The organism is Amycolatopsis sp. NPDC051071, from assembly GCF_040682875.1.
Classification (GTDB): domain Bacteria; phylum Actinomycetota; class Actinomycetes; order Mycobacteriales; family Pseudonocardiaceae; genus Amycolatopsis.
The window spans coordinates 1-43,143 of the sequence record NZ_JBFBBY010000065.1; the positions used below are offsets into that span (position 1 = coordinate 1).

The 43,143-nt window shown below is 68.4% G+C and carries 46 protein-coding genes and 3 pseudogenes; 28 read left to right on the plus strand and 21 right to left on the minus strand.

The genetic code is table 11. The features are described 5' to 3' along the window. Window positions 1–521 precede the first annotated feature (521 nt). The 3 genes and pseudogenes from AB0M65_RS21450 to AB0M65_RS21460 all read right to left on the minus strand — a co-directional run. Window positions 522–602 (minus strand): annotated as a pseudogene (locus tag AB0M65_RS21450) (sugar ABC transporter ATP-binding protein); the annotation flags it as partial. Then, window positions 599–1,654, minus strand: coding sequence for a mannose-6-phosphate isomerase (locus AB0M65_RS21455; protein WP_364029986.1), 1,056 nt, complete (start codon window positions 1,652–1,654; stop codon window positions 599–601). The pseudogene AB0M65_RS21450 and the gene AB0M65_RS21455, both read right to left, overlap by 4 nt. Then, on the minus strand, window positions 1,651–2,637 hold the full coding sequence (locus tag AB0M65_RS21460; protein WP_364030115.1) for a LacI family DNA-binding transcriptional regulator: 987 nt from the start codon (window positions 2,635–2,637) through the stop codon (window positions 1,651–1,653). Before AB0M65_RS21460 ends, AB0M65_RS21455 begins: the two co-directional genes overlap by 4 nt. 172 nt (window positions 2,638–2,809) lie before the next feature. Here AB0M65_RS21460 and AB0M65_RS21465 point away from each other — a divergent pair, with 172 nt between their 5' ends. From AB0M65_RS21465 to AB0M65_RS21480, 4 genes and pseudogenes are all read left to right on the plus strand, one after another. Beyond that, window positions 2,810–3,175 carry a hypothetical protein gene (locus AB0M65_RS21465; RefSeq protein ID WP_364029989.1) on the plus strand — a complete coding sequence of 122 codons (366 nt, stop codon included), beginning with the start codon at window positions 2,810–2,812 and terminating at the stop codon, window positions 3,173–3,175. Window positions 3,176–3,410: 235 nt separating this feature from the next. Then, window positions 3,411–3,626, plus strand: coding sequence for a hypothetical protein (locus tag AB0M65_RS21470; protein WP_364029992.1), 216 nt, complete (start codon window positions 3,411–3,413; stop codon window positions 3,624–3,626). Between the two features lie 25 nt (window positions 3,627–3,651). Beyond that, window positions 3,652–4,380: pseudogene (locus AB0M65_RS21475) on the plus strand (glycoside hydrolase domain-containing protein). A 190-nt stretch (window positions 4,381–4,570) separates the two neighbouring features. Continuing rightward, window positions 4,571–4,936 (plus strand): DUF3817 domain-containing protein, encoded by a 366-nt coding sequence (locus AB0M65_RS21480; protein ID WP_364029995.1) that lies wholly within the window; start codon window positions 4,571–4,573, stop codon window positions 4,934–4,936. Between the two features lie 81 nt (window positions 4,937–5,017). Here AB0M65_RS21480 and AB0M65_RS21485 read toward each other — a convergent pair whose 3' ends face one another. Next, window positions 5,018–5,518, minus strand: a complete 501-nt coding sequence (locus AB0M65_RS21485; protein ID WP_364029998.1) for a MarR family transcriptional regulator — start codon at window positions 5,516–5,518, stop codon at window positions 5,018–5,020. A gap of 87 nt (window positions 5,519–5,605) precedes the next feature. Here AB0M65_RS21485 and AB0M65_RS21490 point away from each other — a divergent pair, with 87 nt between their 5' ends. After that, window positions 5,606–5,905, plus strand: a complete 300-nt coding sequence (locus AB0M65_RS21490; protein WP_364030001.1) for a thiamine-binding protein — start codon at window positions 5,606–5,608, stop codon at window positions 5,903–5,905. Between the two features lies 1 nt (window position 5,906). Here AB0M65_RS21490 and AB0M65_RS21495 read toward each other — a convergent pair whose 3' ends face one another. Next, window positions 5,907–6,323: a hypothetical protein gene (locus AB0M65_RS21495; RefSeq protein WP_364030118.1), complete on the minus strand. Its 417-nt coding sequence runs from the start codon at window positions 6,321–6,323 to the stop codon at window positions 5,907–5,909. A gap of 98 nt (window positions 6,324–6,421) precedes the next feature. Between AB0M65_RS21495 and AB0M65_RS21500 the strand changes: the two genes are divergently transcribed. Beyond that, on the plus strand, window positions 6,422–7,399 hold the full coding sequence (locus AB0M65_RS21500) for a tetratricopeptide repeat protein (RefSeq protein ID WP_364030004.1): 978 nt from the start codon (window positions 6,422–6,424) through the stop codon (window positions 7,397–7,399). A gap of 174 nt (window positions 7,400–7,573) precedes the next feature. Here AB0M65_RS21500 and AB0M65_RS21505 read toward each other — a convergent pair whose 3' ends face one another. After that, window positions 7,574–9,040: a neutral zinc metallopeptidase gene (locus AB0M65_RS21505; protein WP_364030007.1), complete on the minus strand. Its 1,467-nt coding sequence runs from the start codon at window positions 9,038–9,040 to the stop codon at window positions 7,574–7,576. 144 nt (window positions 9,041–9,184) lie between these two features. Here AB0M65_RS21505 and glgP point away from each other — a divergent pair, with 144 nt between their 5' ends. Further along, window positions 9,185–11,725 carry an alpha-glucan family phosphorylase gene (glgP, locus tag AB0M65_RS21510; protein WP_364030010.1) on the plus strand — a complete coding sequence of 847 codons (2,541 nt, stop codon included), beginning with the start codon at window positions 9,185–9,187 and terminating at the stop codon, window positions 11,723–11,725. 43 nt (window positions 11,726–11,768) lie between these two features. Here the strand turns inward: glgP and AB0M65_RS21515 are convergent, their stop codons facing one another. Beyond that, complete coding sequence (locus AB0M65_RS21515) at window positions 11,769–11,954, minus strand: hypothetical protein (protein WP_364030013.1); 186 nt, start codon at window positions 11,952–11,954, stop codon at window positions 11,769–11,771. Window positions 11,955–12,349: 395 nt separating this feature from the next. On the opposite strand from AB0M65_RS21515, the gene AB0M65_RS21520 reads away from it, so the two are divergent. From AB0M65_RS21520 to AB0M65_RS21530, 3 genes are read left to right on the plus strand one after another with little or no spacing between them, the layout of a single operon-like run. Further along, a complete protein-coding gene (locus tag AB0M65_RS21520; protein ID WP_364030016.1) occupies window positions 12,350–13,192 on the plus strand; it encodes a hypothetical protein in 843 nt (280 codons plus the stop codon). 25 nt (window positions 13,193–13,217) lie between these two features. Next, complete coding sequence (locus AB0M65_RS21525; protein ID WP_364030019.1) at window positions 13,218–13,577, plus strand: hypothetical protein; 360 nt, start codon at window positions 13,218–13,220, stop codon at window positions 13,575–13,577. Window positions 13,578–13,590: 13 nt separating this feature from the next. Then, window positions 13,591–14,193 carry a putative T7SS-secreted protein gene (locus tag AB0M65_RS21530; protein WP_364030022.1) on the plus strand — a complete coding sequence of 201 codons (603 nt, stop codon included), beginning with the start codon at window positions 13,591–13,593 and terminating at the stop codon, window positions 14,191–14,193. Window positions 14,194–14,206: 13 nt separating this feature from the next. Here AB0M65_RS21530 and AB0M65_RS21535 read toward each other — a convergent pair whose 3' ends face one another. Together AB0M65_RS21535 and AB0M65_RS21540 are read right to left on the minus strand one after the other, a co-directional pair. Continuing rightward, on the minus strand, window positions 14,207–14,602 hold the full coding sequence (locus AB0M65_RS21535; protein ID WP_364030025.1) for a rhodanese-like domain-containing protein: 396 nt from the start codon (window positions 14,600–14,602) through the stop codon (window positions 14,207–14,209). A gap of 64 nt (window positions 14,603–14,666) precedes the next feature. After that, complete coding sequence (locus tag AB0M65_RS21540; protein ID WP_364030028.1) at window positions 14,667–15,215, minus strand: cysteine dioxygenase family protein; 549 nt, start codon at window positions 15,213–15,215, stop codon at window positions 14,667–14,669. Between the two features lie 366 nt (window positions 15,216–15,581). Between AB0M65_RS21540 and AB0M65_RS21545 the strand changes: the two genes are divergently transcribed. The 6 genes from AB0M65_RS21545 to AB0M65_RS21570 all read left to right on the plus strand — a co-directional run bounded on the left by AB0M65_RS21545 (window position 15,582) and on the right by AB0M65_RS21570 (window position 20,584). Beyond that, window positions 15,582–16,394 carry an ABC transporter ATP-binding protein gene (locus tag AB0M65_RS21545; RefSeq protein WP_364030031.1) on the plus strand — a complete coding sequence of 271 codons (813 nt, stop codon included), beginning with the start codon at window positions 15,582–15,584 and terminating at the stop codon, window positions 16,392–16,394. Between the two features lie 55 nt (window positions 16,395–16,449). Next, window positions 16,450–17,229 carry an enoyl-CoA hydratase-related protein gene (locus AB0M65_RS21550; protein ID WP_364030034.1) on the plus strand — a complete coding sequence of 260 codons (780 nt, stop codon included), beginning with the start codon at window positions 16,450–16,452 and terminating at the stop codon, window positions 17,227–17,229. 4 nt (window positions 17,230–17,233) lie between these two features. Next, window positions 17,234–18,199 (plus strand): class I SAM-dependent methyltransferase, encoded by a 966-nt coding sequence (locus AB0M65_RS21555; RefSeq protein WP_364030037.1) that lies wholly within the window; start codon window positions 17,234–17,236, stop codon window positions 18,197–18,199. Between the two features lies 1 nt (window position 18,200). Next, a complete protein-coding gene (locus tag AB0M65_RS21560) occupies window positions 18,201–19,370 on the plus strand; it encodes a class I SAM-dependent methyltransferase (protein ID WP_364030040.1) in 1,170 nt (389 codons plus the stop codon). 10 nt (window positions 19,371–19,380) lie between these two features. Continuing rightward, entirely contained in the window at window positions 19,381–20,145 is a 765-nt protein-coding gene (locus tag AB0M65_RS21565) for an HAD family acid phosphatase (RefSeq protein ID WP_364030043.1), read from the plus strand. Between the two features lie 64 nt (window positions 20,146–20,209). Continuing rightward, the gene (locus AB0M65_RS21570; protein WP_364030046.1) at window positions 20,210–20,584 is read left to right on the plus strand and encodes a DUF427 domain-containing protein; all 375 of its coding nucleotides are present in this window, start codon (window positions 20,210–20,212) and stop codon (window positions 20,582–20,584) included. Between the two features lie 112 nt (window positions 20,585–20,696). Here AB0M65_RS21570 and AB0M65_RS21575 read toward each other — a convergent pair whose 3' ends face one another. After that, on the minus strand, window positions 20,697–21,410 hold the full coding sequence (locus tag AB0M65_RS21575; RefSeq protein ID WP_364030121.1) for a hypothetical protein: 714 nt from the start codon (window positions 21,408–21,410) through the stop codon (window positions 20,697–20,699). 70 nt (window positions 21,411–21,480) lie between these two features. Here AB0M65_RS21575 and AB0M65_RS21580 point away from each other — a divergent pair, with 70 nt between their 5' ends. From AB0M65_RS21580 to AB0M65_RS21595, 4 genes are all read left to right on the plus strand, one after another. Continuing rightward, on the plus strand, window positions 21,481–22,269 hold the full coding sequence (locus tag AB0M65_RS21580; RefSeq protein WP_364030049.1) for a helix-turn-helix domain-containing protein: 789 nt from the start codon (window positions 21,481–21,483) through the stop codon (window positions 22,267–22,269). Between the two features lie 28 nt (window positions 22,270–22,297). After that, a complete protein-coding gene (locus tag AB0M65_RS21585; protein WP_364030052.1) occupies window positions 22,298–22,732 on the plus strand; it encodes an acyl-CoA thioesterase in 435 nt (144 codons plus the stop codon). A gap of 877 nt (window positions 22,733–23,609) precedes the next feature. Then, a complete protein-coding gene (locus AB0M65_RS21590) occupies window positions 23,610–24,473 on the plus strand; it encodes a nitroreductase/quinone reductase family protein (protein WP_364030055.1) in 864 nt (287 codons plus the stop codon). Between the two features lie 354 nt (window positions 24,474–24,827). Continuing rightward, a complete protein-coding gene (locus tag AB0M65_RS21595) occupies window positions 24,828–25,808 on the plus strand; it encodes an acyl-CoA desaturase (protein ID WP_364030058.1) in 981 nt (326 codons plus the stop codon). Window positions 25,809–25,854: 46 nt separating this feature from the next. On the opposite strand, the gene AB0M65_RS21600 is transcribed toward AB0M65_RS21595, so the two are convergent. Genes AB0M65_RS21600 through AB0M65_RS21610 form a run of 3 tightly spaced genes read right to left on the minus strand, consistent with a single transcriptional unit; the run spans window position 25,855 to window position 28,169 of the window. Then, window positions 25,855–26,883 carry a sigma-70 family RNA polymerase sigma factor gene (locus tag AB0M65_RS21600; protein ID WP_364030061.1) on the minus strand — a complete coding sequence of 343 codons (1,029 nt, stop codon included), beginning with the start codon at window positions 26,881–26,883 and terminating at the stop codon, window positions 25,855–25,857. A gap of 17 nt (window positions 26,884–26,900) precedes the next feature. Next, entirely contained in the window at window positions 26,901–27,557 is a 657-nt protein-coding gene (locus tag AB0M65_RS21605; RefSeq protein ID WP_364030064.1) for an enoyl-CoA hydratase/isomerase family protein, read from the minus strand. Window positions 27,558–27,560: 3 nt separating this feature from the next. Further along, the gene (locus AB0M65_RS21610; RefSeq protein WP_364030067.1) at window positions 27,561–28,169 is read right to left on the minus strand and encodes a TetR/AcrR family transcriptional regulator; all 609 of its coding nucleotides are present in this window, start codon (window positions 28,167–28,169) and stop codon (window positions 27,561–27,563) included. Between the two features lie 133 nt (window positions 28,170–28,302). Between AB0M65_RS21610 and AB0M65_RS21615 the strand changes: the two genes are divergently transcribed. After that, on the plus strand, window positions 28,303–28,650 hold the full coding sequence (locus tag AB0M65_RS21615; RefSeq protein ID WP_364030070.1) for a DoxX family protein: 348 nt from the start codon (window positions 28,303–28,305) through the stop codon (window positions 28,648–28,650). Between the two features lie 2 nt (window positions 28,651–28,652). Here the strand turns inward: AB0M65_RS21615 and AB0M65_RS21620 are convergent, their stop codons facing one another. From AB0M65_RS21620 to AB0M65_RS21630, 3 genes are read right to left on the minus strand one after another with little or no spacing between them, the layout of a single operon-like run. After that, window positions 28,653–28,994 (minus strand): VOC family protein, encoded by a 342-nt coding sequence (locus AB0M65_RS21620; protein WP_364030073.1) that lies wholly within the window; start codon window positions 28,992–28,994, stop codon window positions 28,653–28,655. A gap of 47 nt (window positions 28,995–29,041) precedes the next feature. Then, window positions 29,042–29,698, minus strand: coding sequence for a transcriptional repressor LexA (gene lexA / locus AB0M65_RS21625; protein ID WP_364030076.1), 657 nt, complete (start codon window positions 29,696–29,698; stop codon window positions 29,042–29,044). Next, window positions 29,676–30,008 (minus strand): nuclear transport factor 2 family protein, encoded by a 333-nt coding sequence (locus AB0M65_RS21630; protein WP_364030079.1) that lies wholly within the window; start codon window positions 30,006–30,008, stop codon window positions 29,676–29,678. The genes lexA and AB0M65_RS21630 overlap by 23 nt, the downstream gene beginning before the upstream one ends. 256 nt (window positions 30,009–30,264) lie before the next feature. Between AB0M65_RS21630 and AB0M65_RS21635 the strand changes: the two genes are divergently transcribed. The 3 genes and pseudogenes from AB0M65_RS21635 (at window position 30,265) to AB0M65_RS21645 (ending at window position 32,277) form a co-directional block, all read left to right on the plus strand. Beyond that, window positions 30,265–30,705 carry a hypothetical protein gene (locus AB0M65_RS21635; protein ID WP_364030082.1) on the plus strand — a complete coding sequence of 147 codons (441 nt, stop codon included), beginning with the start codon at window positions 30,265–30,267 and terminating at the stop codon, window positions 30,703–30,705. A 49-nt stretch (window positions 30,706–30,754) separates the two neighbouring features. After that, window positions 30,755–31,075 (plus strand): annotated as a pseudogene (locus AB0M65_RS21640) (carboxylesterase family protein); the annotation flags it as partial. A 68-nt stretch (window positions 31,076–31,143) separates the two neighbouring features. Next, a complete protein-coding gene (locus tag AB0M65_RS21645) occupies window positions 31,144–32,277 on the plus strand; it encodes an NAD(P)/FAD-dependent oxidoreductase (protein WP_364030085.1) in 1,134 nt (377 codons plus the stop codon). Window positions 32,278–32,281: 4 nt separating this feature from the next. Here the strand turns inward: AB0M65_RS21645 and AB0M65_RS21650 are convergent, their stop codons facing one another. Both AB0M65_RS21650 and AB0M65_RS21655 read right to left on the minus strand, forming a co-directional pair. After that, window positions 32,282–33,394 (minus strand): C40 family peptidase, encoded by a 1,113-nt coding sequence (locus tag AB0M65_RS21650; RefSeq protein WP_364030088.1) that lies wholly within the window; start codon window positions 33,392–33,394, stop codon window positions 32,282–32,284. Then, a complete protein-coding gene (locus AB0M65_RS21655) occupies window positions 33,394–34,353 on the minus strand; it encodes a nucleoside hydrolase (RefSeq protein ID WP_364030091.1) in 960 nt (319 codons plus the stop codon). Before AB0M65_RS21655 ends, AB0M65_RS21650 begins: the two co-directional genes overlap by 1 nt. Window positions 34,354–34,406: 53 nt before the next feature. Between AB0M65_RS21655 and AB0M65_RS21660 the strand changes: the two genes are divergently transcribed. After that, window positions 34,407–35,165 (plus strand): acyltransferase, encoded by a 759-nt coding sequence (locus tag AB0M65_RS21660; RefSeq protein WP_364030094.1) that lies wholly within the window; start codon window positions 34,407–34,409, stop codon window positions 35,163–35,165. Between the two features lie 45 nt (window positions 35,166–35,210). Here the strand turns inward: AB0M65_RS21660 and AB0M65_RS21665 are convergent, their stop codons facing one another. After that, window positions 35,211–35,777, minus strand: coding sequence for an NADAR family protein (locus AB0M65_RS21665; RefSeq protein ID WP_364030097.1), 567 nt, complete (start codon window positions 35,775–35,777; stop codon window positions 35,211–35,213). Window positions 35,778–35,870: 93 nt separating this feature from the next. On the opposite strand from AB0M65_RS21665, the gene ilvA reads away from it, so the two are divergent. Continuing rightward, window positions 35,871–37,127 carry a threonine ammonia-lyase IlvA gene (gene ilvA, locus AB0M65_RS21670; RefSeq protein ID WP_364030100.1) on the plus strand — a complete coding sequence of 419 codons (1,257 nt, stop codon included), beginning with the start codon at window positions 35,871–35,873 and terminating at the stop codon, window positions 37,125–37,127. Between the two features lie 81 nt (window positions 37,128–37,208). On the opposite strand, the gene AB0M65_RS21675 is transcribed toward ilvA, so the two are convergent. Beyond that, a complete protein-coding gene (locus tag AB0M65_RS21675; protein WP_364030103.1) occupies window positions 37,209–38,036 on the minus strand; it encodes an NAD(P)H-binding protein in 828 nt (275 codons plus the stop codon). A gap of 78 nt (window positions 38,037–38,114) precedes the next feature. Then, the gene (locus tag AB0M65_RS21680) at window positions 38,115–39,551 is read right to left on the minus strand and encodes a short-chain fatty acyl-CoA regulator family protein (RefSeq protein ID WP_364030106.1); all 1,437 of its coding nucleotides are present in this window, start codon (window positions 39,549–39,551) and stop codon (window positions 38,115–38,117) included. A gap of 228 nt (window positions 39,552–39,779) precedes the next feature. Here AB0M65_RS21680 and aceA point away from each other — a divergent pair, with 228 nt between their 5' ends. Further along, on the plus strand, window positions 39,780–41,066 hold the full coding sequence (gene aceA / locus AB0M65_RS21685) for an isocitrate lyase (RefSeq protein ID WP_364030109.1): 1,287 nt from the start codon (window positions 39,780–39,782) through the stop codon (window positions 41,064–41,066). A 100-nt stretch (window positions 41,067–41,166) separates the two neighbouring features. Then, complete coding sequence (aceB, locus tag AB0M65_RS21690; RefSeq protein ID WP_364030112.1) at window positions 41,167–42,771, plus strand: malate synthase A; 1,605 nt, start codon at window positions 41,167–41,169, stop codon at window positions 42,769–42,771. Window positions 42,772–43,143 lie beyond the last annotated feature (372 nt).

A 43,143-nucleotide genomic window follows, 5' to 3' on the forward strand; every position in this document is an offset into this window, starting at 1 on the left:
GCTCGCCGGGCTGAAGACGCCGTTCCGCCCGAACGGCCGGATCACCGCGACAAAATTTGTCCTATGGGGACCCCTCATGACACTTGGGGGGTTTGGTGAGGGGGCGTCAACCGCACACGTGGGCACGAATCGAGCATTCCGCAGGCGGCAAGTGTCCTTTGTGGATAGTAGAGGTGCGGCCCGGACCCGCGCAGCGAAGCCTCTGCCTTGAAGCTCGCGGAGCACACCTCACGACTCAAGGCAGAGACTGCGCCACGCCACCTTTGCCTTACCCCTCAATAGAACACGACTTGCCACTCACGACCCCTGGAGGCAGCGCGACACCCGTTGCCCCCAATGCGGCATTGGAGACGTTCAGCGTCCCCAATGCCGCATTGGGGGCATCAGGGGCATCGAGTGTTGCGGGGGGAGCGGGGGTGGGCACCGAGTGGGGCTTAGCGGTACGGGGAGGTACGGCCACCCAAGTCGGCAGCTCTGCTTGTAGGAGTACTGCGCGTTCGCGTCGGCTGCTCCGTGCCTGGGAACGAGGCGCCGCGCAGCAGTGCCTCGACCGAGCCGTAGCGCTTCACCAGGTTCTGCGCGTCGAGCAGGAGTTCGCTCACGATCGCTCCCTCTTCTCGGGTGCCGGTGGACGGCAGCGGATGACCGTGACGTCGCCCTCCATGCCCGCCTGACCGGCGTCGTACGGGACCACGTAGGTCTCGCCCTTGCTTAGTGCGTACTCGCCACCGTGTTCGGTGCGGAGCGTGCCCGATCCGTCCATCACGACCAGTACAGCGAACGACGGGTCGAGTGACAATGTTGTCGACTTCCCGGAAACTGTGGGACGCAGCTGATCGGCGCGGAAGAACGCGTCACTGCCGCCGGCGAGCAGGTCCACAGTGGACGAGCTGTCGCCCGCGGTGCGCTTGACGATCGAGCCGAGCCGCTCTTCGTCCCAACCCGAGGTGTCGAGCGTTTCGATGGCGGTTTCGAACCCGATCCCGAGGTGTGCCTTCTCCGGGTTCGCCAGGAAGTCGCGCCATTCCAGGGTCAGCGAGAAGTCGGTCGGCTGCTGGAGTTCGACGACGAACACGCCTTCGCCGATCGCGTGCGGCAGCCCGGCCGGGATGTAAACTGTGTCGCCGGGGGTGACCGCGACGCTGTTCAACGCGTCGAGCATGGCGGGTGCGTCCTGGGTGCGGGCCCATTCGTTGACCGTCGCTTTGTCGACAGTCTCCTGGAAACCCGGGTAGACACGCGGGTCATCGCCATAGGTGCCGACCACGATCCACGCCTCGGTCTTGCCGAAGTGTGAGTCGAAATGCCGTCGTGCGAACGAATCCGACGGGTGGAAGTGCACCGGCAGGCGCTGGCCCGCGTCGAGCAGCTTCACCAGCAGGCCGGTCGAATCACCCAGCGCCTCGACGTGCTTCGCGCCGAGCCAGGCGGAAGGGTTCTCGCGGACGGCGTCGCGCAGCCAGACCCCGTCGGGGAGTTTGGTCAGGCCGGTGGTCTCCTGGCCGAACATCGTGGTGGCCGAGCCGACCCAGTCCTCCGGGCCGAACTTGGACTCGGAGGAAGCGCCCCGCAGCGCGGCGATGGCGTCGCCGCCGCGGTAGAACTGCGGCGGCTGGTTCGCCGGCAGGCGGATCGGTTCGAGGTGACCGCTCATGAAGGCGCGACCTCCCCGGAACCACGGGCTACGAGATGCACGGGCAGAACTACCTTTCTCGGTGCGGATTGATCTCCCTGTACCCGGGCGAACAGCAGTTCCGCCGCCGCCCGGCCCAGCGCGCTCACGTCGTGCGCGATCACGGAGACCGGCGGATCCAGCAGATCCGCCAGTTCGAAGTCGTCGAAGCTGATCATCGCGGGCCGCCGCCGCGCGTGGGCCAGCGTGCGCAGCAGGTGCACGGCGACCCGGTTGTTGCCCGCGATCACGGCGGTGGCCGGGTTCGGCCCGGTGAGCAGCCGCCGCACGGCGTCACCGACGCTCTCCGCCGTCGGTGTCCGCATCACGACGAGGCTCTCGTCGTAAGGAATCCCGTTGCGGACACAGCCTTCCCGGAACCCACGCAGGCGCTCGCCCGCGGTGAAGATGTCCGGGCTGTCGGCGAGGAACGCGATCCGGCGGTGGCCGTGTTTCACGAGGTGGGCGACGGCTTCGACGGTGCCGCCGATGTTGTCGACCAGCACCGTGTCGGCCACGATGTCACCGGCGGGCCGGTCGAGGAACACCACCGGCGTACCGGCGCGCATTTCGGGCACCAGGTAGCCGTGCTGCATCCCGGCCGGGACGACGAGGATGCCGTCGACGCGGCGGGAACAGAACTCGAGGACCAGTTCGCGTTCGCGGTCGGAGTTCTCCTCGGACGACCCGGTCAGCACCTGGCGGCCGAACGACGTCGCGATCCGTTCGACGGCCCGGTTGAGCTCCGAATAAAAGGGGTTCCCGACGTCTTCGACGATCAGGCCGATCGTCCCGGTCGTCGAGCCGCGCCGCAGGTTCCGCGCGCCGAGATTGCGCCGGAACCCGAGCTGCTCGATCGCCGCCATGACGCGCTCGGCCGTGTCCGGATGGACGGCGGGCTCGTCGTTCACTACCCGCGAGACGGTTTTGATGCTCACGCCCGCGAGCCGGGCCACGTCGCTCATCGTGGCCCGCCTGCTGGTGGTGCGGTGGCCGTTGTCCGGTCCGCTGGAAGACAACGTTGTCATAGTGGCGGGAATTGAACGCGAGCGACGCGATGATGTCAATGCTTGATTCGCCGGAGAGCCACTTTCCGAGTTCGAACCGTTACGGCTGGGCGACCGCGATACTGGGGGTATGAGCGAGTTCTACCGACCGGTGCCCGCGGGACCGGTGCTGGGCGAGCCGTTCGCGTCTGCCCGGCCGGGTGACTGGCCCGGCACGGAGTCGAGGAAGTGGGACCCGCTGCTGCGGGCCTTCGTCGCCCCCGGTCAGGTGCGGATGATCATCGAGACCGTCGCGAGCGAGGGGACCGTCGGCCGGGTGCGGCTCCTGGTCGACGGCGATTGGCTGGTCACCGAGCTGAGTGCCGGTGAGGAGGTCTCCCGCGAGGTCGTCGAGCTGGTCATCGAGGACGAGCTGACCGAGATCGTCCTGGAAGGGCTGCGGCAGTCGGGAAGCGGCACGGTCCGGGTCGCCGCGTTCGTGCTGCCACTGCCTTGAGGCGCTGTCGTTAGGGGCTGCTTTGAGTCGCTGTCCTGAACCGGACAAGGTTTGCGGATCTCTTGACCAGGTGGTCGGTTCTTGTCGAAGGTGAGCAGGCGGCGACAACGTTGTCAGGAGTCGGCCTTCCCATGCCTGCACGTACTTCGACCCGCGTCGCCGGGTTGTTCACCGCGCTCGTTCTCCCCGCCGGGCTGCTCACGCCGTCGCGGCGGCGGCACCCGGTGGCGACCCCGTGGACGCGGTCAACACCTTCATCGGCACCAAGGGTGACGGCAATACCTTCCCCGGTGCCTCGGCGCCTTTCGGGATGACGCAGGTCGTCGGGGACCGGACGGTCGAAGGGATGGTCCAGTCGCAGGCGTTCTGTGGGGGAAGCCGTACAAGAGCGGTACCCCCGGCTCAACCCTGGCTTCCCCTGGCGCAAGAAACTGTCCTCAGTGGACACTAAGGGCGGCACGAAGGACGACCGCACGGTGTTCTCCACGTCGCTCTACCACGCGCTGCTGCGACCTGCGCGTGCGAAGGACATCGCGGAATCCGTGCTCGCCATTCGCGACCAGGGTGGTTACCAGAAGGACGGGTTTGTCCAGTACGACACCGAATTTCCGAAGAAGGGGCAGGACACCAACCCGAACCACGGTGCTTCGGCCACTTTGGAATACGCGCTCGCCGACTGCTCACTGTCCATCATGGCCCATGCTCTCGGTAAGAAGGCGGACGCGAAAGCCTTGTCCGACAAGGCACACACGTATCGGTCCCTGTGAAACCCGAGTGTGAGCGATCGCGGCTTCACCGGGTTCTACCGGCCCAAGGTCACCGATGGAGAGTGGCAGTACCAGTGGCTGACGCAGCAGGACGTCCCCGGTCTCGTCGATCGGATGGGTGGCAAGGAAAACGTCGGCAAGCGGCTCGACGACTTCTTCGCCGGGCACCGGGCAGTTCGTGCTGAACGCGCCGCGCTTCGAGAAGTCGGTGTGCACCTGGAGAACGGCCGTGACATCCCAATCAAGGCCGAGGGCGCGGACCCGTCGAAGCTCCAGTACGTCCAGGGACTGGGATCCGGCTCACAGCGGGCTTACGTCGGCCTGGAACAGCTGACGCGAGGGACCACTTTGGACTTCAAGCTTACGGACGACGTCGCCAAGGCGACGTGGGCGACCGGCCCCAAAGGCGCAGTGCGCAGGCTGATCCGAGTGGTTTAGACCGGTTCTGGCCGGGGGTCGTGAGGAGCATCACGGCCCCCGGTGTTCCGGTGAGGGCCGTCACGCCTCACACTGGTATTACCACGTCCGACAGCGCTGTTGACGTTCTTGGCGAGTCCGCCTTGGACAGTGCTCGTCGGACGTAGTCATGTGCACACACATAGTGGTGAGACCCCCACAGGAGGAGAAAGTGTCCAGCAAGGCCGCTCTAGTATTCCGCGTGGCCGCGGTAGCCGAAGCCCTCTCCTGGGCCGGGCTGCTGGTCGGGATGTTCCTCAAGTACGCCGTCAAGCTCGGCGAGGGCGGCGTCCCCGTCCTCGGCATGGTGCACGGTGTCGTGTTCGTCCTCTACGTGCTGGTCTCTCTGTCCGTGGCGAAGTCTCTCGGCTGGCGTCCCAAGACCCTGATCCTCGCGCTGCTCTCCAGCCTCCCGCCGCTGTTCACCTGGTGGTTCGAGTCCTGGGCGCTGCGCAACGGCAAGCTCGACGGCCCGCAGCGGCTGTCGCACGGCGGTGTCGGCCTGTTCGACCGGACCCCGGAACCCGCGGCCGTCTGATCTTCTTTTAAAGCGCGTGAAGGCCCCCTTCCCTCGGCTGGTCATCTAAACCCATGGCCGAGGGAAGGGGGCCTTCACGCGCTATTCGGTGAAGTCGCCGGTGGCCTTGCGGACCTTGGTGAGCAGGTCGGTCAGCTGCTCGGTCTGCTTCCCGGTGAGCCCGGTCAGCCCGAAGTCGATATCGGTGACCGCTTTGGTGGCCTCTTCGCGCCGTACGCGGCCTCCGTCGGTGATTTCGACCAGGGTGGTCCGGCGGTCGGTCGGATGCGGGACACGCTTGACCAGACCGTCCTTTTCGAGCCGGTCGACGATGTTGGTGACGCTCGTCGGGTGCAGCTGCAGTCGTTCACCCATCACACGCATCGGCAGGTGGGACGCGCGCGCGAAGGTCAGCAGGACCAGCGCCTCGTACCGGGCGAAGGTCAGCCCGTGCGGTTTGAGCGCGCCGTCCACCGCGGACTGGATGATCTGTTGCACGCGCATGATCCCGGTCACCGCGGCCATGGTTTCGGACGGCCCGATACGGGTCTCCCACAGCTGCGCCGCGCGGGCGATCGGATCGAACGGCAACGGACGGCTCATGGCGTTCGAAGTTACCAGCGGGTACCCGTGCCATGCCGCACGACCGGGTGTTATGCGTGGGAAAAGTGTCTGAACGAGGAGCAGAAGATGATCGTGGCCTTCAGTGTCAGCCCGTCCGCGGCCGAGGACGACGGCGGTGTCAGCGAGGCGGTCGCTCGCGCGGTGAAGGTGGTGCGCGAGTCCGGCCTGCCGAATTCGACCAACGCCATGTTCACCAACATCGAGGGTTCCTGGGACGAGGTGATGGACGTCGTCAAACGGGCCGTCGAAGCGGCGGGCGAGGGTTCGTCACGGGTCGGGCTGGTACTCAAGGCCGACATCCGGCCAGGTTACGAAGGCCAGCTGACCGCGAAGGTGGAGCGCGTCGAGAAGCATCTGAGCGAGTAGGTCAGGGGAGCGGCGGGGTGAACGACACCAGCCACAGCCTGTCCTTGACCGCGATCGCCACCGGATAGCCGAACGTGCTGCCGTCGCCCAGTTTCCCGCTGACGGTCGCCGAAGTCGGCGAGACGTCGTCCGGCGCGAACCTCACCGTGACGTCGTGCGCGCCCCGGCCCACCAGCGTGTCGACGTAGGACTTCGCGAAGTCGCCCGCCGCCGCGGGCGGGTAGTCGATGAGTTCGGAGAGGGCCTCGGCGTCGTGCCGGTTGAGCGCGGTGGCGAGGTCTTCCCTGAGCTGACCCGGGCTGCCGACGCCGGGATCGGGTTGATGGGCGATCAGCACCGTGATGACGCTCACCCAAACGACAGCGATGGCGATGGCGAGTGCCACCGTGGCCGTCCTGCGTGTCGGAATGTCGATCACCCCCTCGAAGGGGAGCCTGCCGGAACCGGTGCGTCCTGCCAAGCGGGCAGCCGGGGGCATGCGGTGAAACACTCGGGGATGCGTGCCAGGATGGAACCGTGACACACCCACGCGGATCAGCAGCGAAGACGGCGGCCCTGTCCGCCGCGCTTTCCGGCGCGGTCGACCTTTCCGCGCTCAAGGCGCGTGCCGAAGCGCCCCAGAAACAGCCCCCGGCGCCCCCGCGTCCCCCGGTCGACGGAGCCGAGCCCGGCCCCGCCCCGGCCGCGGGCGGTGCCGTGATCGAAGTCACCGAAGCGACCTTCCAGGCCGACGTCGTCGAACGATCCCTGCATCAGCTGGTGGTCGTCGACCTGTGGGCCGAATGGTGCGGACCGTGCAAGCAGCTCAGCCCGGTGCTGGAGCGCCTCGCCGCCGAATCCGGCGGTGCCTGGGTGCTCGCCAAGGTGGACGTCGACGCCAACCCGCGCATCGCGCAGCTCTTCGGCGCGCAGTCGATCCCGACGGTCATCGCCATCGGCGGCGGCCAGCCGGTCGACGCGTTCTCGGGCGCGCTGCCCGAACCCGAGATCCGCAAATGGCTCGGTTCGCTGCTGGACGCGCTGCGCGACAAGCTGCCAGGCATCGCGGCCGCCGAGGAGAACGGCGGCGGTGTCGAGGTGCCGGAGGACCCGCGGTTCACCGAGGCCGAGGAGGCCTTCGAACGCGGGGACTTCGCCGAGGCACAGGCCGCCTACGAGCGCATCCTCGACGTCGAACCGGCGAACGAGGAGGCGAAGACCGCGCTGGCGCAGGTCAAGTTCACCGCGCGTGCCGAGGCCGCCGGACCGGACGCGATCGCCAAGGCCGACGCCGACCCGGCCGACCTCGACGCCCAGCTCGCCGCGTCCGACCTCGAAGTCGCCGGGCAGGAGCCCGAAGCGGGCTTCGCGCGGCTGATCGCCGCTGTCCGGCGTACCGCGGGGGACGACCGCAACAAGGTGCGGGAGCACCTGGTGGCCCTTTTCGAACTGTTCGACCCGGCGGACGAGCGGGTCATGAAGGCGCGACGGGACCTGGCGAGCGCACTGTACTGAGGTTCGCGAGAGTGTCATAAGGGGTCCCCATAGGACGAAATTCGTCCCATGGGGACCCCTTATGACACTTCCGGGACGCGTGACCGGTTTCGCGACCCCCGGATGCCATGAACGGCCCGGTACTGGCAAAATTTGCCAGTACCGGGCCGTTCATGGCATTTCAGGGGAGCGAGATCAGCCGTACTGGGTCGAGCACACCGAGGAGCTCTCCAGGTAGCCCTTCCGCAGTGCCTCGATCCGCTCGAAACCGTTGTCCACGCGCTTGCCGTTGACGTCGGCCGAGACCAGGCTCTCCGGGCTCAGCAGGTCCGAGATCGCCTCGTCGAGGTCGCCGGCCGAGAGCCGCAGTGTCGCGCCGGGCACCGAGCTTGCCTTCGCCCACGCGCCGACCAGGCAGGCGGTGCGCAGACCCGCGTTCGCGTTGTCGATCGACGCGCCGACACCCTTCTGGATGCCCACGGCGTAGCGGGACGCGATTTCCGAGAACGCGGCGAAGTCGCCCTTGCCCTCGCTGTGCCCGCTCTTCCACTCCGCCTCTTGGTCGACCGGCTGGGCGAGTTCGCGCAGCTTGGCAAGGTCGATGCTGACGGTGTTGTTCGACGGGCAGTACGACGCGGGCGGGGTGCTGGGGCCGCCGGGGCAGCTGCCGTTGCCGTCCTCGGTGATTTCCGGGCCGGGGACGCCGGCGCCCTTGAAGGCCTCGTCGAGGCTCTTCTTCAGGATCCCGACGATCTCGGCGTCGAGCTTCGCGTCGCCCTTGCCCTTGTCACCCTTGTCGAACGGGCGCTCGGTGATGCGTGCCTTGATGTTCTCTTCGTTCATCGTCGCGCATTCCTTCGGGCCCTTTTCGAACCCGGCCTGGAACGCGTACGTGCGGTCGAACGCCGTGCCGTGCGCGCCCTGTTTGGTCGCGCTGGTGCCGGCCTGGTCGCGGATCAGGAACAGCGACGCCATGACCTGGCTCAGGCCCTCGGACGTGGAAACACGGTAGAACTTGCTCTTGCCCTCGGCGACCCAGCGGAAGTAGCCGCCCGCGAAGCAGTCGGCTTGCTGCTCCTTGACGATCGACGGGGTGCTCTTCTTGATACTGGCCTTTTCGCCAAGCCGGTACTGGACGGCGTGCCCGAGTTCGTGTGCGAGCACGACGGCGCTCGCCATTTTCCCGAACCGCTCGCGCAGCATCGGCAACAGCACACCGCGGTCCCACGCCACCGAATCGTCCGGCGGGCAGTAGAAGGCGTTGACGAGACCCTTGACGCTGCCGCATTCGGTGTCTTCGGTGTCGGTCCGCGCGCTGTAGGACAGCAGCGCCTTCAGCGGCTCGTACTGCTGCCCGAAGTCGCGCGGCATGACCTCGGTCCAGTAGGCCTGCGCGTCGGCGATCGCGGCGATGGCGAGCTGGTCGTCCTCGGAGCCGTCCTCGTTGCGGACCCGCAGGTCCGGCTTGGGCGCGTCCGGCTTCAGCCCGCTTTCGAAATGCGTGATCGGCAACCCGGCGACGTCGCCGGCACCCGGCTGGCCGCCGTCCTTGCCCTGCGTAGAGCTCCCCTTGTCGCCGCAAGCGCTCAGCCCGAGGGCCAGCGCCGCCACGATCACGATCAGAGCCGGGCGGCGAAAGCCCAACACTCCCCCTTGGATCATGTTCACTCGCTTGTCGTCTGGGCCCCGACCGGGCCGTGTACACCGGCAAGCACGGACCCTACCCAGCGCTTATGGCACGCGTGCAGGTAATCCCCGAAGTGGGTCTTGAGCGAGGTGAGGGCGTGGGCGATATGGTCGCTCCTCATGAGAGCAGTCCGCCGGTTCACCGTCCGCGCGAGCCTTCCGGAGTCGCTCTCCGGCCTCGGTGACCTCGCCACGAATCTGCGCTGGACCTGGCATCCGCCCACGCGCGACTTGTTCGCGTCGATGGACGCGGAGCTGTTCAACCGCGTTCGCGACCCGCTGCGGATGCTCACCGCCCTGCCACCGGCCCGGCTCGACGAGCTGGCCGTGGACGACGCCTTCCTCACCCGCGCGCGCGAGGCCGTCGCCGACCTGGACCGCTACCTCGCCGAGCCGCGCTGGTACCAGAAGCAGGGCGACGCCGATCTCCCTTCCGCCGTCGCGTACTTCTCGATGGAGTTCGGCGTCACCGAGGCGCTGCCGAACTACTCCGGCGGCCTCGGCGTGCTCGCCGGTGACCATCTCAAGGCGGCGTCGGATCTCGGCGTGCCGATGGTCGGTGTCGGTTTGCTGTATCGCGCCGGGTACTTCCGGCAGGCGCTTTCGCTCGACGGCTGGCAGGTCGAGCACTACCCGGTGATCGACCCCAACGCCTTCCCGCTCGAACTGCTGACCGACGGCGGCGAGCCGGTGCTCGTCGACGTCGCGATGCCCGCCGGGCGCACCCTCCACGCGCAGATCTGGAAGGCCCGTGTCGGCCGGATCCCGTTGCTGCTGCTGGACACCGACACCGACGTCAACGACGAAGACCTGCGCGCGGTCACCGACAGGCTCTATGGCGGCGACGCCGATCACCGCATCCGGCAGGAGATCCTGTCCGGCATCGGCGGCTTCCGCGCGGTGCGCCGCTACTGCGAGCTGACCGGACATCCGCAGCCGAAGGTGTTCCACACCAACGAAGGCCACGCCGGTTTCCTCGGGCTGGAACGTGCCCGCGAGATCATCGGAGCCGACGGGCTGGCGTTCGACGAGGCGTTGCCCGCCGTCCGCGCGGGCACCGTGTTCACCACGCACACCCCGGTCAGCGCCGGGATCGACCGGTTCCCCGTCGACCTCGTCCAGCGGTACTTCACCGACGGCAGGCTGGTCCCGAACGTCGATCCGCGCCGGGTGCTGGCGCTCGGCGCGGAGGACAACCCCGGTCTGTTCAACATGGCGCATATGGGCTTGCGGCTCGCGCAGCGCGCGAACGGCGTGTCGGCACTGCACGGCCGCGTGTCGCGCCGGATGTTCTCCCGGCTGTGGCCCGGTTTCGACTTCGACGAGGTGCCGGTCTCCTCGGTCACCAATGGTGTGCACGGGCCGACCTGGGTGGCACGTGAACTGAGCGCGCTGCTCGGGCGCAACCATGAGGAATGGGGTCTCGACGGCCATCAGGGCAAGCCGCTGCGCGACGGCGTCAGCGACGAGCAGCTGTGGGCGTTGCGGCGGGAACTGCGGGAGAAGCTGGTCGCCGAGGTGCGGCGCCGGGTGCGGGCCGCGTGGATGCAGCGTGGCGCGTCGGCGCTCGAACTCGGGTGGACCGACACGGTCTTCGACCCCGACGTGCTGACCGTCGGGTTCGCGCGCCGCGTGCCGACGTACAAACGGCTCACGCTGATGCTGCGCGACCCGGAGCGGCTGCGCGCGCTGCTGCTGGACGAGCGGCGCCCGATCCAGCTCGTCGTCGCCGGCAAGTCGCATCCGGCCGACGAGGGTGGTAAGCAGCTGATCCAGCAGATCGTCCGGTTCGTCGATGATCCCGAGGTGCGGCGGCGCATCGTCTTCCTGCCGGACTACGACATGTCCATGGCGCGCTACCTCTATCGCGGTTGCGACGTCTGGCTGAACACGCCGGTGCGGCGGCTCGAAGCGTGCGGGACGTCGGGGATGAAGTCGGCGCTCAACGGCGGGCTCAATCTGTCCATCCGGGACGGCTGGTGGGACGAATGCTACGACGGCAGCAACGGCTGGGCGATCCCCACCGCGGACGGCGTCACCGATCCGCTGCGCCGTGACGAACTGGAGGCCGCGGCGCTCTACGACCTGCTGGGCCACCAGATCGCGCCGCTGTTCTACGACCGCGACCCCGGCGGGGTGCCCGGCGGCTGGTTGTCGATGGTGTGGCACACGCTGGAGACGACGGGACCGCGCGTGCAGGCGTCGCGGATGGTGCGGGAGTACGTCGAGTCGGGCTACCTGCCCGCGTCGCGAATGGTCGCGGAGGCGACGGGCGACGCTTATCGCGGCGCGCTGTCCCTCGCCGATTATCGGACCAAACTCGACGTCGCGTGGCCGCGGGTGCGGATCTTCGACACCGAACTGCTCGTCGAGGACGCCGCGCCGATGGTCACCGGCACCGAGGTGACCATCCGGGCGCGGATCGACCTCGCCGGTCTCGACTCGTCCGAAGTGGACGTCCAGGCCGTGGTCGGGAAGGTCGGCGACGGGGACGAACTGAGCGAGCCCGTCACCGTCGCGATGTCCGGCGACGGGATCGGCGCGTTCGCGGCGCGGCTGAAGCTGCCGCATCCGGGCTCGATCGGCTACACGGTCCGCGTGCTGCCGAAGCACCGTCTGCTCGCCACACCGGCGGAACTCGCGCGGGTCGTGCTCGCCTGAGCTGACGAGGGTTCAGGGACACCCTTGAGCTCGCTCGCCTGACCTAACGCAAGAAGGGGCCCGGCCGGTGCGTCATCGAGACGTACTCGGCCAGCTTCGCGTGCTCCCAGCAGAGCTGGGCGAACCGCGCGAGTTCGGCTTCGCGCCGCCGGTGTGCCCGGGAAAGGACCAGGCCCGTCGTCCCGGCGCCGACCACCATCGCCAGCACGACGATCACGGCGAGTTCCATTCCGCACTCCTTGAATCGGGCCGCTCCGATCGCGGCCGGTACCGCGACGCTAAGCGCGGTGATCGTCTTAGCGCACGTCCGTCCCCGCCTTGGTCATGAAGTGGTCATGGGACGAGCGTACGGTTTATTTTGGTCAGCAGTTGGTCATTTCCACGTCGTTGTCAAGTCGGTGGCGAACAAAAGGCGACGCCGACCTTTGCTATCGTCCAAGAAATGACAAACTCGCAGGTGAAAACGGGTTTGCCAAGTTTGTCACCCGGCGCCGAATCTCGTCTTCCGTCAATTCGGGGGCGATTCGTGCCGCGTATTGCGGTCGAATAGGATCTTTGGCCTTGAGGTCGCCTTTCGGGGGGTCGCACAGGGGAGGAATAGTGACTTCGGCGAAGGAAACGAAAATGTCGCGCAAGGCGAAGGACCGGTTGCACCACATCCATGCCCGTGCCGGGATCCGGCAGGACGGGCTTGGCAGTGCACTCGGTCCCGAACTGCGCGCCATCTGGGACATCGCCGACGACGCCGAGACCGGCCGCGTGCGCGAGATCGTCCTCCTGCGGTTGAACCGTGTACTGACACAGTTCGCCGACCCGCTCCTGCCCGAAATCGTCTGGACCGCCTACAACCTCGGTGTCGATCCGGCGGAACCGGGCGGGGGAATGGTCGGCAGGCTCAAGGGCATGGTCGGCCACGGCAGGGTCCCGGTTTCGGAGCGGACCTGCACTCGCCGGTTCTACCGGTTCCTGGACAGCGTGAAGAAAAGCTTGGACGGCGAGCAGGAGGCCATCACCGACGAAGACCTCGGTGTGGCTTCGCGGTGGCTGACCGGGAACGCGCGGCCCGGTCCGGCGATTCCGGAACCCGCCGCCGCTCCCGACGAGCTGTCCGCCGCCATTCGCGGTCTGCGGGCGCCGGTGCCGCCGGTGCTGCGGATGTTCCTCGACGGCCGGGTCCTCGGCCCCGCGGACGGCGCCGGCGGCCCGCTCCTCGCCGGGCTCGGCCCCCGGGGTGACTGGTTCTGCGTCTTCACCGGTGAGCGGCTGCTGGCCGAATACCGTGCGGCCACCGGGGCGGGCTGGTCCCGGACCGGTCGCTGGTCCGGACGGGACGTCGTGCGCGTCGCCGCGGGCCGGATCAGACCGACGGGGGTGCTGGTCAACCCGAGTCCGGTGCGGGGATCGGGTATCGACGCCGCCCTGCCGCTCCCGCCGGAGGAGATCGCCCGGCTCGCGCTCGACCGCTGACCATCGCACAAGGACGACACTGGACATGCCCGATTTCGAAGCCGTTCCCGCGCGACTGAGCCGGGCGGGGCACCACTGCCGCGATCTCGTCGAGATCTTCACCAGGCAGCCCGCACTGGGGTTTAAGGCCACGGCGAGCGAAGCGGGGGATCCCGTGCTCGCGAAGGCGCTGGAGAGTTTTCAGCAGGCCTCGGCGCACAGCATCGCCGTACTCGCCGAAGACACGCGCCGGCTCGGTGACCGGCTGGACGAGGCCGCCCGGCGCTACCGGTCGATCGAGGACGAAGCACTCGGCAACGTCGAGACGATCGAGGCAACCGAAGGTCAGGTCCGTCCGGCGGCGGTCGTCCTCGACACCAATGTCATCCAGGCCGTTCTCGGCTGACCGGACAGGACGAATGATGGAGCCGGAGCAGCCGGACGGCGCGAGCGCGCCCTGGACGGCGGGAACGATCAGCGTGCTCAGAAGCGAGGCGGAGCGCGTGCGCGCGCTTTCTCGTTCGCTGGAGGACTTCGCCGTCGACCTGCGTCAAATCGATCCCGGCGCGTGGTCCGGCCGGGCGCACGACGCGTTCGCCGAGCGGCGCACCGGACTGGCAGGCCGGTGCCGGCAGGTCGCGGAGACACACGCGAGCGCGGCACGGGCACTGGACGACTATGTCGCCGTCCTGGAGCAGCTGACCAGAAGCGCGCAGTATTCGACGGACTCCCTGCTCCTGCGGAGGCTCGCCGGTCAACGAGCCGAAGCGGCGGCACGGGCGGCCGCCGCGCTGACCGGCGCGAGCGGCGAGCTGACCACGTTGCGTGTGCTGCTCGGCGACCTCGACCAGCCCCGTGCCCGGCAGCTCGTGCCGCGCCAGCCGTCGAAGCTGCCGCAGCCGGTCGACGCTCCGGCGGAGCCCGGCTTGGCCCCGAGCCTTCTCCTGACCAACAGGGTCGAGTTCGACAAGGGACTCCAGCACCTCAGCGACGCGATGTGGCTCTTCTGGTCCCGCAACTAGAGGACTACTCGCGTCAGGGAACGGCCGGGGTGCCGCCTTCCCGCACCGGCAGGCCCGCCGAGCGCCACGCCCGGAACCCGCCTTCGAGGTCGGTCGCGCCGGTCAGGCCGAGCCGACGCAGGTCGGCGGCGGCCAGGCTCGACGAGTACCCCTCGTTGCACACCACGATCACCGTCGACTCCGGTTTCACCTCCGGCAGTCGCCACTCGCTGTCCGGCGCGAGCCGCCATTCGAGGTGGATCCGCTCGACGACCACCGAGCCGGGGATCTCCCCCTCTTCGAGCCGGTTGACGTGCGGGCGGATGTCGACGATCAGGGCGCCGTCGCGTTGCAGCCGTTGTGCCTGCTCGGGCTCCGCCCGGTCCAGTCCGGACCGAGCGGCCGCCAGCAGGTCGTCGATCGCACTCATGCCTGCTCCTCGTAGTGGGTCGCTTCGCGTCGCATGAGCGGGCACGCTGTGTTGATCGGCTCGCTCATGCGCCCAGTATCGGGGCCAGCGAAGGAATCTCGGCGGGAACGTCGGCGAGGGTGGTGTATTCCCGCGTCGAAACCAGTGGCGGCGAGTAGGCGTGGACGCTGGCGGCGGGTGCGGTGCCGATCCCGGTCACCTGATGCGCGCGACCGGCGCCGAAGCCGATGCCCTCGCCGGCGACATGCGTGCGGCGCCGGATCGGGCCGCCGGGGTAGCGGTACTCCTCGCCGAGTTCGCCCTGCAGCACGGTGAACGAGCCGGACGCGCCGCCGTGGTCGTGCGGTTTGGTCTGCTGGCCGGGCAGCCAGGACAGCAGCCACAGCTCGACACCGTCGGTCAGCGCGAGCCGTGCCCACCAGCGCCGGTCCTCGTCGAACCGCAGCAGGCCACGCAGGCCCGCGGTCAGTTCGGTGGTGACGGTGGTGGTCAGATCGGCCAGCTCCCGGGGCGTCCAGAGCAGGCGCTCGGGATGCAGCAGTTCCGGCAGCAGCGGATCGATCAGCTGCGGGTGGATCTCGATGTCCTGGCGCGGAGAAACGGACGTGGTCACCTTGAGGCTCCTCGTGAAGGGTTTCGCGGGCTCGGAAGCAGGGGCCGAACGCGGCGCGACACGGGGCCACGGCACAAGAGGTGTGCCGCTGAACGGGCGAGCTTTAACAGGCGGAGCTCAGCCGTGTCGCGCGGTGGTACACCCGGACGAGGCGACGAGGAGCAGGTCGATTGTCCGACGGCGCCAGAAAGAGCCCCCGATGACGGGGAAGGCGGTGGACACGGACCTGATCATGCCTTCGATCGTGCCACAGGCCGGGTGGGCGTGGTTACTCCGGAGAGCTCTGTCCCACTCCCTGGACCAGCCGCTTTCCGCCGACCGGCGGCCGGGTGTTCACGCGCGCGCCCGTGCGGACACAATGGGCGCGTGAGCGAGCCGATCCAGCCCAGCGAACTTGACGACCTCGTGGTGAGGATGACCGGTGTCGGGGTCCGCCGAACAGGCAACGACCTCCTCGCCGACCTCGACTGGACCGTGGAACTGGACGAACGCTGGGTGGTGCTCGGCCCGAACGGCGCGGGCAAGACCACCCTGCTCCGGCTGGCCGCGGCCGAACTCCACCCGACCTCGGGAACGGTCGACCTCCTCGGCGACCGCATCGGCAAGGTCAACATCTTCGAGCTGCGCCCGCGGATCGGGTTCACCTCGGCCGCGATCGCCCAGCGGGTGCCCGGCGAAGAGCGTGTCCTCGACGTCGTGGTGAGCGCCGGGTACGCCGTCGTCGGCCGCTGGCGTGAGGAATACGACAGCCTCGACACCGACCGCGCCCGTGACCTGCTGGCCGCGCTGGGCATCCCGCAGCTGGCGGACCGCACCTTCGGCACGCTGTCCGAGGGCGAGCGCAAGCGCACCCTGATCGCGCGGTCGCTGATGACCGACCCGGAGATGCTGCTGCTCGACGAGCCCGCCGCCGGGCTCGACCTCGGAGGCCGCGAGGACCTGGTCGCACGCCTTTCGGAGCTGGCCCTCGATCCGGAGGCCCCGGCTATGGTGCTCGTCACCCACCACGTGGAAGAAATCCCGCCGGGCTTCACCCACGCGTTGCTGCTGCGCGACGGCCGCGCGGTCGCGTCCGGCCTCGTCGACGACGTCGTGACCAGCGATAACCTGTCCAAGACGTTCGACCAGGACCTCCTGCTCGAACGGTCCGGTGATCGGTTCTTCGCCCGTCGCCGTTGAGGGGTCGTACTGACCGGTAGCCTGCACTCTGTCGTGGACGGTTAAGGAGGACGGCGTGGGAGAGTTCGTAAGCCTCGAGGTCGAAGGCGGGGTCGGCACGATCCGGCTGGACCGCCCGCCGGTCAACGCGCTGAACAACCAGGTGCAGGCCGAGCTGGCCGAAGCGGCTCGTGAGGCGTCCGAGCGCGACGACGTGCGCGCGGTGATCCTCTACGGCGGCGAGAAGACCTTCGCGGGCGGCGCGGACATCAAGGAGATGGCCGAGCGCACGTACCCCGAGATCGCGAAGTTCGGCGCGGCGCTGACGGCGTCGCTGGACACCATCGCGAACATCCCGAAGCCCGTCGTCGCCGCCATCACCGGCTATGCGCTGGGCGGCGGCCTCGAACTCGCGCTGACCGCCGACCGCCGCATCGCCGGTGACAACGTCAAGGTCGGCCAGCCGGAGATCCAGCTCGGTGTCATCCCCGGTGCCGGTGGCACGCAGCGCCTCGCGCGGCTCATCGGCCCGAGCAAGACCAAGGACCTCGTGTTCACCGGCCGCTTCGTGAAGGCCGAAGAGGCCCTGTCCCTGGGCATCCTCGACGAGGTCGTCGCACCGGACGACGTCTATGCCGCCGCGCACAAGTGGGCAGCCCAGTTCGGAAGAGGCCCGGCCGTGGCACTGCGCGCCGCGAAGGCCGCGATCGACGGCGGCCTCGACACCGACCTCGCGAACGGACTTAAGCTCGAATCCCACCTCTTCGCCGCCCTGTGGGCGACCGAGGACCAGCGCAACGGCATGAAATCGTTCATCGAGAACGGCCCCGGCAAGGCCACCTTCGAGGGGAAGTAGCGAAGTGACCCAGGTGAACGATCCGGCGCCGAACCCGCACGCCACCGCCGAAGAGGTCAAGGCCGCGTTCGCGGACCCCAAACTCGCGAACGTGCTCTACCACGACTGGGAAGCCGGGACCTACGACGAGAAGTGGTCCATCTCCTACGACGAGCGCTGCATCACCTACGCGACGGACGTGTTCAACGCCGTCGCCGGTGATGACGACGGCCAGCCGTACCCGACCGCGATGGAACTGGGCAGTGGCACCGGTTTCTTCCTGCTGAACCTGATGCAGGGCGGCGTGATCAAGAAGGGCTCGGTCACCGACCTCTCGCCGGGAATGGTCCAGGTCGCGCTGCGCAACGCCGAGAACCTCGGCCTCGACGTCGACGGCCGGGTCGCCGACGCGGAGCGGATCCCCTACGAGGACAACAGTTTCGACCTCGTCGTCGGGCACGCGGTGCTGCACCACATCCCGGACGTCCGCGCGGCGTTCGCCGAGGTGCTGCGGGTGCTGAAGCCGGGCGGCCGGTTCGTGTTCGCCGGTGAGCCGACCAAGGTCGGCGATTTCTACGCCCGCAAGCTCGGCCAGTTCACCTGGTACCTCACCACGAACCTGACCAAGCTGCCGGTGCTCAACGGCTGGCGTCGTCCGCAGGAGGAACTCGACGAGTCCTCGCGTGCGGCCGCGCTGGAGGCCGTGGTCGACATCCACACGTTCGACCCGTCGGATCTCGAATCGATGGCGAAGGGCGCCGGGGCGCAGGACGTCCGCGCGGTCACCGAGGAGTTCGCCGCCGCCCTCGCGGGCTGGCCGATCCGGACCTTCGAAGCCGCTGTGCCGCAGGAGAAACTGACCTTGCGCTGGCGTCTGTTCGCGTACCGGCTGTGGCTGCGGCTGTCCTCTTTGGACAAGAAGCTGCTCGCCAAGGTGCTGCCGCGTGAGTTGTTCTACAACGTGATGATCACCGGTACCAAGCGATCTTAGGTTGCCGTACCAGTTCACTCTCGACGACGTCGCCTTCCTGCGCTCCAGCGCGGGGAGTGCGGCGATCGCCGGCTGCTCGTCCCTGCCGCTGACCGACAAGACCCGCATCGCCGACGTCGCCGCCGTGCGCCGGATCGCCCCGGATCACGCGGCCGCGGTACTGGAAACGGTGGTACTGCGGCGGAAGTCGTCGTCCAAACTGGACTCGGCGGGTTCGTGGCTGTTCACCGGTGACGCCCTTCAGCAGGCCAGCGCCACCTTGGTCGCCCGGCACCGGGCCTCGCGCCTGGCGGGCCGCGACGTCCACGACGTGACGTGTTCCGTCGGTGCGGACCTGATCGAGATCGCCCGGGTCGCCGCTCGGGCGCTGGGTTCGGATCTGGACGAGGTACGGCTGGCGATGGCGCGGCACAACTCCTTGGAAGCCGGGGTTTCGCCGGGGTTGCTGAAGGCGGACGCGCTGCGGCCGGTCAGCCGGTCTTCGGTCGTCGTCGCGGATCCCGCGCGCCGTGACTCGGCCGGGCGCCGGGCGTGGAAACCCGCCGATTTCCTCCCTCCGCTGGACGGACTTGTCGAGGCGTACGCGGGTCGCGAACTTTCGGTCAAATGCGCGCCTGGCCTCGATTTTTCCATCGCACCCTGGGCGGACGAGGTCGAGCTCGTTTCACTCGACGGTCAGGTCCGCGAGGCGTGCCTGTGGCGCGGCGTGGGATCCACCGTGTCGCGGCGCGCGACGGTGTTGCGTTCGGACGGTGCACAGTGGACGCTCACCGACGCCGAATCCGACGAAATCCCCTCGCGTGAGCCGGGTGAATGGATCGTCGACCCCGACGGCGCCGTCGTCCGGGCGGGACTCGTGCGGCATTACGCCGCGCGGCACGGCCTGTGGCAGCTGGACGAGCGGATCGCCTACCTCACGGGAGACGTCCCGCCGCCGGGAATCCGGGCGTTCCGGGTGTTCGAGTACGGACCGTACAGTGAGAAGAATCTTCGCGTACTGCTGAAAAAACACGATGTCGGGCGGCTGGAGATCCTCGTCCGCGGTCTCGACATAGACCCGGATGCCCTGCGGCGCAAGCTAAAACCTCGCGGCGGCGAAGAAGCTACTTTGGTACTCACCAGAATCGGCCGTTCTGGAGTAGCGTTCCTGTGCCGCGCACAGCTGACGTGAGGAGTATTTCGTGAGCCGATTCACCGGTCTGCTGAAACTGGCCGCCGCCGCGGCCGCCGGAGCCGTTCTCGCCGGTGGCGCGTCCGCCGTCGCGAACACCGACGACGCCTCCTGGCGCCGAGGCCACGAACCGGCCAACATCGGCCAGGTCAAACTGGACGTCAAGGCCTACTACGGCGACGTCGTCGGCAGCGACGGCAAGCACCGGTATTCGGACGGCAGCCGGTTCGTTTCCGACACGAAGCGGCAGGTCGAGGACGCCAGACGCTACCTGGACCGGCGGATCGGCCGCGGTGTCGAGAATCCCGCGATCGTGCTCGACGTCGACGACACCTCCGAGGTCACCTACGGCTGGGAGGCCGACAACGACTTCGGCTTCGACCCGGTGAAGCAGCAGGAAGCAATCGACAAGGGCACCTTCGTCGCGAACAAGCCGGTGCTGGAACTGGCGAACTGGGCGGCGCAGCGCGGCGTCAAGGTCTACTTTCTGACCGGGCGCAACGAGTTCCAGGGGCCGCGGTCGCTCAAGAACCTCGCGAACGAGGGCTTCCCGGCGCCGTCGGGGGCGTTCTTCAAGCCGAAGACCACCGCGCCGGACTATCTGCCGTGCGGCCTGACCTGCACCACCGTGCAGTACAAGGCGGGCACGCGGAAGCACATCGCGTCGACCGGCGCGACCATCCTCGCCAACTTCGGCGATCAGTTCAGCGACCTCGAAGGCGGTTACGCGGAGTTCCCGGTGAAGCTGCCGAACCCGATGTACTACCTCCCCTGACGGAATATCCGGGACGGCGGCGTTGCTGTCACTGAGTAGCGGAAACCCCCGAGGGAGCTGATCCATGCCTGAGAAGAAGGTGCTGAAGCCCAGCGCGGACCACCCGATCACGGTGACGCCGAACAAGGCGCGGGTGGTCGTCACGGTCGGCGGGAAGGTCGTGGCGGACAGCGCGAACGCGCTCACGCTGCAGGAGTCGAACTACCCACCGGCGCAGTACATCCCGCGTGCCGACGTCGACTTCGGCGTGCTGGAGCGGACGGAACATTCGACGTACTGCCCGTTCAAGGGCGATGCGTCCTACTACAGCATCCGTACCGGTGACGTCGTCGCCGAGAACGCCGTCTGGACCTACGAGGCGCCGCACGACGCGGTCGCCGAGATCAAGGACCACGTCGCTTTCTATCCGGTGAAGGTCGACGCGATCGAAGAGCGCTGACCGGCCCTGTGTGCATGTCATGAACGGCCCGTTACTGGCAAAATTCGCCAGTAACGGGCCGTTCATGACGTTCGGGACGGGCTCGGCGGGGTGGTGGCCCCCTTCCGGGCGGTCACGGAACGTGGTTGATCCGGTCGGCGTCGGCGGCGAGCGAGGTGTCGGGCTCGATTCGCCAGGCCTCCAGGCCGGGTGTTTTGAGCAGCGCGTCTATCAGGACTTCCTCGCCCGCGACGAGTGTCGAGTCGAAGCCGACCTCGGTGGCCACGCACCACGTGCGGTCGTCCGGCCAGCACAGGTTGGGGGACTGCGCCTCGAACCAGCTCGGCCGCGGCCGCCAGCCGAGTTCGGTCGCCGAGGTCAGTGCCCCGGAGAACAGCAGGTAGTCGCGGCCGGGATGCCGCAGTCGCGGTGCGTCGAGGTGCTCGCGCGACAGCGTCGTGCCCACCCAGCCGTAACCCTCCCAGAGGCCGAACCAGATGTCCGAAGTGGACGTATGGTCGCCGAGGACGGCCAGCAGGGCGGTGAGCGTATGCGTCGGCAGGGTGCCCCGATCCGGTGGTGAACCCCGCCAGAGTGATCCGGTGAGGTTCACCGGATCCGGGGAGCCCACGAGCGCGTGCCACTGCATGGCGCCGTGCGGTCGCCGTCCCGTTTCGGCCGCGGCCTCGCTCCAGCTCGCCCAGCCGCCGCGGTCGCGTTCGGCGGGGTGGCAGATCCGGGCGTAGGCGGGGTAGCCCCGCGGGACCGCGCGGGAGGCCGCGCCGAAAGCCCCGCCGAGCCTGGAGGAGATCCACTCGGCGGGGGACGGATCGAGTACCGGCCGCATCACGGTGGGCAGTCTTCAGCAAGATCAAGTCACGCGCATCTTGTCGGTGGGCGGGGGCATACTGCGGGGCGTGGGTGTTCCGCTGCGTCGTCGTTCCGGTCGTTCGGTGTATCGCGAAAGCAGGCCTGCTCCCGGCGTCGACGCCGTGGTCGAAAGCTCCTGGACGGGGCGGGCGGGCCGCGGTCGCTCGCTGCGGGTGTTCCCGGACGGCTGTGTGGATCTCGTCTGGGACGGCCGGGGGCTCGCCGTGGTCACGACGGTGGGCGGTGTGCTGCGCCATGAGCTGTCTTCGTCGGAGTGGACGGTGGGGCTCCGGCTGCGCTGCGGCGTCGGCGGTGCGGTGCTGGGGCTGCCGATGACGGAACTGGCGGCGGGCGCGACACCGTTGCGTGAACTGTGGGGCGCGAGTGCGCGCCACGCGGAATCCGGGCTGGCCGAAGCCTCGGCACCGGCCGAGGCACGTCAGGTGCTGGAGTCGCTGGTCGCCGAGCGGCTGCGGCGGGGGGGCGAACTGGACGGGCTGTCGGTCGCGGCCGTCCGCGGGCTGCGTTCGCCGGGGGCGGGCACCGCGCGGGTGGCGGCGGACCTCGGCGTGAGCGAGCGCGGCCTCCGGCGGCACGTGCGGCACGAAGTCGGCGTCGGCCCCAAGGAGCTGCAGCGGATCCTGCGGTTCAACGGCTTCCTGAAGCGGATCGGGGACGTGGCACGAGAGCGATCGTCACTCGCCGACGTCGCCGCCGAGTCGGGCTACGCGGATCAGTCCCATCTGGGGCGGGAGAGCCGTCGCCTGGCGGGGGCCTCGCCCGGCGCGCTCGTGCGCTCTTGGGCGCGGCGTCCTGGCCGAAACGTTCCAGACTGAGGCGGCCGGTCGGCGTGAGAATCGGCGTGTGCTTGAACCCTTTCGTGTCACCATCGACATCCGGACCGACGATCTCGACGTCAACGGGCACGTACGCGGACCCGCCTACCTCGCGTACGCCGATCACGCACGCTGGGAATGCGTATGGGCGGCCGGCGTGGATCCGATGGCGCTCAAGGCCGGGAATCTCGGCCCCGTCAACCTCGAAACGACGATCCGTTTCCGCCGCGAGCTCCGCGCCCGCGCGCGAATCGACGTCCTGACGCGGTTCTCCTGGGAGCCGGGCAAGGTGTCGCGGGTCGTCCAGGAATTCTTGGCGCCGGACGGTGCCGTGGTGGCGGAAGTGGAAAGCCTTTCCGGGCTGCTGGATCTCGACCGGCGGCGGCTGGTCACGGACCCCGCGCGATACTGGCGGAAATACGCGGCGCGGCCGGAAATTCTTGGCCTGGCAAGGGATTCTTGAGGGTTGGTGTGCGGGATCTCGGCTCGCTGGACGCGTTGATGAAGGATCCGGGACGTTGATGCTGGACCGGTGGCTGTGCGGATTTCGGCGCGTTATCGAGGGGTAAGGCAAAGGTGGCGTGACGGACAGAGCGGTGCCTGGGGTGGCGCGGCACCGCACTCGCGTGCTTGGAGGCGCAACTCGCGTGCTTGAAGGCGGAACTCGCGTGCTTGAAAGCGGAACTCGCGTGCTTGAAAGCGGAACTCGCGTGCTCAGACCCCGCACACCTGAGTTCGGTGTCCAGTACGTGAGATACGTCTTCAAGCACGCGAGTTACGTGCTCAAGCACGTGAGTTACGTCTTCAAGCACGCGAGTTACGTGCTCAAGCACGCGAATCACGCCTTCGCTCTGGCCGCCGCTCTCGCGAACGAGCCAGTCACAACGAGCCCGGGCACCACGCCACCTTTGCCTTACCCCTCAATAGATGATCCAGAATCCAAACAGTCCCGTACGACAGTCCCTGCCACCTTCGTGCGGTCATCGGCCTATGGGCTGAAATGCAGGGGGTTGTGGCGGCAGAGCCGGAAGGCGGCAGAGCCGGAAGGCGGCAGAGCCGGAAGGCGGCAGAGCCGGAAGGCGGGTGCGCGGCAAGTCGACCTTGTGCTAGCGTCGTCGGCGAGCCCCGTATGGGCCTACGCATGGAGGTAGCGGCTACTCAGCCACCGGAGATCGGCGCAGACCGTCTCTCGTATCGCGCATCTCGCATCACCAGATGGTGGGATGCCGCCTCCATGCACTGTGCCCCAACACTTGTGCGTGAACGCGAGTTGCTGTCGTCATGCCCTTTTCCGCTGGTGCCGCCCTCCTGTCGACACAAAGACGACGGGAAGGAAAGTCTTGACCGGCTTCAACGATCAGGTGATCGAGGAATTCAGACAGCACAAGGGGAAACTCGGCGGCAGGTTCGAGGGGTGGGAGCTGATCCTGCTCACCACCACCGGTGCCCGTAGCGGCAAGCGGCGGACGAATCCCTTGGGGTACCTCGAAATCGACGGCAAGACCGTCGTCGTCGCCTCGAATATGGGGGCGTCGGAACATCCCGGGTGGTATCACAACATCCGGCACGACCAGCGGGTGACCATCGAGACGGGGACCGAGACGTACGAGGCGATCGCGGCCATTCCACCCGCGGCGGAGCGGGACGCGTTGTTCGCGAAGGCGGTCGAGCTGGAGCCGGGATTCGCCGAGTACCAGGCGAAAACGACCAGGGAGCTGCCCGTCGTGATCCTGTCCCGGGTCGACGACCGGGTGCGGGGGATCGGTGATTTCCTGGTGGAGGTCCACGAGTGGCTGCGCGAGGAACTCAAGACGCTGCGTGCCGGGGTCGACGACCTCGTGGCCGGTCGCGCGGATTCCCTCATCATGGAGAAATCCCTGCGGGCGCATTGTGTTTCGTTCTGCGAGGCACTGACCAAACATCATACCGGCGAGGACATGGGCGCGTTTCCGATGCTGGCGCAACGGTTTCCCGCACTCGCGCCGTCGTTGACGAAGCTCGGGGAGGATCACGTCGTCGTGGCGTCGCTGCAGAAACGGATCCGCGAGCTCGTCGAGGGGTACGTCCACGGCGAGAGTGATCCGGTCCGGCTGAGGGACGACTTCGACGTGCTCGCGGGCAAGCTCGAAGCACACTTCGCCCACGAAGAGGAAACCGTGGTCGCGGCGCTCAACGTGACCGCGCCGGCGCCGAGTTTCGGGTGAACCTGACACACGCCCTGGGGTTCCGGCCCCGGGGCGTGTATTGTTCAGGGTGGCGACGCTCTCTCCGCGTGACGCCGTTCAGTGCGAGAAGTGGGCGGAATACGCCCTTGACCTCGCCGAAGACCGTCCAAGAGCGGTCCCTCTTCTTCGAAAGGTTTCACCATTAACACCTACAGCACGGACAGTGCGCTTTTCAGCCATCCGTTGGACATCGAGCCCGAACGGAACGATGCTGCCACGCCTCAAGGCGACCGGTACACGGATCTGTTCCGCGAACCGACCTACCCCACGCGGGAACCTTCCCCCGAGACGAGTCGTTGACCGCGCACAGGGGCAAGGCAAAGAAATGGTGAGATGACTTCAGCTCTAGACACCCCGGACACCGAAAATCGGCAGGCACCGCAGCCGATGTTGTCCGGGGAGCAGTCCGGCACCGAAAACTTTCTCGTCAAGCTCTTCGCGGTCGTGCCCCTGCTGGCACTGGCCGCCTCCGTCCCCTTCGCTTGGGGCTGGGGCCTGGGCTGGGTGGACCTCGGCCTGGCCGCCGGGTTCTACTTCCTCACCGGACTCGGCGTGACAGTCGGTTTCCACCGCTACTTCACGCACGGCGCGTTCAAGGCCCATCGCGGCCTGCGGATAGCGCTCGCGGTCACCGGCAGCATGGCCATGCAGGGTCCGGTCATCGGCTGGGTGGCCGACCACCGGCGCCACCACGCCTTCTCCGACCGTGAGGGCGACCCGCACTCCCCTTGGCGCTTCGGCACCGGTCCGGCCGCGCTGGCCCGCGGTTTCTGGCACGCCCATATGGGCTGGCTGTTCGATCGCGAGAAGACCAACGCGCACCGGTTCGCGCCGGATCTGCTCGCCGATCGCGACATCGCCCGGATCGACAGGCTGTTCCCGGTGCTCACCGTCGCGACACTGCTCGCACCCGCGGTGCTGGGCGGGCTGATCACGATGTCCTGGTGGGGCGCGGTGACCGCGTTCTTCTGGGCGAGCCTGGTCCGCGTCGCGCTACTGCACCACGTCACCTGGTCGGTGAACTCGCTGTGCCACCTGATCGGTGACCGTCCGTTCGCGGCGCGGGACAAGTCCGCGAACTTCTGGCCGCTCGCCATCGCCTCAATGGGCGAGTCATGGCACAACTCCCATCACGCCGACCCGACCGGCGCCCGGCACGGCGTCCGCCGAGGTCAGCTCGACATTTCCGCACGGACGATCTGGCTGTTCGAGAAGGCGGGCTGGGCCACCGACGTCCGCTGGCCAAAGTCCGACCGCCTCGGGCGCAAGCTCAACCCTGGCTACGCGCTGTCACCGCGGCGGAGTGCTCGATGATCGCCGCCCAGCCCAGTCAGTTGTCACGCTGACGAGTGAAGCGCCCTCAGGGTTTCGTGGGCGGTAGGCCGAACGTCGTGAACAGCGCGGGGTCGATGAACGAGGTGATCTCGCAGATCTGCTCGTCCCGCAGGGACAGCACGTTGATCGACCAGGCGTGGTGGACGGCGTCGGCCGATTCGCCGACGTAGCAGGCGACGGTCGGCTGGCCGTTGGCGGTAATGATCTCGTTGCGCCAGCTCGGGCACCGGCCGATCGGGACCTCGACGGCGAAGTCGGTCACCGCCTCGATGCCGCGGTACCACTGCGCGAGCGGCGGCATGGACCAGGTGACGTCCTCGGTCAGCAACGCCACGAGCGCGCCGGCGTCGCCACGGTCCAGCGCGGAGGCGTAGCCCGCGGCGATCTCGCGGACCCGCGCGTCTTCGAGCTTTCGCAACGTCTGCTGCTGGCTCGGCGACGGGACCTTCTCGGCCACGATCGCCCGCGCGCGTTGCAGTGCGCTGTTCACCGCCGCGACCGAGGTGTCCATTGTGGACGCGATCTCGGCGGCGGAGAAGCCGAGGACGTCGAAGAGCAGCAGCGCGGCGCGCTGGTTGCCCGGCAGGTGCTGTAACGCGGCGACGAACGCCAGCTCGACGGCTTCGCGCTGCTCGTACCGGGTGTCCGGCCCGGCCGGGCTCTGGCCGAGGCCCGCGTCGGGATACGGGCCGAGCCAGGAAACCTCCGTCACCGGGGCCTGTTCGATCACGGCGCGTTCGCTCGACGGGCCAAGATCCATCGGCAGCGCGCGTTTGCCGCGGGCGGCCGCGGTGTCGAGACAGGTGCGGGTGGCGACGGTGTAGAGCCAGGTGCGCATCGAGCTGCGGCCTTCGAAGCGCTCCAGGCTCCGCCAGGCCCGCAGCAGCGCGTCCTGCAGGGCGTCGTCGGCGTCGTGAGTCGAGCCGAGCATGCGGTAACAGTGGGCGTGCAATTCTCGGCGCAGCGGCTCCACCAGACGATTGAAGGCCGCGTCGTCCCCGTTGCGGGCTTCGGCGACGTCAGGCTCCTCGGCGCGCAAAATATCTTCGCTCACAGTCGATGATTGTGCCCTTACTTGGCGCGGAGCGCGGTGACGGCCGGGGTGAACATCGTCGTCTTGATCGCGGCGAGGGTGCCGCGATCCTTCCCAGCCAGCGGGCGGACGAGGTCGGCCGCGTACTCCAGCAGCGCGGTTTTCTCGGCGACGGCGTCCACGAGCCCCAGATCCCGCGCGTCCGTGCCGCCGAACCGCCGTCCCGTGGTCATCGACGCGATCGCGGCCGCGGGAGTGAGCTTGGCCTGGATCAGCCCGGCCATCCCGGGGGTGAACGGGATGTTGATGTCGGCCTCGGGGAAGCAGAAGTACCCGCGGTCGGCACGCATCACCCGGAAGTCGTGCGCCATCGCCAGCATCGCCCCGGCACCGAACGCGTGCCCGTTGATCGCGGCGACCGTGTGCACGCCGAGGGTGAGCACACGGGCCAGCAGTTCGTGGACGTCGCCGACGTACCGCGCGGCCTGTGCGGCGTTGCTGGTGAGCCATTCGAGGTCGAGACCGTTGGAGTAGAACCGCCCGGAGCCGACGGTGACCAGCACCGCGGGATCCGGATGCGCGACGACGGTGTCCAGCAGTGAATGGACGGTTTCCAGCCAAGACGGCGAGAAGCGGTTCTCGTCGTCTCCGAGGTCCAGCAGGAACACCGGCGCGTCGTAACGCAGTGTCGGCATGGGTCAATCCTTTCGCGGGGGTGGGAGCAGCAGTACGGCGCGGACCGCGGTGATGAGCCGGGTACGGGAGTCTTCGGAGATCGGTTCGCCCACGGTCATGGCGCGGCGGAAGAATGCCGTCGGCAGGTCTACCACGCAGGTTGTGAGAACCTCGACAGCTGGGGCGTCGTGTCGTTCCCAAAGTCGCCCGGCGAGCTCGATCAGCAACGCGACCAGGCGTTTGTCGAGCGCCAGGAGATCGCCCGCGAGATCGTCCGGTACCTGCGGGCCGAGCAGGTGCTCCTTCTTGACGGTGAGGAGCAGCCGGGCCGCTTCCGGCCTCCGCTCGGCGAAGGCCGCGGGCGCGTCCGCCGCGGCCACCGTCGCCTCGACCGGGTTTTTCGCCTGGTCGGCGAGCTCGGTCTGGAGGTTGAGGAAGTCGGCGGCCGCACGAAGCCAGACACGGGCCAGCAGTGCGCCGAGTGAGCCGAAAGCGTGGTAGATCGTGCCATTGGGGACACCGGCGGCGGCCGCGAGGGACCGGACGGTGACGCCACGCGGACCCACGTCGACGACGAGGCGCTCGGCGGTGTCGAGCAGCCCTTCGAGGTCGTGGACGCGGGGCCGGGCCATCGGGCGAGAATAACAGAGCGCTTGCTCTAGAACTTTTCGGGCGCGGTGACCTGGTTCACACGCGGAGCTGTCACAACCTTCGGGCGGGCGGGGTCAACCCGACGAACCGCCAAGAACCGAAGGAGAAACCGAAATGTCCACCACTTACGTCATCGTCACCGCCGTCGGAGCCTTCATGGCCGCCTTCTCGGCCGCCTCGATCTTCTTCCGCGCCAAGTGGGTCGTGCGGCCGCTCGCGGACTACGGCGTTCCCCACTCGTGGTGGAACCGGCTCGGCGTCGCCAAGGCCGCGGGCGCGATCGGCCTGATCGTGGGCCTGTGGGTGCCCGTGCTCGGGGTCGCGGCCGGGATCGGCCTGGTGCTCTACTTCACCGGCGCCGTGATCACCGTGCTCCGCGCGCACTGGCCTTCGCACGTCGCGTTCCCGCTGATGTACCTGGCGCCTGTCGCCGCCTCTCTGGTGCTCGGGTTCGCCGCCTGAGGTCAGGCGTCCGGGGACCACACCGCGAGTTCGGCGCCGCCGGGCTCGCGGAAGTGGAACCGGCGCCCGCCGGGGAAGGAGAACGGCTCGGTCGTGACGATCCCGCCCGCGGCCTCGACGGAACCCCTCGCCTTTTCGAGGTCGTCGGTGCGGATCGTCACCAGCGGCGCGGCCGTCTGCTGAGCCGCGTCCTGCTGAAAGCCGAACGAGACGGCGCCACCGCTCTGGACGTCGGCGTACGTCGGACCGAACGGTGTCGCCTTCCAGCCGAAGGCGTTCTCGAAGAACCGGCTCGAGTCCGTGGCCGAGCCCGACGGGAACTCGACGAAGTCAATTTCGTACATGCGCCGGAACCTACCCCGGCCCACCGACAGAACCGCGGCGGAACTCGTCAGACGCTGCGCAGCACCGACACCACGACGCCGAGCACGGCCGCGCGATCGCCGTCGATGACGTCGTAGGCGGGGTTACGCGGTTCGAGGTACACGTGGCCGTCGCGGCGGCGGTAGACCTTCACGGTCGCCTCTTCGTCGATCATCGCGGCGACGATCTGGCCCGAGTGCGCCTCCTGCTGCTGCTTCACCACGACGATGTCGCCGTCGCAGATCGCCGCGTCGATCATCGAGTCACCGCGCACCCGCAGCCCGAAGACGTTGCCACGCCCGGTGAGTTCACGCGGCAGGGTCATCACTTCGTCGACGTGTTCGACCGCCGAGATCGGCGTGCCCGCGGCGATGTCACCGACGACGGGGACCGGCACGGAGTCCTCTGTGGATTCCCGCGAGGTCGTGCCGTGCAGGAACGCGCGGACGTCGATGGGCCGGGAGATCGAACTGCTGCGACGGAGGAAACCCTTCTCCTCCAAGGCCGCCAGATGTTTCGACACCGAGGACGCCGACCGCAGCCCGACCGCCTCGCCGATCTCACGCGTGCTCGGCGAGTACCCGTGCTCGACCACCCAGTCGCGGATGGTCGCCAGGATCCGCTGCTGGCGATCCGGCAGGGAAGCGGCGTCCTCGAACACGTCAAGATCGTGGTAGGCGGTCATCGTCGGAATGGTAGTTCGTGCAGGCCGCCGCGATCGCCGCGGTGTCCCAGTAGAACGGCCGCACCTCGGTGATGCGCCCGTCGTCGACCGTGATCGTCTGCAGGATCGGGAAATCCAGTTCGCGGCCGGTGGCCCGTGACCGGACGTGTACCCGGGTCAGGACGACCAGCGGGCTGGTCTCGCTCAGGAAGCTCTGCTCCACCATGTCGAAGACGTCCCAGGTTTCGCCCATGGCGAGGAAGAACCGCTCCATGTCCCCGTGGCCACGCCAGATTCCGCCGTAGGGCAGGCCATCCGCCTGATGGAGCACGACGTCGGGGGAGAAGAACGGCGCGAGCGGCGCGAAGGACGCCTCACCCGGGCCGCCCGCGGCGAAGTACTCGGCTTCGCCGCGTACATGCCTTTGAGTACGGACAGGGCATCGCTTGTCTGGGTCACGATGAACACTGTGGAGTGCGGCGTCCGGGTCCGCTGGCGGTTATCCGCCGTGAAGATCGGCCGGATGGTTTCGCGCCGGGACCGAAAGACCGATCCCGCGCGCAGTTGCGCGAGGTTGACTCGATCGCATGAACACGAGCATGAAGATCACCGCGGTGGCGGTCACCGTCGCGGGGGCCGCCGTCGCGCTGACCGGCTGCGGTCTCAAGGAGGGCCTGACCGAAAAGGCGAACGGTCACGTGCGGACGGCCGGCTACGCGACCGGCGCCGAGGGCAAACGGGATCAGGACGTCCGGCTGCCGGACTGGGTGCCGGACAAGGCGGAGTCGGTCACCGAGGTCGTCCGTACCACGGGTTCGGAGCGGATCCTGCGCTTCACCGGCGGGAACCTGCCCGCCACCTGCGTGCCGGGCGCGGCCGCGGCGCAGTCGGCGACGCTGGTCGCCGACTGGTGGCCACGGGGGCTGGAAAGCCGGACCGACAAGGTCTGCGGGGAATGGCACGTGCTCGTCCAGGACGGCGACGGGTACGCGTTCAGACCGGAGACGCTGGTGAATACGAGGTCCTGACCGGCCGTGCCATCCGGTCAAGGCCGCAACGAAAGCCGAGGCCGTCGCACTCGGGGAAACGTTGTTCGGCGCCGGTACGGCACGCATGGCGCGGGCCCACGCACGGATCTCGGGCGGCCGCACTCACGTCTACTCGTTCGGGTACCGCTCGACGGCGCTGGACGGGTGGCTCGGCGCCGCGCACACCGTCGAGCTGCCGTTCGTCTTCGACGTCGCCGGCGAGCCGTGGCCGCACGGAGACGCGGGCCTGCTCGGTCCCGGCCCCGCACCGGACGGCCTCGCCGCCAGGGTGCACGCCGCTTGGGTCGCGTTCGCCAAGACCGGAGACCCTGGCTGGGCGAGGTACGACGCTGTCGAGCTCCTCGGCTGACAGGGCGTCTCAGGCTTGTGCCAGCGCCGTGTGCGCCGCGTGCCAGCAGCTCGCGGCAGTCTTCTGGAATGACATTCCAAACGAAGACACCGGTCACGATCATCGGCGCCGGCCTCGGCGGCCTCGTCCTGGCACGCGTCCTGTACGTCCACGGCATTACTGCCGCCGTCTACGAAGGAGAGTCCTCGCCGATGGCGCGGGCGCAGGGCGGGTTGCTCGACATCCACGACTACAACGGCCAGCTCGCCATCGACGCCGCCGGTCTGATGGAGGAGTTCCACGGCCTCGTCCTGGACGGCCATCAGGCGTTGCGGGTCCTCGACCAGGACGGGACCGTCCTGTTCGAGCGGGGCGACGACGGTACGGGCGGCCGACCCGAGGTGTACCGCGGTGAGCTGCGGCAGATGCTGCTCGACTCGCTCCCGGAGGGCACCGTCCGGTGGGGCCGCCGGGCCGTCGGCATCAGGACACTCGACGACGGCCGCCACGAGGTGACGTTCGCCGACGGCACCACCGTCGTCACCGATCTCCTGGTCGGCGCCGACGGCGCGTGGTCACGGGTCCGGCCGCTGCTCACCGACGTCGTCCCCGGCTACACCGGCGTGTCCGTCGTCGAGACCTACCTGTTCGATTCCGACACCCGGCACGTCGCCGCGGCGAAGGCGGTCGGCGGCGGATCGATGTTCGGGAACGGCTCCACACCGGGCAAGGGCATCAACGCCCACCGCGAACGGGGCGGCACCTTGCACTCCTACGTGGAGGTCAGCGAACCGCTGGACTGGTTCGAGGCCATCGACTTCACCGACACCACCGCGGCCACCGCGCGGATCGCGCGGGAGTTCGACGGCTGGGCCCCGGAACTCACCGCGCTGATCACCGAAAGCGACATCGCCCCGATCCATCGCCCCTTTTTCGCGCTGCCGATACAGCGGTGGGAGCGGGTGCCGGGGACGACCCTCGTCGGCGACGCCGCCCACCTCGGGGCGCCGAACGGTGAAGGCGCCAACCTGGCCATGCTGGACGGTGCCGAACTCGGCAAGGCCCTCGTCGCGCATCCCGGCGACGTCGAGGCCGCCATCGCCGGATACGAGCAGGCCATGTTCGTCCGCTGGGAAACGCCCGCCGACGACGAGTTCCTGCTCGAAAGCCTGTTCGGCGACGAAATCCCTCAGCGCCTGATCGACCTGTTCGAATCGAGGTAGCGGATCAGGCCGTCGGGCGGCCCGCCCCGGCGTAGTCGTCGCCCTGCTTCCGGTAGGTGTGCACCTGCACGGCCTGCCCGGTCTGCGGGGCGTCGATCATCTGCTGGTTCCCGATGTACAGCCCGACGTGGTGGATTTTCGTATTCGGTTCACCGTAGAAGATCAGGTCGCCCAGCTGGGGATCGGTCACCTTGTTCACGCTGTGGTACTGCGTGTGGGCGGTGCGCATGAGCTTGACGCCCGCACTCGCGTACGCGGCCGTCGTCAGGCCGGAGCAGTCGAAACCGGGGTCGCCGCCGCCGGTGCCGTTGCCACCCCAGACGTACGGCAGGCCGATCTTGTCGATGGCGAAGTTGACCGCGCTCAAGGCCGCCGCGTTCGGCGGCTGCGGGCTCTGGCCGACCGTGCCGTAGACGTTCACCGTCGCGAGCGTGCGGTGCATCAGCAACGGCGCGGGCTGCAGGGTGCTCACCGCGTTCCACCACGTCTGGCCCTGGCCGAGGTCGCGTCCGCCCGCGCACAGGGCGCGGCCGGCGGTGAGGGCGGCGTCGTCGATGTTCTGCGGGTCCGGCTTCTTGCCGCTCGCCGAAGCCTGGAACCGGCCCCAGACCGACGGCGCCAGCTGCAGCGGGCCGCTGGCGTTTGCGGCCGACACGACCTTGTTGTAGAAGTCGCGGACCTCGACCGTCGCCAGCGGCACGGTCATCGCGCCTTCGGCGTTGAGGGCCGAGCCGTTGGCGCGGCCGTGGTCCGAGGCGATTTTCCCGAGTGCCGCCAGCGTCACCCAGGACAGCCGGCAGCCCGGCGTCTCCTTGGCGAGCGCCACGGTGGTCTTCGCGTAGCCGGTCATCGCACGCAGCGGGATGTCGAGCCAGCCGCTGGTCTTCGACACCCAGGCGTCGAACTCCTGCCCTTGCTGCTGCGGGACTTTCGGCTGTTCCTTCGGGACTTCGGCCGTCGCCGACGACGGCGGGGCCGAAGACTGGACGGCGGCGGCCTCCGTCTTCGGCTCATCCTTCGGCGCGAAGGTGATGGCCGCGATCAAAGCCGCACCCGCCACGACGACGGCGGCGATGATCACCGGAAGTCTGCGACGGCGGGAAGTTCGCTGTTCCATCAGAGCCCTCCGGTGACGCGGCCGAGGACGAACTCGCGGAAGGCGTCGACGTCGGTGGTCAGCGCGACGTCGACGGTGCGGCCCGGCACGGCCTGCGGATCGGTGCTCCGAAGCCTCCGCCTGTCCACCAGTGTCGTGCCGCGCGCGGGCCCGAAACCGCACTCGACGTCCACCGGGTACGCCTCGGTGTGGAGGATGCCCGGCTTGATCGCTTCGGCCACCGCGACCGCGTCGTGCATGACCATCCCCGGAAACCCGAGGATCGGGCTGTAGTGCGTCACGTACGTCGGTGTCAGCGCTTCGAGTGCCGCGCCGAGCGGGCCGGACGCGGCCAGCTTGCCGAGCCAGGCGGAGTCGACCGTGCACTGGTGCGTGATGTCCAGCGGGACCAGTACCGTCGGGATGTCCTCGTCGAACAGCACCCGGCGCGCGGCCTCGGGGTCGCTCCAGACGTTGAATTCGGCGGACGGGGTGGAGTTTCCCTTGGTCACCCCGCCACCCATGATGACGATCCGGCCGATCTTCTCGCGGATCCCCGGATGGGCGGCCAGCAGCAGCGCGATATTCGTGAGCGGGCCGATCGGGGCGATCGTCACCGGCTCGTCGGCGGCTTCGAGCAGGTCCACCAGCAGACGGACGGCGCCGCGTTCGTCGAGCGGGCGGTTCGCCTCCGGCAGCGTCCCGGCGTGGCCGGACAGCCCGTCCTCGCCGTGCACGAAACCGGCGGGTTCGGCGTTGTCGTAGACCAGCGGCCGGGCCGCACCGGCCGCGACGGGGACGTCCTCGCGGCCGAAGAGTTGCAGCAGGCGCCGCGCGTTGGCGGTGGTGTGGCTCAGCGGGACGTTGCCGAACACCGTGGTCACGCCCAGCAGGTCGACGTCTTCGGAACGCGCGGCCAGAGCCAGCGCGAAGGCGTCGTCGACCCCCGGGTCGGTGTCGATGATCAGCTTGGTGCCCATACGCGAGCTCCCCTTTGCGGTCGGCGGCCTGAACACAGGTTACGGTCACCGGTATGACGTCCATGTGGGGTGCGCCCGCGTTGTCGAGGCTCCGCGCCTGGGGCCAGGCCCGCCGCGACCCGAGGCAGGCGAAGTTCCTGACCGCGGCCTCGCTGCGCTGGGTGCTGCGAAACCGCGCGTACACGCCTTGGTACCTGGTCCGGTACTGGCGGCTGCTGAAGTTCCGGGTCGCGAACCCGCACATCATCCTGCGCGGCATGGTGTTCCTCGGCAAGGACGTCGAGATCCACTGCCGCCCCGGTTACGGGCGGCTGGAGATCGGCCGCTGGGTGCACATTGGCGACGGCAACGCGATCCGCTGTCACGAAGGGTCGCTGCGCATCGGCGACAAGGCGGTGTTCGGGCGGCAGAACGTGCTCAACGGCTACCTCGACATCGAACTCGGCGCGGCCACCCTTGTCGCGGACTGGGTGTACATCTGCGACTTCGACCATGTCACCACCGATATCACCGTCCCCATCAAGGACCAGGGGATCGTGAAGTCGCCCGTGCGGATCGGGCCGGACACCTGGATCGGCACGAAGGTCTCCGTGCTCAAGGGCACGCGTGTCGGCCGCGGCTGCGTCCTCGGCGCACACGCCGTGGTGCGTGGCGACATCCCGGACTACTCGATCGCCGTCGGCTCCCCGGCGCGCGTGGTGCGGAACCGGCAGGACGACTACGCCGCCGACGCCGCGCGTCGCGAGGCTGTCGCGGACATGGCGCGTAAGGCGAACAAGGCGCTTCAGAAGACCCTGGGCGTCGATTCCTGACCCGCACTCACGTGCTCACACGCGAGTGCGGGTTCAAGCACAGGGCTAGTTCCGTAGCTGGTCACGGACCTCCATGAGCGCGAAGCCCAGGAGGTTCTGGCCGCGCCAGTAGTCGGGCCGGGTGGCGTTCTTGTCGTCGCGGGCGACGCCGCTGCCCCAGACGAGGTCCATCTTCGACGCCTCGACGATCACCTTGTCACCCGTGCTCAGCAGGAATTCACGCAGTTCGGCGTGCTGGCGAAACTTCTCCAGGTTCCCGTCGATCACGATGTCGTAGCGGTGCCGCTCCCAGAGCTCACCGTCGAAGTTCGAGACTTCGCGGCCGAGGATTTTGGCGGTCTTCGGGTCCGGCGCCTCACGGATCGCGCGCGCGGCCTCGTAATCGCCGAACAGTTCGGCCTTGCTCGCCATCATGTAATGCTCGGCGGTGGGGTACCGCTCACCACCCGCGGTGAACGGCGCGAGCCACCACTGGCTCAGGCACGCCGCGTTGACGCGGCCGCTCTTGAGCGGGGTGTGGCCGTAGAAGAGCTGGTACTCGGGCTCCGCGCCACTGTGGACCAGCTCGCGCAACGCATCGAGACTCCGGACTCCGTCGACCTTGCTCACCATGGCGTCCAGTGGACCACAAGCCTCCGACAACCCGCGCACTGGACTCGGACCACTCTCCGCCGTGACCGGAGGTGGTCAGTACATTCAGCATTCGTGCAAGGGATCGAAACGGTGAGCGCCCGAACGGTCGAAGAGGCCGCGAAACGACTGGCCGGGGTGGTGACCCGCACGCCGCTCGAACCGAACGAGCGGCTCTCGGCGCGGGTCGACGCCCGGGTCTGGCTCAAACGCGAAGACCTCCAAACCGTACGTTCGTACAAGATCCGCGGTGCGTACAACTTCATCGTCCAGCTCGACGCCGGGCGCCGGGCCCGCGGCGTTGTCTGTGCCAGTGCGGGAAACCACGCGCAGGGCGTCGCGTACGCGTGCCGTCGGCTCGGGGCGGACGGCCGCGTCTACGTCCCGGGCACGACTCCCCGGCAGAAGCGCGAGCGGATCGCGACGCTGGGTGGCTCGCATATCGAAGTCATCGTCGTCGGCGAGACCTACGAAGACGCCTTCACCGCCGCGAAGCAGGACGCCGAGAGCACTGGCGCGACGCTGGTCCCCGCGTTCGACGCACCGGAGACCGTCGCCGGACAGGGCACCGTGGCGATGGAGGTCGTCGCGCAGCTGGGGATCATCCCGGACGTCATGGTGGTACCGGTCGGCGGTGGCGGGCTGCTCGCGGGCATCGCCGCGTGGGCCGCGGAACGCGCGCCGGAGATGCGGATCGTCGGCGTCGAACCGGCGGGAGCGACCTGTATGGCGGCGGCGATCGCGGCCGGAGAGCCGGTGCGGCTCGAAACCGTCGATACCTTCGTCGACGGCGCGGCGGTCGCGCTGGCCGGAGCGGTGACGTTCCCGCTGGTCCGCGATGGAGGCGTCGAACTCACCGACGTCGCCGAGGGCGCGGTGTGCACGGAAATGCTCGCGATGTACCAGTCCGACGGCGTGATCGCCGAACCCGCGGGCGCGCTCGCGACGGCGGCGTTGGGCACGACAGTGAAAATCGACCCCGGCCAAATCGTGGTGTGCCTCGTTTCCGGCGGCAACAACGACGTCAGCCGTTACGGCGAAGTGCTCGAACGGTCGTTGATCCACGAAGGGCTGAAGCACTACTTCCTGGTCGGATTCCCGCAGGAGCCCGGCGCGCTGCGGCGGTTCCTCGACGAGGTCCTCGGCCCGGACGACGACATCACGCGGTTCGAGTACGTGAAGCGCAACAGCCGGGAAACCGGCCCGGCGCTGATCGGCATCGAACTCGCGCGAGCCGGTGACCTCGAAGGGCTGCTGCACCGGCTGGACGTCAGCCCGCTTCAGGTGGAGCGGGTGGAGCCGGGCAGCCCGCTGTTCCACTTTTTGGTCTAGCGCCGGACCTTCGGGTGTGTCATGAAAGGGTCTTTCAGGACAAGAAGTGTCCTGAAAGACCCTTTCCTGACACGCGCGAGCTCAGCCGCGGAAAGCCCTCAGGTGCGCTCGCGCCCAGTTCGCGAACGGCCGCGGTTCCCGTCCGGTGAGGTCCCGCACGGCGGGAGTCACCTCCGAGTCGTCGAACTCGCCGTCGGCGAAGAACCGAAAGAAGGCGTCGACGTACTTCTCCGGCATCTCCGCGCTCATCGTCACGCGCGCTTCGGCGTCCGAAAGCGGTTCCAGCCGCAGCTCCCGCCCCAGCAACGCGCCGAGGACGCGCAACCGGTCCGCGGGCCGGAGCGAATCCGGCCCGGTGAGCGCGTATGCCCGTCCCTCGTGTCCCGGCGTCGTCAGGGATTCCGCCGCGACGGCCGCGATGTCGTAGGGGTCGATCGCCGCCACCGGCACGTTCGCGAACGGCTCGCGGACGACGTCGCCGTCCGCCAGCTGCGGCACCCACTGCAGTGTGTTCGACATGAACCCGCTCGGCCGCAGGAACGTCCATGCCAGCTCTGACGCACGCACCGAGGCCTCGGCGGCCAGGTGCATGCCCGCGACGGCGTTGTCGGAGTGCCCGCCGACGACCGACCGTGACGACAGCAGCGTGACCTGCTCGACGCCCGCGTCCCGCATCACCGCGAGCGCACCGGCCATGTCGTGGTAGCCGCCGAGCAGGAAGACCGCCCGGACGCCGTCCAGCGCGCGCTTCAGGCTCGGAGGTTCGTTCAGATCGCCCGGTACGCCTTCGACGCCGTCTGGCAGCGGGCGCGGGGTGCGGACCAGCGCTCTGACGGGATGCCCGTCGCGCGCCAGGATTCCGGTCAGTTCCGAGCCGACGTTCCCGCCGGCTCCGGTCACCAAGATCATCGAATTCTCCCCAGTGCGGTGGCCACCGTCGCAGGCGGCGGCCGTCGACGGCAACCCTGCCAGTGAGATCAAGACGGCTCAAGGTGCCTTGGGCACCGCCGGGTACGGCACGAAGGTGCTGGTGTTCTCGTCGACGGTCAGCTGTTTGCCGATCGTCGGGAACGCGCGCTGCGAGCAGGCCGGGCGTTCGCAGACTTTGCAACCCATGCCGATCGGGGTGGCCGCGGCACGGTCGTCGAGGTCGAGCCCGGTCGAGTAGATCAGCCGTTTCGCGTGCCGCAGTTCGCAGCCGAGGCCGACGGTGAACGTCTTGCCGGGGCTGCCGTAGCCGCCGATGTTGCGTGACACCGTCCGCGCGATCCAGAAGTAGCTCTTGCCGTCCGGCAGGGTCGCGATCTGGGTGAGGATCTTGCCCGGCTGGGTGAACGCCTCGTAAATGTTCCACAGTGGACACGCGCCGCCGACGCGCGAGAAGTGGAAACCGGCCGCGGACTGGCGTTTCGACATGTTCCCCGCCCGGTCGACGCGTACGAACGAGAACGGGACGCCGCGGTTCTTCGGCCGCTGCAACGTCGAAAGCCGGTGGCAGACGGTCTCGAAGCCGACGCCGAAGTGGTCACACAGCCGCTCGATGTCGTAGCGGAACCGTTCCGCGGTCGACAGGAACGGTCCATAGGGAAGGATCAGCGCGCCCGCGAAGTAGTTCGCCAGTCCCACGCGGGCCAGCGAACGCGCGGCCGGGCCCGAGAACGCCCAGGAATCGGCGAGTTCGGTGATCAGATCGTCGTATTCGAGCAGCGCGATCTGTGAGGCCATCCGGAACGCCTGCTGCCCGACGCGCAGGCTCGGCGCCAGCCGCAGCACCCGCGGACCCGGTTCATACCGGTGCTGTTCGCCGTTGGCCTCGTCGATGCCCTCGTTCGTGACGTCGACGCCGTAGCGCTGGATCAGGCTTTCCTTCAGCGCGGCGAGCACCTGACCGCGGTGCAGTGGCAGGTCGTGCGCCATCCGTTCGGCGCGTTCGTCCAGCTCGGCGACGTAGTTCTCCCGCTCGTAGAAGAAGTCGCGGACCTCTTCGTGCGGCAACGAGCCGGCCGCGCTCCCGTGCAGGCCGAGGCCGTTTTCCGTGGTCAGCACGGCAGTGTTCTCGACCGCGTTGCGATAGCTGCGATGCAGTTTGACCAGTGCCTGCGCGATCGACGGCAGATTCGTGGCGAGGTCGTTCAGCTCGCTGGTGGTGGCAGTCAAGTTACTGCCGCCGACCACGTCGTCGAGCAGCACCTCTTTCACATCCGCGACGAGCCGTGCGGTGTCGTTGTTGGCGAAGAACTCGGTGTCCACTCCGAACGCTTGAGTGATGCGAAGGAGCACCGGGACGGTCAACGGACGCGAGTTGTGCTCGATCTGGTTGAGGTAACTGGGTGAGATCTCCAGCACACGAGCGAGATCCGCTTGGCTCATCGACCGGCTTTCACGCAGATGCCGAAGCTTCGCTCCGGCGAAGGTTTTGTCCACACAGGCCTCTCTGTCCGCAAGGTTTCCGGGCCTGAACGATTCAGTGAACGGTCAAGCACGTGGATTTTCGGTCAGCTTGCGAACCTGCGATTCGCAACCTTTGCAAGATGGTACGGAAGCTTCGCAGAAATTGGCAAATTGGAGGCCTGGATCGGGTTTCCCCTGTCGTGTCAGGGTCGGATCAGGAAAGGCGATCACTCGCAAACTTCGCAACACCGGGAGAATTCGATGACTGAGCACGCGCAGCAGCTGGCGCAGGCGGCCGCCGAACTGACCAAGCAGTGGGAGACCGACCCCCGCTGGGCTGGCGTGCGGCGGTCGTACTCCGCGGCTGACGTGGTCAAGCTGCGCGGCAGCGTGGTCGAGGAGCACACGCTGGCCCGCCGCGGTGCCGAGAAGCTGTGGGACCTCCTGCACAACGAGGACTACGTCCACTCCCTCGGCGCGCTGACCGGTAACCAGGCGGTGCAGCAGGTCCGCGCCGGCCTCAAGGCCATCTACCTCTCCGGCTGGCAGGTCGCGGCCGACGCCAACCTGTCCGGCCAGACCTACCCGGACCAGAGCCTCTACCCGGCCAACTCGGTGCCCGCCGTCGTCCGCCGCATCAACAACGCGCTGGGCCGCGCCGACCAGATCAACTGGGCCGAGGGCAACACCGACACCGACTGGTTCGCCCCGATCGTCGCCGACGCCGAGGCGGGCTTCGGTGGTCCGCTCAACGCGTTCGAGCTGATGAAGGGCATGATCGCGGCCGGTGCCGCGGGTGTGCACTGGGAAGACCAGCTCGCGTCCGAGAAGAAGTGCGGCCACCTCGGCGGCAAGGTGCTCATCCCGACCAAGCAGCACGAGCGCACGCTGAACGCCGCCCGCCTCGCCGCGGACGTGCTGAACGTGCCGTCGCTGATCGTCGCCCGCACCGACGCCCAGGCCGCGACCCTGCTGACCAGCGACGTCGACGAGCGCGACCAGAAGTACACCACCGGTGAGCGCACCGCGGAGGGCTTCTACACCGTCACCAACGGCATCGACCCCTGTATCGACCGCGGGCTGGCCTACGCGCAGTACGCCGACCTGCTGTGGATGGAGACCTCCAAGCCGGACCTCGAGGTCGCCCGCCAGTTCGCCGAGGCCATCAAGGCGAAGTACCCGGACCAGATGCTGGCCTACAACTGCTCGCCGTCGTTCAACTGGAAGAAGCACCTGGACGACGCGACGATCGCGAAGTTCCAGCGCGAACTCGGCCACATGGGCTACAAGTTCCAGTTCATCACGCTGGCGGGCTTCCACGCGCTGAACTACTCGATGTTCGACCTGGCGCACGGTTACGCCCGCGAGGGCATGACCGCCTACGTCGACCTGCAGGAGCGCGAGTTCGCTTCGGAGGAGCGCGGTTACACCGCCACGAAGCACCAGCGCGAGGTCGGCACCGGCTGGTTCGACAACGTCGCGACCGCGCTGAACCCGGCCAGCTCGACGACCGCGCTCGCCGGTTCCACCGAGGCCGAGCAGTTCTGATCCCTCGCAAGCAGATGCCAGGTGGCGGTCTTTCGACCCCGGAGACCGCCACCTCCCATCCCCGCCAACTCTCTTTCGCGAAGCCCAGCGGAGGCACACCATGGTTGAGAAGCTGAACTACCGGATCGACGTCTGCGGACCCGCCGGTGACCGGTTCGACGAGATCCTCACCCCGGCCGCACTGGACTTCGTGGCCAAATTGGACAACGCGTTCGCCGGTCGCCGCCGCGAGCTGCTCGACGCCCGTCGTCTGCGCCGCGAGAAGCTGCGGTCCGGTGAGGAGCCGCTGGGCTTCCTCCCGGAGACGCACTCGATCCGCGACGACAGCGGCTGGACGGTCGCCCCGGCCGCGCCCGGTCTCGAAGACCGCCGCGTCGAGATCACCGGCCCGACCGACCGCAAGATGACGGTCAACGCGCTCAACTCCGGTGCCAAGGTCTGGCTCGCCGACTTCGAAGACGCGACCTCGCCGACCTGGCACAACGTGATCGACGGCCAGCTCAACCTGTTCGACGCCATCCGCCGCAACATCGACTTCACCACCGAGGCGGGCAAGCGCTACACGATCGGCGAGGAACCCGCGACGATCGTCGCCCGCCCGCGTGGCTGGCATCTGGTGGAGAAGCACATCCGCATCGACGGCCGCCCGGTTTCGGCGAGCCTTGTCGACTTCGGCCTGTACTTCTTCCACAACGCGCGTCAGCTGCTGGCCCGCGGCAGCGGCCCGTACTTCTACCTGCCGAAGCTCGAAAACCATCTCGAAGCGCGGCTGTGGAACGACGTCTTCCTGCTGGCGCAACGAGAACTGGGCCTCCCGCGCGGCACCATCCGGGCCACCGTGCTGATCGAGACGATCACCGCCGCGTTCGAGATGGACGAGATCCTCTACGAACTGCGCGAGCACATCGCCGGGCTGAACGCCGGCCGCTGGGACTACATCTTCAGCGTCATCAAGAACTTCTCCTCGCATGGCGCGGACTTCGTGCTGCCGGACCGCGCGCAGGTGACGATGACCGTCCCGTTCATGCGGGCCTACACCGAACTGCTCGTGCGTACCTGCCACCGGCGCGGGGCGCACGCGATCGGCGGGATGGCGGCGTTCATCCCGAGCAAGGACCCGGAGATCAACGCGACCGCGCTGGAAAAGGTCCGCCAGGACAAGGAACGCGAGGCGTACGACGGTTTCGACGGTTCGTGGGTCGCGCATCCCGGTCTCGTCCCGGTCTGCCGCGAGGTGTTCGACGGCGTGCTCGGCGGCTGGCCCAACCAGCTCGGCAAGCTCCGTGAGGACGTCGTCGTCACCGCCGAGGACCTGCTCGACGTCGCCAGTGCGGGCGGCGAGGTCACTGAAGCGGGTGTCCGCGCCAACATCAACGTCGCGCTGCGCTACGTCGACGCCTGGCTGCGCGGGACCGGTGCGGCGGCCATCCACAACCTGATGGAGGACGCCGCCACCGCCGAGATCGCGCGCTGCCAGATCTGGCAGTGGATCCGCAACGGCACGAAACTCGAAGACGGCACCGCGCTCACCCGCGAGCTCACCGTGTCCTATTTGGATGAAGAGCTGGCGACCGTGCGGGCGGAACTGGGCGAGGGCAACCGGCTCGGCGACGCGTACGAGATCTTCACCGAGACCGCGCTGGGTGAGAAGCTGCCGAGCTTCCTCACCACCGGTGCCTACGCGCGGTACCTGACGACGCACTGACCAAGGCTCCGGCCGCCCTGACCTGACGCGGGGCGGCCGGTTCCACACCGGTTTTTGGGACGGTGTGGCCCCACGGGTCCGGTGGCGGAGGCTCCCCGCCGCCGGACCCGTTTCACGCGCGCGCCCCTCCGGTGGCGCCTGTCGGGCGCGCGTCGTTCGCGGAGGCCCCGTCCACCCCCACACCGTTGTGGGCGGGGCCTTCGCGGCTTTCTCGTTGTAGGCGGGGCTTCGCGGCTCCTCCCGCTCGGTCTCGCTCCCGTATGTCATGAGGGGTCCCCATAGGACACTTTTCGTCCTATGGGGACCCCACATGACGTTGTTGGACGTCTGTTGGCACGTAGGTACGGGTAGGGTGGGCACACGGGCGAATAG

Coding starts and splice junctions, on each gene's coding strand:
- AB0M65_RS21455 (WP_364029986.1), bottom strand. CDS start 1,654: ATGAGCGGTCACCTCGAACCGATCCGCCTGCCGGCGAACCAGCCGCCG.
- AB0M65_RS21460 (WP_364030115.1), bottom strand. CDS start 2,637: ATGAGCGACGTGGCCCGGCTCGCGGGCGTGAGCATCAAAACCGTCTCG.
- AB0M65_RS21465 (WP_364029989.1), top strand. CDS start 2,810: ATGAGCGAGTTCTACCGACCGGTGCCCGCGGGACCGGTGCTGGGCGAG.
- AB0M65_RS21485 (WP_364029998.1), bottom strand. CDS start 5,518: ATGAGCCGTCCGTTGCCGTTCGATCCGATCGCCCGCGCGGCGCAGCTG.
- AB0M65_RS21490 (WP_364030001.1), top strand. CDS start 5,606: ATGATCGTGGCCTTCAGTGTCAGCCCGTCCGCGGCCGAGGACGACGGC.
- AB0M65_RS21505 (WP_364030007.1), bottom strand. CDS start 9,040: ATGATCCAAGGGGGAGTGTTGGGCTTTCGCCGCCCGGCTCTGATCGTG.
- glgP (WP_364030010.1), top strand. CDS start 9,185: ATGAGAGCAGTCCGCCGGTTCACCGTCCGCGCGAGCCTTCCGGAGTCG.
- AB0M65_RS21515 (WP_364030013.1), bottom strand. CDS start 11,954: ATGGAACTCGCCGTGATCGTCGTGCTGGCGATGGTGGTCGGCGCCGGG.
- AB0M65_RS21520 (WP_364030016.1), top strand. CDS start 12,350: ATGTCGCGCAAGGCGAAGGACCGGTTGCACCACATCCATGCCCGTGCC.
- AB0M65_RS21525 (WP_364030019.1), top strand. CDS start 13,218: ATGCCCGATTTCGAAGCCGTTCCCGCGCGACTGAGCCGGGCGGGGCAC.
- AB0M65_RS21530 (WP_364030022.1), top strand. CDS start 13,591: ATGATGGAGCCGGAGCAGCCGGACGGCGCGAGCGCGCCCTGGACGGCG.
- AB0M65_RS21535 (WP_364030025.1), bottom strand. CDS start 14,602: ATGAGTGCGATCGACGACCTGCTGGCGGCCGCTCGGTCCGGACTGGAC.
- AB0M65_RS21570 (WP_364030046.1), top strand. CDS start 20,210: ATGCCTGAGAAGAAGGTGCTGAAGCCCAGCGCGGACCACCCGATCACG.
- AB0M65_RS21575 (WP_364030121.1), bottom strand. CDS start 21,410: ATGCGGCCGGTACTCGATCCGTCCCCCGCCGAGTGGATCTCCTCCAGG.
- AB0M65_RS21595 (WP_364030058.1), top strand. CDS start 24,828: ATGACTTCAGCTCTAGACACCCCGGACACCGAAAATCGGCAGGCACCG.
- AB0M65_RS21605 (WP_364030064.1), bottom strand. CDS start 27,557: ATGCCGACACTGCGTTACGACGCGCCGGTGTTCCTGCTGGACCTCGGA.
- AB0M65_RS21610 (WP_364030067.1), bottom strand. CDS start 28,169: ATGGCCCGGCCCCGCGTCCACGACCTCGAAGGGCTGCTCGACACCGCC.
- AB0M65_RS21615 (WP_364030070.1), top strand. CDS start 28,303: ATGTCCACCACTTACGTCATCGTCACCGCCGTCGGAGCCTTCATGGCC.
- AB0M65_RS21620 (WP_364030073.1), bottom strand. CDS start 28,994: ATGTACGAAATTGACTTCGTCGAGTTCCCGTCGGGCTCGGCCACGGAC.
- lexA (WP_364030076.1), bottom strand. CDS start 29,698: ATGACCGCCTACCACGATCTTGACGTGTTCGAGGACGCCGCTTCCCTG.
- AB0M65_RS21635 (WP_364030082.1), top strand. CDS start 30,265: ATGAACACGAGCATGAAGATCACCGCGGTGGCGGTCACCGTCGCGGGG.
- AB0M65_RS21645 (WP_364030085.1), top strand. CDS start 31,144: ATGACATTCCAAACGAAGACACCGGTCACGATCATCGGCGCCGGCCTC.
- AB0M65_RS21650 (WP_364030088.1), bottom strand. CDS start 33,394: ATGGAACAGCGAACTTCCCGCCGTCGCAGACTTCCGGTGATCATCGCC.
- AB0M65_RS21655 (WP_364030091.1), bottom strand. CDS start 34,353: ATGGGCACCAAGCTGATCATCGACACCGACCCGGGGGTCGACGACGCC.
- AB0M65_RS21660 (WP_364030094.1), top strand. CDS start 34,407: ATGACGTCCATGTGGGGTGCGCCCGCGTTGTCGAGGCTCCGCGCCTGG.
- AB0M65_RS21665 (WP_364030097.1), bottom strand. CDS start 35,777: ATGGTGAGCAAGGTCGACGGAGTCCGGAGTCTCGATGCGTTGCGCGAG.
- AB0M65_RS21675 (WP_364030103.1), bottom strand. CDS start 38,036: ATGATCTTGGTGACCGGAGCCGGCGGGAACGTCGGCTCGGAACTGACC.
- aceA (WP_364030109.1), top strand. CDS start 39,780: ATGACTGAGCACGCGCAGCAGCTGGCGCAGGCGGCCGCCGAACTGACC.
- aceB (WP_364030112.1), top strand. CDS start 41,167: ATGGTTGAGAAGCTGAACTACCGGATCGACGTCTGCGGACCCGCCGGT.